The sequence below is a fragment of the Acrocarpospora macrocephala genome (genome assembly GCF_009687865.1).
Lineage (GTDB): Bacteria > Actinomycetota > Actinomycetes > Streptosporangiales > Streptosporangiaceae > Acrocarpospora > Acrocarpospora macrocephala.
Map to the genome: position 1 here is coordinate 1 of NZ_BLAE01000049.1, position 56,675 is coordinate 56,675.

57 protein-coding genes (1 of these 57 running past the window's edge) are annotated in these 56,675 nt (G+C 67.2%); 30 read left to right on the forward strand and 27 right to left on the reverse strand.

All coding sequences use genetic code 11. From position 1 onward, the window contains the following. Positions 1-417 precede the first annotated feature (417 nt). The 5 genes from Amac_RS36075 (at position 418) to Amac_RS36095 (ending at position 4,703) form a co-directional block, all read left to right on the forward strand. On the forward strand, positions 418-789 hold the full coding sequence (locus tag Amac_RS36075; protein WP_155358907.1) for a transposase: 372 nt from the start codon (positions 418-420) through the stop codon (positions 787-789). Then, entirely contained in the window at positions 786-1,709 is a 924-nt protein-coding gene (locus Amac_RS36080) for an IS3 family transposase (RefSeq protein WP_155358908.1), read from the forward strand. Before Amac_RS36075 ends, Amac_RS36080 begins: the two co-directional genes overlap by 4 nt. Positions 1,710-2,097: 388 nt before the next feature. Further along, positions 2,098-3,033, forward strand: a complete 936-nt coding sequence (locus Amac_RS36085) for an AraC-like ligand-binding domain-containing protein (protein WP_170322832.1) — start codon at positions 2,098-2,100, stop codon at positions 3,031-3,033. 182 nt (positions 3,034-3,215) lie between these two features. Further along, positions 3,216-3,842, forward strand: coding sequence for a response regulator transcription factor (locus Amac_RS36090; protein WP_155358910.1), 627 nt, complete (start codon positions 3,216-3,218; stop codon positions 3,840-3,842). Positions 3,843-4,484: 642 nt separating this feature from the next. Continuing rightward, on the forward strand, positions 4,485-4,703 hold the full coding sequence (locus Amac_RS36095; protein ID WP_155358911.1) for a hypothetical protein: 219 nt from the start codon (positions 4,485-4,487) through the stop codon (positions 4,701-4,703). A gap of 217 nt (positions 4,704-4,920) precedes the next feature. Here the strand turns inward: Amac_RS36095 and Amac_RS36100 are convergent, their stop codons facing one another. From Amac_RS36100 to Amac_RS36125, 6 genes are all read right to left on the reverse strand, one after another. After that, positions 4,921-5,124 (reverse strand): hypothetical protein, encoded by a 204-nt coding sequence (locus tag Amac_RS36100; protein WP_155358912.1) that lies wholly within the window; start codon positions 5,122-5,124, stop codon positions 4,921-4,923. Positions 5,125-5,184: 60 nt separating this feature from the next. After that, a complete protein-coding gene (locus tag Amac_RS36105; protein WP_155358913.1) occupies positions 5,185-5,865 on the reverse strand; it encodes a hypothetical protein in 681 nt (226 codons plus the stop codon). Then, on the reverse strand, positions 5,858-7,099 hold the full coding sequence (locus tag Amac_RS36110) for a DUF7224 domain-containing protein (RefSeq protein ID WP_155358914.1): 1,242 nt from the start codon (positions 7,097-7,099) through the stop codon (positions 5,858-5,860). The genes Amac_RS36105 and Amac_RS36110 overlap by 8 nt, the downstream gene beginning before the upstream one ends. Beyond that, positions 7,096-7,854 carry an ATP-binding cassette domain-containing protein gene (locus Amac_RS36115; protein WP_155358915.1) on the reverse strand — a complete coding sequence of 253 codons (759 nt, stop codon included), beginning with the start codon at positions 7,852-7,854 and terminating at the stop codon, positions 7,096-7,098. Before Amac_RS36115 ends, Amac_RS36110 begins: the two co-directional genes overlap by 4 nt. A gap of 645 nt (positions 7,855-8,499) precedes the next feature. Next, positions 8,500-8,637: a hypothetical protein gene (locus Amac_RS36120; RefSeq protein WP_155358916.1), complete on the reverse strand. Its 138-nt coding sequence runs from the start codon at positions 8,635-8,637 to the stop codon at positions 8,500-8,502. A gap of 631 nt (positions 8,638-9,268) precedes the next feature. Beyond that, positions 9,269-9,691 carry a hypothetical protein gene (locus tag Amac_RS36125; RefSeq protein ID WP_218041499.1) on the reverse strand — a complete coding sequence of 141 codons (423 nt, stop codon included), beginning with the start codon at positions 9,689-9,691 and terminating at the stop codon, positions 9,269-9,271. A gap of 945 nt (positions 9,692-10,636) precedes the next feature. Between Amac_RS36125 and Amac_RS36130 the strand changes: the two genes are divergently transcribed. Beyond that, positions 10,637-10,843 (forward strand): EF-hand domain-containing protein, encoded by a 207-nt coding sequence (locus tag Amac_RS36130; RefSeq protein WP_155346241.1) that lies wholly within the window; start codon positions 10,637-10,639, stop codon positions 10,841-10,843. 111 nt (positions 10,844-10,954) lie between these two features. On the opposite strand, the gene Amac_RS57490 is transcribed toward Amac_RS36130, so the two are convergent. Next, positions 10,955-12,172: a hypothetical protein gene (locus Amac_RS57490; RefSeq protein WP_155358917.1), complete on the reverse strand. Its 1,218-nt coding sequence runs from the start codon at positions 12,170-12,172 to the stop codon at positions 10,955-10,957. 44 nt (positions 12,173-12,216) lie between these two features. Next, positions 12,217-13,320 carry an NAD(P)/FAD-dependent oxidoreductase gene (locus Amac_RS36140; protein WP_155358918.1) on the reverse strand — a complete coding sequence of 368 codons (1,104 nt, stop codon included), beginning with the start codon at positions 13,318-13,320 and terminating at the stop codon, positions 12,217-12,219. 34 nt (positions 13,321-13,354) lie between these two features. Here Amac_RS36140 and Amac_RS36145 point away from each other — a divergent pair, with 34 nt between their 5' ends. From Amac_RS36145 to Amac_RS36170, 6 genes are all read left to right on the forward strand, one after another. After that, entirely contained in the window at positions 13,355-13,987 is a 633-nt protein-coding gene (locus tag Amac_RS36145; protein ID WP_155358919.1) for an IclR family transcriptional regulator, read from the forward strand. Positions 13,988-14,056: 69 nt separating this feature from the next. Then, positions 14,057-15,217: a homogentisate 1,2-dioxygenase gene (locus Amac_RS36150; protein WP_155358920.1), complete on the forward strand. Its 1,161-nt coding sequence runs from the start codon at positions 14,057-14,059 to the stop codon at positions 15,215-15,217. Further along, positions 15,218-16,252 carry a fumarylacetoacetate hydrolase family protein gene (locus tag Amac_RS36155; protein ID WP_155358921.1) on the forward strand — a complete coding sequence of 345 codons (1,035 nt, stop codon included), beginning with the start codon at positions 15,218-15,220 and terminating at the stop codon, positions 16,250-16,252. Between the two features lie 60 nt (positions 16,253-16,312). Beyond that, positions 16,313-17,482, forward strand: coding sequence for a L,D-transpeptidase (locus tag Amac_RS36160; RefSeq protein ID WP_373869914.1), 1,170 nt, complete (start codon positions 16,313-16,315; stop codon positions 17,480-17,482). A 57-nt stretch (positions 17,483-17,539) separates the two neighbouring features. Further along, positions 17,540-17,971, forward strand: coding sequence for an NfeD family protein (locus Amac_RS36165; protein ID WP_155358923.1), 432 nt, complete (start codon positions 17,540-17,542; stop codon positions 17,969-17,971). A gap of 2 nt (positions 17,972-17,973) precedes the next feature. Next, positions 17,974-19,056 (forward strand): SPFH domain-containing protein, encoded by a 1,083-nt coding sequence (locus Amac_RS36170; protein WP_170322833.1) that lies wholly within the window; start codon positions 17,974-17,976, stop codon positions 19,054-19,056. Positions 19,057-19,322: 266 nt separating this feature from the next. Here the strand turns inward: Amac_RS36170 and Amac_RS36175 are convergent, their stop codons facing one another. Further along, on the reverse strand, positions 19,323-19,574 hold the full coding sequence (locus Amac_RS36175; RefSeq protein ID WP_174900269.1) for a hypothetical protein: 252 nt from the start codon (positions 19,572-19,574) through the stop codon (positions 19,323-19,325). A 40-nt stretch (positions 19,575-19,614) separates the two neighbouring features. Here Amac_RS36175 and Amac_RS36180 point away from each other — a divergent pair, with 40 nt between their 5' ends. Beyond that, entirely contained in the window at positions 19,615-20,574 is a 960-nt protein-coding gene (locus Amac_RS36180) for a quinone oxidoreductase family protein (RefSeq protein ID WP_155358925.1), read from the forward strand. Positions 20,575-20,604: 30 nt separating this feature from the next. Here Amac_RS36180 and Amac_RS36185 read toward each other — a convergent pair whose 3' ends face one another. Together Amac_RS36185 and Amac_RS36190 are read right to left on the reverse strand one after the other, a co-directional pair. After that, positions 20,605-22,230 (reverse strand): GTPase, encoded by a 1,626-nt coding sequence (locus Amac_RS36185; protein ID WP_155358926.1) that lies wholly within the window; start codon positions 22,228-22,230, stop codon positions 20,605-20,607. Next, a complete protein-coding gene (locus Amac_RS36190; protein WP_155358927.1) occupies positions 22,227-23,939 on the reverse strand; it encodes an ABC transporter in 1,713 nt (570 codons plus the stop codon). Before Amac_RS36190 ends, Amac_RS36185 begins: the two co-directional genes overlap by 4 nt. Positions 23,940-24,248: 309 nt before the next feature. Between Amac_RS36190 and Amac_RS36195 the strand changes: the two genes are divergently transcribed. Together Amac_RS36195 and Amac_RS36200 are read left to right on the forward strand one after the other, a co-directional pair. Then, a complete protein-coding gene (locus Amac_RS36195; RefSeq protein ID WP_155358928.1) occupies positions 24,249-24,626 on the forward strand; it encodes a hypothetical protein in 378 nt (125 codons plus the stop codon). 36 nt (positions 24,627-24,662) lie between these two features. After that, positions 24,663-25,841 (forward strand): serine hydrolase domain-containing protein, encoded by a 1,179-nt coding sequence (locus Amac_RS36200; RefSeq protein ID WP_155358929.1) that lies wholly within the window; start codon positions 24,663-24,665, stop codon positions 25,839-25,841. A gap of 14 nt (positions 25,842-25,855) precedes the next feature. On the opposite strand, the gene Amac_RS36205 is transcribed toward Amac_RS36200, so the two are convergent. Continuing rightward, positions 25,856-26,344, reverse strand: coding sequence for a hypothetical protein (locus Amac_RS36205; protein WP_155358930.1), 489 nt, complete (start codon positions 26,342-26,344; stop codon positions 25,856-25,858). A gap of 233 nt (positions 26,345-26,577) precedes the next feature. On the opposite strand from Amac_RS36205, the gene Amac_RS36210 reads away from it, so the two are divergent. After that, positions 26,578-27,354 (forward strand): methyltransferase domain-containing protein, encoded by a 777-nt coding sequence (locus tag Amac_RS36210; protein ID WP_218041500.1) that lies wholly within the window; start codon positions 26,578-26,580, stop codon positions 27,352-27,354. A 38-nt stretch (positions 27,355-27,392) separates the two neighbouring features. On the opposite strand, the gene hemC is transcribed toward Amac_RS36210, so the two are convergent. From hemC to Amac_RS36225, 3 genes are all read right to left on the reverse strand, one after another. Beyond that, positions 27,393-28,445 (reverse strand): hydroxymethylbilane synthase, encoded by a 1,053-nt coding sequence (gene hemC / locus Amac_RS36215; protein ID WP_218041501.1) that lies wholly within the window; start codon positions 28,443-28,445, stop codon positions 27,393-27,395. A gap of 194 nt (positions 28,446-28,639) precedes the next feature. After that, positions 28,640-29,215, reverse strand: a complete 576-nt coding sequence (locus tag Amac_RS36220; RefSeq protein WP_155358932.1) for a helix-turn-helix domain-containing protein — start codon at positions 29,213-29,215, stop codon at positions 28,640-28,642. Continuing rightward, a complete protein-coding gene (locus Amac_RS36225; RefSeq protein WP_155358933.1) occupies positions 29,215-29,589 on the reverse strand; it encodes an ATP-binding protein in 375 nt (124 codons plus the stop codon). The genes Amac_RS36220 and Amac_RS36225 overlap by 1 nt, the downstream gene beginning before the upstream one ends. A 487-nt stretch (positions 29,590-30,076) precedes the next feature. Here Amac_RS36225 and Amac_RS36230 point away from each other — a divergent pair, with 487 nt between their 5' ends. Further along, complete coding sequence (locus Amac_RS36230) at positions 30,077-31,219, forward strand: helix-turn-helix domain-containing protein (RefSeq protein ID WP_155358934.1); 1,143 nt, start codon at positions 30,077-30,079, stop codon at positions 31,217-31,219. A 181-nt stretch (positions 31,220-31,400) separates the two neighbouring features. On the opposite strand, the gene Amac_RS36235 is transcribed toward Amac_RS36230, so the two are convergent. Together Amac_RS36235 and Amac_RS36240 are read right to left on the reverse strand one after the other, a co-directional pair. Further along, a complete protein-coding gene (locus tag Amac_RS36235) occupies positions 31,401-31,850 on the reverse strand; it encodes a MarR family winged helix-turn-helix transcriptional regulator (protein WP_155358935.1) in 450 nt (149 codons plus the stop codon). A gap of 2 nt (positions 31,851-31,852) precedes the next feature. Continuing rightward, entirely contained in the window at positions 31,853-33,427 is a 1,575-nt protein-coding gene (locus Amac_RS36240) for an MDR family MFS transporter (RefSeq protein ID WP_246268945.1), read from the reverse strand. A 369-nt stretch (positions 33,428-33,796) separates the two neighbouring features. Here Amac_RS36240 and Amac_RS36245 point away from each other — a divergent pair, with 369 nt between their 5' ends. The 4 genes from Amac_RS36245 to Amac_RS36260 are packed head-to-tail and all read left to right on the forward strand — an operon-like array spanning position 33,797 to position 36,486. Beyond that, entirely contained in the window at positions 33,797-34,204 is a 408-nt protein-coding gene (locus Amac_RS36245; protein ID WP_155358936.1) for a hypothetical protein, read from the forward strand. After that, entirely contained in the window at positions 34,204-34,902 is a 699-nt protein-coding gene (locus Amac_RS36250; protein ID WP_155358937.1) for a hypothetical protein, read from the forward strand. Before Amac_RS36245 ends, Amac_RS36250 begins: the two co-directional genes overlap by 1 nt. Further along, complete coding sequence (locus Amac_RS36255; RefSeq protein ID WP_170322834.1) at positions 34,895-35,746, forward strand: ABC transporter ATP-binding protein; 852 nt, start codon at positions 34,895-34,897, stop codon at positions 35,744-35,746. Before Amac_RS36250 ends, Amac_RS36255 begins: the two co-directional genes overlap by 8 nt. After that, positions 35,743-36,486 carry a hypothetical protein gene (locus Amac_RS36260; protein ID WP_155358939.1) on the forward strand — a complete coding sequence of 248 codons (744 nt, stop codon included), beginning with the start codon at positions 35,743-35,745 and terminating at the stop codon, positions 36,484-36,486. Before Amac_RS36255 ends, Amac_RS36260 begins: the two co-directional genes overlap by 4 nt. Here Amac_RS36260 and Amac_RS36265 read toward each other — a convergent pair. The 9 genes from Amac_RS36265 to Amac_RS36300 all read right to left on the reverse strand — a co-directional run bounded on the left by Amac_RS36265 (position 36,425) and on the right by Amac_RS36300 (position 47,443). Further along, positions 36,425-40,549 carry an nSTAND1 domain-containing NTPase gene (locus tag Amac_RS36265; protein WP_155358940.1) on the reverse strand — a complete coding sequence of 1,375 codons (4,125 nt, stop codon included), beginning with the start codon at positions 40,547-40,549 and terminating at the stop codon, positions 36,425-36,427. The two genes, Amac_RS36260 and Amac_RS36265, sit on opposite strands and share 62 nt — an antisense overlap. A 100-nt stretch (positions 40,550-40,649) precedes the next feature. Continuing rightward, positions 40,650-40,781 (reverse strand): hypothetical protein, encoded by a 132-nt coding sequence (locus tag Amac_RS57495; protein WP_281356383.1) that lies wholly within the window; start codon positions 40,779-40,781, stop codon positions 40,650-40,652. Continuing rightward, positions 40,778-41,023, reverse strand: coding sequence for a hypothetical protein (locus Amac_RS36270; RefSeq protein WP_155358941.1), 246 nt, complete (start codon positions 41,021-41,023; stop codon positions 40,778-40,780). The genes Amac_RS57495 and Amac_RS36270 overlap by 4 nt, the downstream gene beginning before the upstream one ends. Positions 41,024-41,406: 383 nt before the next feature. After that, entirely contained in the window at positions 41,407-42,876 is a 1,470-nt protein-coding gene (locus Amac_RS36275; protein ID WP_155358942.1) for a sensor histidine kinase, read from the reverse strand. A gap of 97 nt (positions 42,877-42,973) precedes the next feature. Beyond that, the gene (locus Amac_RS36280; protein WP_155358943.1) at positions 42,974-43,663 is read right to left on the reverse strand and encodes a response regulator transcription factor; all 690 of its coding nucleotides are present in this window, start codon (positions 43,661-43,663) and stop codon (positions 42,974-42,976) included. Beyond that, entirely contained in the window at positions 43,663-44,202 is a 540-nt protein-coding gene (locus Amac_RS36285) for a hypothetical protein (RefSeq protein ID WP_155358944.1), read from the reverse strand. The genes Amac_RS36280 and Amac_RS36285 overlap by 1 nt, the downstream gene beginning before the upstream one ends. A gap of 31 nt (positions 44,203-44,233) precedes the next feature. Beyond that, on the reverse strand, positions 44,234-45,511 hold the full coding sequence (locus tag Amac_RS36290) for an ABC transporter permease (RefSeq protein ID WP_155358945.1): 1,278 nt from the start codon (positions 45,509-45,511) through the stop codon (positions 44,234-44,236). After that, positions 45,508-46,242 (reverse strand): ABC transporter ATP-binding protein, encoded by a 735-nt coding sequence (locus tag Amac_RS36295; protein WP_155358946.1) that lies wholly within the window; start codon positions 46,240-46,242, stop codon positions 45,508-45,510. Before Amac_RS36295 ends, Amac_RS36290 begins: the two co-directional genes overlap by 4 nt. 67 nt (positions 46,243-46,309) lie before the next feature. Continuing rightward, positions 46,310-47,443, reverse strand: coding sequence for an efflux RND transporter periplasmic adaptor subunit (locus Amac_RS36300; protein ID WP_246268946.1), 1,134 nt, complete (start codon positions 47,441-47,443; stop codon positions 46,310-46,312). 117 nt (positions 47,444-47,560) lie between these two features. Here Amac_RS36300 and Amac_RS36305 point away from each other — a divergent pair, with 117 nt between their 5' ends. The 6 genes from Amac_RS36305 (at position 47,561) to Amac_RS57500 (ending at position 52,834) form a co-directional block, all read left to right on the forward strand. Beyond that, the gene (locus tag Amac_RS36305; protein WP_170322835.1) at positions 47,561-49,048 is read left to right on the forward strand and encodes an HlyD family efflux transporter periplasmic adaptor subunit; all 1,488 of its coding nucleotides are present in this window, start codon (positions 47,561-47,563) and stop codon (positions 49,046-49,048) included. Positions 49,049-49,209: 161 nt separating this feature from the next. Continuing rightward, positions 49,210-49,527 carry a circadian clock KaiB family protein gene (locus Amac_RS36310; protein ID WP_218041502.1) on the forward strand — a complete coding sequence of 106 codons (318 nt, stop codon included), beginning with the start codon at positions 49,210-49,212 and terminating at the stop codon, positions 49,525-49,527. A 23-nt stretch (positions 49,528-49,550) separates the two neighbouring features. Next, a complete protein-coding gene (gene kaiC / locus Amac_RS36315; RefSeq protein WP_218041503.1) occupies positions 49,551-51,023 on the forward strand; it encodes a circadian clock protein KaiC in 1,473 nt (490 codons plus the stop codon). Beyond that, on the forward strand, positions 51,016-52,050 hold the full coding sequence (locus Amac_RS36320) for a sensor histidine kinase (protein ID WP_155358949.1): 1,035 nt from the start codon (positions 51,016-51,018) through the stop codon (positions 52,048-52,050). The genes kaiC and Amac_RS36320 overlap by 8 nt, the downstream gene beginning before the upstream one ends. A gap of 141 nt (positions 52,051-52,191) precedes the next feature. Beyond that, positions 52,192-52,740 carry an RNA 2',3'-cyclic phosphodiesterase gene (gene thpR, locus Amac_RS36325; protein ID WP_246268947.1) on the forward strand — a complete coding sequence of 183 codons (549 nt, stop codon included), beginning with the start codon at positions 52,192-52,194 and terminating at the stop codon, positions 52,738-52,740. Further along, the gene (locus Amac_RS57500) at positions 52,709-52,834 is read left to right on the forward strand and encodes a hypothetical protein (RefSeq protein ID WP_281356384.1); all 126 of its coding nucleotides are present in this window, start codon (positions 52,709-52,711) and stop codon (positions 52,832-52,834) included. The genes thpR and Amac_RS57500 overlap by 32 nt, the downstream gene beginning before the upstream one ends. An 18-nt stretch (positions 52,835-52,852) precedes the next feature. Here the strand turns inward: Amac_RS57500 and Amac_RS36330 are convergent, their stop codons facing one another. Then, positions 52,853-53,824, reverse strand: coding sequence for an aldo/keto reductase (locus Amac_RS36330; protein ID WP_155358951.1), 972 nt, complete (start codon positions 53,822-53,824; stop codon positions 52,853-52,855). Between the two features lie 86 nt (positions 53,825-53,910). Between Amac_RS36330 and Amac_RS36335 the strand changes: the two genes are divergently transcribed. From Amac_RS36335 to Amac_RS36345, 3 genes are all read left to right on the forward strand, one after another. Next, positions 53,911-54,882, forward strand: a complete 972-nt coding sequence (locus Amac_RS36335) for a hypothetical protein (protein WP_246268948.1) — start codon at positions 53,911-53,913, stop codon at positions 54,880-54,882. Positions 54,883-54,951: 69 nt separating this feature from the next. Continuing rightward, positions 54,952-55,242: a Fe-S cluster assembly protein HesB gene (locus tag Amac_RS36340; protein WP_155349860.1), complete on the forward strand. Its 291-nt coding sequence runs from the start codon at positions 54,952-54,954 to the stop codon at positions 55,240-55,242. A gap of 113 nt (positions 55,243-55,355) precedes the next feature. Continuing rightward, a protein-coding gene (locus Amac_RS36345) for a zinc ribbon domain-containing protein (RefSeq protein ID WP_155358952.1) crosses the window boundary here: on the forward strand, positions 55,356-56,675 show its 5' portion. It continues 1,185 nt past the right edge of the window; the window shows 1,320 of its 2,505 coding nt (coding positions 1-1,320); its start codon is at positions 55,356-55,358; the stop codon falls past the right edge of the window.

Below are 56,675 nucleotides of genomic sequence, written 5' to 3' on the forward strand. Positions count from 1 at the left end.
AATTACGTACCTCGATATGACCCGGTCCGCGCTGAGGGTCGGTCTCTCGCGTGTCGGTCTTCGGCGAGACAGGCCCGAGGGACGAAGCTCCGGGTCGGTTATCGTCCCCAGCTGTCAGCTGTGGGCAACCATAATCGCGCAATCGTGAGAGCGAACAGGCCCGGCGGTGGGCCGCTGGGGTCGGCCGTTCTTTCGGCAACAGCGGGTGCGTCGGTCGGTGGACGGCCCGGGTCGCCGCCGGCCGGGACCGGCGCCCACGCCGCATGCCCGGTCGGCGTGCGGCAGAGGGCCGGTTACGGCGGCGCGGCGCGCCGCCGCTTGATCCACACAAGAACAATTCGGCAACCAATTGGGCTGCGGCTTTGTCCTGTGAGGTTCCCCTCGTAACGTGGAGACCGAACCAGGAGAGGTTTGGTCGTGGCAGCAGTCACGAGGCGGCGCTTTGATCCGGAGTTCCGGGCGGGCGCGGTGCGTATCGTCAAGGAGACCGGCAAGCCCGTCGCGCAAGTGGCGCGAGATCTAGGGCTCAGCCCGTACACGTTGCACAATTGGGTGCACATGGATCGGCCCGCCCAGCAGTACAACGGCGACGGCAGCGACGGGAGCGGAGCGCTGGAGGAGTCTGAGCAGGAGGAATTGGCGCGGCTGCGGCAGGAGAAGGCCGAGCTGGTCAAGCAGCACGCCGAGGACAAGGCGGCCTGGGACAAGGAACGGGCTGAGCTGGAAGATGAGCGTGATGTGCTCAAGCGTTCGGTGGTCTTGTGGGTCAAAGAGGCGATGGGCCGGTGAGCGTGGCGGCCTTCATCAGCTCCCAGAAGACCGAGCACGGCATCGACCACATCATCTCCTGCCGGGCGTTGGGGGTGTCCCAGTCGTGGTTCTACAAGTGGAGGAACCGCATCGGCCAGGACATGCCGACCGCTCGCGAACGCCGGCGAGCCGACCTGGATGCGCAGATCACCCGCTCGTTTGAGGAATCGGGCGGCACCTACGGTTCGCCACGGATCACCCGTGACCTGCACGAGGCGGGCTGGCGGGTGTCGGAGAACACGGTCGCGGCGCGGATGGCCGAACTCGGCCTGGTCGCTCGCGTGCGGCGCACGCCGCGGTCGCTGACCCGCCAGGGCAGGCGGCCCGCCGCTGCGGATCTGGTGCGGCGGAAGTTCACCGCGCCCGCTCCGGACGTGCTGTGGTGCGGCGATGTGACCATGATCGACACCGACGAGGGCAACCTGTACCTGGCCACGGTCGAGGACTTGTTCTCCCGCCGGCTGCTCGGCTACGCCATGTCGGACCACCACGATGCCGCGCTGACCTGCGCCTCGCTGCAGATGGCGGTGGCCACCCGCGGCGGAGACGTGGACGGGGTGATCTTCCATTCGGATCGCGGGAGCGAGTACACCGCCGCCCGCTACCAGGACCTGTGCCGGCGCCTGGGTGTGGTCCAGTCGATGGGCCAGGTCGGCTGCGCGCTGGACAATGCAGCGGCCGAGGCGCTCAACAGCACCCTCAAGGTCGAGTACGTCCACCGTCAGCGGTTCCGCTCCCGGGCCGAGGCTCGCCTGAAGATCGCCACGTGGATCGCGGACTTCTACAACCCCATCAGGCGGCACAGCGCCAACGACGGCTTATCGCCGATCACATTCGAAGCTCACATGATCGAGAAAAGGAAAGCCTCATCGGCCCTGCTAAGGACCGCTGTGGCATAGGACCGTCTCCACGGTTTCAGGGGATTGACGATGCCATAGCCATGCTGACCATGCCAAGCATCCCTGCCTGCCGTGCTTTCCATTGCCACTGTCACCTGACGCCGCCGTCGGCCAATTCAGCCGACGAACTGAGAGCACCCGCTGACTCGCCCTGCACGCGAATTCAGACAGCTCAGCACATTCGATACCATTCCCACATTATGGGCTATGGCTTCTGTAGAGTACGACATCGGCAATATGATCACCTGTTCACTACCGGGCAGGCATCGGCAGATACGCGCCGCAAGGGCGAGGCGATGCCCTGACGAGGAGTTACGCCATGCGGGTGAGTGAATTCAGCACTGATGGCCTGCCAGCCCATGACCGCCTCCCCGGCTGGATTGAGAGCGTGGAAAGATCGCTGACACCCTCCCGGGTGCAGAGTGAGCAGAACGACTTCCGCGGCTGGGTGCGGACGGTGGAGCTAGACAATGTGCAGGTCTCCACCATGGCCTACCCTCCTCTGATCGTCCGCAGGTCCGCGCAGCACATCCGGCGCAGCGACCCCGAGGCGTACCAGGTCAACCTCATCCTCAGCGGGCAGGGGTGGACCGCCCAGGCAGGCCGTGAAGCAGTGATCAGTGCCGGGGAGTTCGTCCTGTTCGACACGTCCCGCACGTTCGAGGGTCGGCGGATATGCGCCCCCGACACCGCCTGCGGCATCGTCGTCGAGATTCCCCGTGCGCTGTTACCGCTGCCGCCGACTATGGTCAGCCTGCTCGTCGGAGCCTCCTTCTCTGGGCGCCAGGGTATCGGCGCGATGTTCCGCCGCTGGCTGACGAACCTCGACAGGCATGCCACCGAGTTCACCGCAGCGGACGAGCCGTCCTTGAGCTCGATCACCGTCGAGTTACTGGTGGCCGTGCTGTCCCACCAACTCGACGATGCCGGCGCCACATCGCCGGAGTCACATCGGCGTGTGCTGCGAGTGCGGGTCCGCGACTACGTCGAGCAGCGGCTCAGCGACCCGAACCTGTCCCCGACCGCCATCGCCGCCGCCCACCAGATCTCCCTGCGCCACCTCTACCAGATCTTCGACGACGAAGATGTGACGCTGTCGGCCTGGATACGCCGGCAACGCCTGGAGAACTGCCGCCGCGACCTGGCCGACCCCCGGCTCGCCTCGCGCCCTGTCCACGCAATCGCAAGCCGGTGGGGCTTCACTGACGCAGCCCACTTCAGCCGTGCGTTCCGCAACGCATACGACATGCCACCCAGCGTCTACCGGAGGCTCACCCTCACCGACCAGCCCATGCAGAGATCGACAAGTACTGTGCACAAATAGCCAACGACTTCCGAAACAGTGTTCTTGCATCCTCAATGTGCGACTGACCAACACGCTTACGCTCGGTCGGACACATCGCATCGGTAGCCGGGGAACGTATCTACCAACGGGGAGCCTGACATGCATGTGCTTGTCTCAGCGTGCGTTCCACCGCTTCACATGCCGTCCACAACGGGACAGGCATGCGCATCGTAGTGATCGAGAGGGACCCCCTGGCACGCGGCGGCATCACGGCGATCCTCCGCCACGAGGAAGGCATCAAATCCATCGTGGAGGTTTCCGCCTATCACGATCTCCGCAGAGAGCCTTCCCTATCCGAGACCTCGGTCTGCATCATGGGTGTGGATCGCGTAACCGACGAGACGGTGACACTGGTCAGTCAGTTGCGCCATCACCTGACAGGGTCGGAACGGCCTATCCCTGTGATCGTGCTCACCCCCGACTGGTCCCCGCTCGACATCATGCTGATCAAAGCGGACGCTTATCCAATTCGACGAGATCACATCGGTCCCATGCAGCTTGTCGGGCTTATCAGGGTCATCAGCATGGGCTACCGACCGCTGTACAAAGCCCTGGTGCAGGGCCTGACGGACAGGTTCGCTCCCGTGAGCGGCGAGATCCGCCAAATCCTGACAAAACGAGAGTACGAAGTACTAACTCTAATCGCCCGCGGGAAGGTGAACGGTGAGATCGCCACCGAACTCGGAGTGGCGATCTCCACCGTCAAGACCCACGTGATGAAGATTCTTCGCAAGCTGGGCGCCCGGAACAGAGCCCAAGCCGTGATGGCCGCCGGCCTCAGCGATTAGCCTGGCCAGGCAGCCATCCTCGGCTCAACTGGGCGGCGGCGAAACGGGGGTTGACCCGACTCGCCAGGTCTCCCCGTTGCACGCGCGTCGCCCATAGGCATAATGCTTGCCCCGCGCCGAGACGGCCCTAAGATCATCCGCCGGTGGCGAGGTAGCGGTGCACACCTCGCTGGACAAGGAGATCTGCTTACTGCGGCCCGGCGGCAGGGTCGCGTACTCCATTCCGTTCCAAGTGACGACGACAGTCTCCGTTGTGTCGTTGGTGACGATGAACAGCGCGTCCCGGCCGATCTGGCAGGCTGACAGGAAGAATGCCAGGCCTGCGGTCAACAGGGCGGTCCTCCGGCCGGGACGGTTCATCGCTACTGCCTCTCGGAATGGTGTTCAGGGCACTTTCGTCGAGAAGAACGCGGTCACCGGCACATCGATAAAACGGGGGTACTGGTCGTCGGGCCGGATTCGTCCGGGCGGATCCAGCGGACAGGGGTGTCCGCTGGCTTGCCTCCGGCGACCGGCCACGTGACGAGCACAAAGCGAAACTCCGCCGGCGGAAGGGACTTCTCCTCGACCTCCAAGGTCAGGGAGACTCTGCTCTGGCCAGTGGCCGCGGGCACGAACTCGAGATAGCTCGCGCCGCCCGGGTTGACCTCGAACCAGCCGTTCTCCGATCCGCCCACCCTTGAATTCGGCAAGGACGCCAACGGAAAGACCCTGGCCAAGGCGGATTTCCAGCAGCTCGGCAACGGCTTCGGCGGCCATCAGTGGTTCGCCTACACGCGCAAGGTGCCGGAGTTGGTCCACCCGCTGTTGTCGCAGCCGCCCGGATGGCCGGCGCGGAGCTGGGCACGTCGTCGACGATGAGCGCGCGACGGCAGTCCCGGGGTCTTGCAGGGGTACCAGAAGTCCTGCGGCTCTTCGCGTTCCGTGAAGGCCCAGACCTGGTCGGAGTAACGGATGGTGCCCTCGCTGCCATCGCATCCCCTGAACTCAGGTGTTGCGACGATCACTAGAAAGGAAGAAACTCAGGTCAAGGGCCTTATTGCCCCGGACCTACGCTGGCCGGGGAACTCTGTCTAGATCACTGCTCCGTATGCGTCCGGCCCGGAGGCTCGCTGTACAGGTCGATGCACCATTCTTGGGTGTAACCACCTTCCGGTGCAGGCACAAACGCATTCTTGAGCTCGACGCCCAGCCCGATGACCCCTGCAGCTTTGACCAATTCGACAAACTGGCTGCGATCACTGCCGACAATACGCTTCACGTGTTGCGGAGAGCTGGACACGATCCTCCTAGAATGCAGTACCGATCGGGGTGGAATGTATACCACAGTGTAACATGGGTATCAATCTCTGCGCATCGCGATAAGGCGGGGAAATCGAGAGAAACGACTCCCTCGCCATGCGCTCGATCGACCAATCATGATCACTCCGGCGGCGACCACCAAAGCGGTGACGAACCACGACCATGACGAGTCGGCCGGATGCCTGGCGATCGCCCACAGAGGAATCTGCCCGTCCGAGTCCGCGCGTCCTGATTCATACAGCGGAACCAGCAGAAGGATCGGCAACACCCAGCCCAGTGATCGGCCGACCAATGCCGCCGACGTGAAACCCACACCGGACCAGAAGACAATATTGCGAACGACCAGCGGGGCTAGCCCGAGCGTGCCCCCAAGCGCCAGACTGCCGACCGCAAGAAGCAACGTCAAAACCAGAGCGAGTGTGATCACATAAAAATCAAGCCGGGCGATACTGAGTGACGCGGTGTTCTCGAACGAATGCATCGAACTGCGAATCATGGAGGCGACGATGCAGGCGTATGGCACCGGCATTAAGATCGCGAGAGGTAAAGTCTCATTACCTCCCGGCAGAAGTAACGTATTCTGCCCCCAGATCACACAGGTGGCACTGACCAGAAGCATCGCCATGACATGGAATCCGACATGGCGGCTCCTGCATACGAGCGCGACGATGCCGACACCTTCAGTACGAGGCTCTGCACCTCGCTGAAGCCGATCAAGCATTGCACCTCCCCATCACAGCGATCTGCTTCCTCGCCCACTCTTCCTGCGCCGCCTGCGGCAGGCCGAGAGTCTGGCGCACCTCGTTTCTGCCCGCTTCGGTGAGAGAGACCGAATCCCATTCCTGGTCTTGCATTCTGCCGAGCGCGGCCGAGCTCAGCCACGTGTCGAGCTTCGCTCTGGCCTGCATTCTAGGGCGTCCGTGTGCTTCGGTCTCCGAAGGACCGCAATCGGCCATTATCTGCCAGGTGAGCTGAAAGATTAACAACGATCTGTAGGACTCGTAAGTGGCGCCCGCGACAACCGGGATCTGAAGGACCGAGCCACCGTTCTCTGCCACCAGCCCCTCGTCGGCGACAACCTGCGGGAATCTGATCACACGCTGGGTAAGGCCGATGACATTCTTGGTGGCGTTGGTCGCCTCCGTGAGCCGGGCGGCGTTCTCTGGCCACAGGCACACGTCGGTCGCCGCTACCCGTTGACAAGCAGAAGCCAAAACCGGCTGCCTGGGCTGCTGAATCGGACCGGCCACCAGCAGGAACAACACCGAGACTGCCACCGCGACGCAGGCCGATATGCGCCCGCCGTACGAACGGCGCGGTGAACTCACTGGCCCGAAGGCCAACGCGAGCGCGACACAGGCCCCCGCGAGCAGTAGGCGAGCGGCCAGAGCCGCCGGACTCACTGCTTTGTTCGCCTCGCCGAAAAATGGCACCAAAATAGAGACGATAAACAAAGGGAAGAACGATGCGAATCCAGCCAATGGCGCGGCCAGGCGATTGGAAATCGCGCTGCCGATCGAGTGTCCCAATCCGACGACAGTGACAACCGCGGCGATGCCAAGCAGCATGTAAGAGAGCCAGAGTCCGCCAGGAGCGGCCTTGTCATGGACGATCAGATAGCTCGCCAAAGCCGCGACCGCCAGTGGAATCAAGGCGTAACCAAGGCTTACCGACAAATGGACGATCGTGATCTGCCAGCCCGGGCGCGTCGACGTCTGCACCAGCTGTGATGCCGAGGCCCGGTGGATGCGCTGGGCCGACCATGCGGCGACTGCGGCGATCGCCACTGCCGGGAGTTGCGTCGCGGCGGCGATGACCCTGACGCTGGCTTCGGGCCAGACGTTCTGCCATGACTCGACTTCACGAAAAAGTATGACCAGACTCAGTAGGCTCGCAGGGACGACGAGCCACAAGAACGGAGAGCGGCGAATTTCGATCAGAAGGATTCTCGTCATATGCCGGCCTTGTCTCGATGCAGTGCCGCCGTATATCCCCGCTCAAGCTCTGTATCTCCCCTGGCCCCCTCTGACGACAGATCACGCAATTCTCGAGGGCTCCCGGTGAAGACCGGTTCGCCATCGGCAATAATCAGCAAGTTGTCGCAGACGGCTGCGACGTCTTCCACCAGATGGGTGCTGAGCACCACAGTGGCCCGACCCGAAACTTTCCTGATCAGGTCGCGGAACGCCAGACGCTGCTCAGGATCGAGCCCCACCGTCGGCTCGTCCAGCAGGACCAGGCGGGTACCGCCGAGTATGGCCTGAGCGATTCCCGCGCGACGGAGCATTCCGCCTGAAAGATTCTTCATTTTGGTTTTAGCCTGAGCGCCGAGGTCGACGGCCATGATAGCCTCCGTGACCACTTCACGAGTCAGAGCGGACGGAATACGCCTGAGCCACGCGCAGTAGCTGATGAACTCGTGGACCGTGAAGTTGGGGTGGTAGCCGAACTCCTGGGGAAGATAGCCGAGGTGGCGGCGGACTTCGCGCGCATCACGATCGTTCTTCACCGTCCTGTCCAGCAGGACAATTTCCCCTGAACGGGGCGCGATGGCCGTCGCCAGGGTTCGTAGAAGCGTGGTCTTCCCTGCGCCGTTCGGCCCCAGGAGACCGAAGACCCCGTGCGGTATGTCCAGGGTGAGGTTCTTGATGATGGGAGTCTCGCCGTATCCTTGTGTGAGATTTATCGTGCGCACTGCGGTCGTCGGCATGTTCGCTCCATTTGAAGGGCGGCCGACTCATGAGATCGACCGCCCGGCTCTGTTATTGGCGATTTTTCAGGTTGTCCGAATCTATCTCAGACGGATGGCGGTCAGTCACCGAATACGAAGTCCCAGCCGATGAGTGTATTGCTGCAGGTGTGGGTCAGGGCCCAGGTCGCGTACTTGTATTCAGTCCAGATGTCGACCTGCCAGTCACAGTCCCAGACTCCGCGGGAGTAGTTGGTGTCAGCGGGTCCGCTCCTGATACACCCGAGGGCGGCCGCTCTGGTCGTCGGGATTACTCGCTTGCCGTCGCAGTTCCAGCTTGCGAGGGCAGCGCTCGGCGCCGCCGGGTTGGATTCGGTGACTACCGCCGGCCCCGGGTTCGCGAATGCCGGGGTGGCTCCAACCGTTGTGGTCGCCATCGCACAAAGTGCTGCGGCGGCAGCGACACGGTACAGTCGCATTTGATATAATCTCCTCGCATCGTTGATGCCCACGGACGGGGGTTCTTTGCCAAGGCCCCGTCCGTGGAGATTCTCAGGGGACGCCCGAATCTGTCCGGCTGCATTGCGGGCGTGAAAATATGACCCCAGATGATCGGATGACCTTCGGGGTCATGAGAAGCCGTTTTTCTGGCGGGCTACTTGTTGCTTAGCCCTCGCCGAAAACGAAGTCCCAGCCGATGAGCTCGCTGCTGCAGCTGTTGGTGACGACCCAGGGGTAGTAACGAGGGCCGGTCCAGATGTCGACCTGCCAATCGCAGTCCCAGACTCCGCGGGAGTAATTCAAGTCCGCGGCGCCAGACCTCGCACATTCGAGAGTTGCCGCCTTGACGGTGGGGTTGACCCGACGACCGTCGCAACTCCAGATGGCCACGCCGAGACGGGTGCCGGATTCACCCCTGAAGGGGTTTTGGCTGCGGCCGAGGCCGGTGCGACTTGGCATAACACTACTGCCGTTGCGCAGGCTGCGAGAGCCGCAGCGATACGCTTGACCTGCATTTATTACTCCTTCTGCTGCATCGTTGACGTGGTCTGTCGGAGTTCTCTGCCAAGGTCCGACATAGATGTGTTGACTTCTTGCGCCCACCTCCATGGCCTGGGGAATAGCGCCAGCGCTACGAAGGACATTACGAGATTCGACTCTCGGAGTCAATGATTTCTCCCGCTAAGCCCTTTCGGCCTGAAGTGAATAGTCATTCACTTCTATGCGTTGACCTGCGAGAAGAGCGCACATTAGCGGCCACGAGGGCGAACGCCAGGGCTAGAACTCTTCTTGAGAGGTTTCGGACCCGCATGAACACCTTCTTTCTAACGAAGACGCCTCTGCACGATTCTCATTTCATTTCTTTATCCAGTCCGACTTCCTCCTCCCTGACCGATTTCGTCGACTTCCATGTTTCCTGCGGAGTCATCAGACATCAATGGGTCGGATGACGGATTCCTGCGCGCACCTCCACCATTGGGTGGAGACGAATACGGTTCGCCCCTCCGCCATATGGGCTCTTCGCGGCTGGACAGCTACAGACCGTGAAATGCTGACTTCTCGTTAGTTGGGGCGGTTCGGGTTCGAGGATGAGTTCGGTCTGGGCAATGATGGCGTCGAGCAGGTCGGAGCCAGTACCGCAGACGCTTGAGGTGGTGTTTGATGGCGGCGAGGTGGTCGGCTCCACCCCGGACAGCCAGGTTGGCCAGGTGGCCCTTGAGGTTGGCCCAGATGCCTTCGGTGGGGTTGATTCGGGGGTGTAGCTGGGAAGCTGGAAGACCGTCAACCAGTCGTGATCGTCGATGAAGGCGCGCATCTCGGCGTAGACATGTGCGTTAAGTTGGTCCCAGACGACCATGATCGGGGCTCGTAACTGCTGGTGAGCGGCTTGGAGCCGGAGCTTGAAGTCGCGGACTTGAAACTCTTCCGCTCGTTCTTGCGGCTGTGGTAGATGATCGTCCGGTAGATCAGGCGGGTGCGTTGCCCGGGCTTGACGCAGACGATCCCGGCGACCGAGGAGACCCCTTGCGGACACCGTCACGACTGGGTCTGACCCCGCCGGGCCCAGGTTCGGCCCTTGAGGCGGGCGAAGGCTTTACCTCGACTCGTCCACAAAGACGATCCAGGCACCCCGGTCGGCGGCCTGCCCTTATATGTGCCAGGTCTCCCTGGTCCACGTGGTCATCGCATCTTCGTCGCGCTCGGCGGCGCGGTGCGCGGGGATCTACAGGCGCCAGCCGATCCGGTGCAGCAGGAGGACACCTCGCGTGGGCTGTAGCCAACGCGGAACAACTCCTTCATCAAGACGATGATCCTCGATAGCGTCCACCGCTGGTCCTCCCAGCCGTACGTGGCTGGCCCTCGGTCGCGTTCTGCCTCCAGCAGGAGGATCTGTTCCGCCGAGAGGCAGCAGACCGAGCCGCCCGGCCCTTTGGAGGCCAGGGCGGCTTTTCCGCCGCTCTTCCAGTCCGGTGCCAAGCGTTCGCCGAACTCGAGGTGATCCGCAACGCGCGGGCGACCTGGGCGGCTTCATACCGCGTTCGAACATGCCTGCGGCGCTGAAGCGTACCTGCTCGCGCTTGGCGCGGGCCTTGGCGGGACAGGCCGCCATCGTCGGGGTACCGCACATCAGAGCTCTACTGCGGGAAATACAGTCCTGTAACTTACCTGTGGCCTTACGTGCTTGTTTCGTTGCTGATTGCTAGCGCTTCAAGGACTCGCCGCCGCACACGGTTCAGGCAAGCCGACTGCTGAACACCATTTATCCGACTAAGGTGCTGATCGCGAAACCTGAGGAGGATACATGTCTGAATACGCTCCGACCTTCAGCTTGGTCGACAGTGATGGGGACGGCCTGATCTCGGCCGAGGAGTTGGTCCGGCTCGCGGACCTGCTCGGCCAGCCGCTCGGCGAGGACGGCGCGGAAGCCGTCATCCGCAAGGTGGATGGCGACGGCGACGGCCTGATCAACCTGGAGGAGTTCGGCGGCTGGCTCCAGTCCGCCCGCTAGATCCAATTCGCTGGCCTGCACAAACGCGGCTGTGCGAATACAGAAATCCCTGATCTCATTGGATCTCACGGCATCGAATCAGCCGGGCGAACCCGCCCGGCTGACCGGGCTTCAGGCCGTGATGTACACCTGGCTGAAGACCTTCGCGAGTTTGGTGAGGTCGTCGGTGCCGGGGGTGTAGAGGGTGGTGAGGCGGCGCTGGAGGGGTTCGAGCTTCTCCAGTTGGGCCCAGGTGGCGGCGGGGATGCCGTGGACGGTGCCCTTGGCGTCTACGTAGCGGGACCAGACGTTGACCGTTGCGGCGCCGTCTTCCAAGGGGAGCACGATGCGCTGGGCGGTGGCGGTCTTGGCTTGGGCGGTGGTCAGGGAGGGGCCGACCAGGCCGGCGTCTTCGGCGCCGACTTGGGCGAGGGCGTCCCAGGCGCGGGCTTTGACCTGGATCCACTGGTTGCGGCGGGCCTCCTGGGCGGTGATCTTCCACTTGGTGTAGCCGGGGGCCATGCCGCTGTCCAGGGTGAGCTGGTCGATCTTGCCGCCGGTGAGCAGCGGTTCGATCACCGCGGGGGTGAGCAGCGGGTACTGCGTCGCCATGGTCTTCGCGCAGGCGGTGTTGCCGCCGCAGGCGAACACGGGGACCACGGTGTGCAGGCCCAGTTTCTTGCCGGGGGCGGTTTCGCGTAGCGCGGCCGAGGCGGCGGTGACGAACTTGGTGAGGTCCTCGGCGGTGGTGAAGGTGGCGTTGTAGCCGAGCTGGTTGGTGAAGCGGATGCCGGCCACGCCGGGCTGGGCGGCCAGGGCGCCGATGTTCTTAATCGCTGCCGTGAAGGCCTGCTCCCCGGCCTTCCAGTCGTCGGCGAGTTCGGTGTTGATCCAGACCCGCAGCCCGGTCTCGGTCGCGGTCTCGACCGCCTGTCCGGTGGGCGTCTGGGCCGCTGCCTCGACCTCGTCGGGTTCGACCGTGCAGGTCGTGCCGGGCGGGTCGCACACGACGTCTCCGCCGTCCTCGGCGGGGCCGGCCTGGTCCTCGTCGTACGCCTCGCCCTCGCCGGTCGGGCAAGGGCCATCGGTGCAGGTGATGTCGATGCCCGGCCAGCCGGAGCCGTACGGCTCTGCTTGCTGGAGGTTACTGGCGTCGTCGGCCAGCCAGTGCATGGCGACCTGGAGGGCTTCGTCGGGTTTGGCTAACCAGCGGCAGACGACGTACGAGGGCGTGCCCGCCGGAAGTTGGTCGTTGCAGGATTCCCCGGCCGCTTGCGCCGCGGATCCGGGCAGCCAGATCGAGATCACTCCCGCCAGAGCACCGATGGCCGCAATCCGCCTCAAACGCATCTTCACTCCAGGGTTCTTGGTGATCGCCCCGGACAGTATAGAGATCAACCGGTCTGACCGCTTGTGCGCAAGCCGCGGGTCGCGGAGCGCGGGTGCAGGCCGAAGCGGGGGTCGGGCTCCTGGGTGTCGTCGAGGATGTCGGCGAGGTAGTCGGCCAGGGCGGGGGCGTGTTTGAAGCCGTGGCCTGAGTCGCCGCCGATCACCCATTCGGACGGGCGGACTTCCGCGATGATCCATTCGGCGTCGGGGGTCAGGCCGTACTGGCAGACCTGGCTGAACAGGACGGGGGCGGCGGCGAGGCTGGGGAAGCGGCGGCTGAGGTAGTCGCGGGCGAGACCTTCGCTCCGCGGGAGGATCTGGCGGCTGCCGGTGCGCGGGTCGTAGGGGTCGCCTTCCAGGTCGCTGGTGCATTTCAGGCCCGCGCCGTCGATGTCGCCGTGGCCGTAGACCGAGCTGTCGTAGTCGCAGAAGGCGGGGATGCTCGCCCAGGCGGCGGGGACGTCGAAGTGCAGGGTGTCCTGGCGGGTGACCGTGACGGGGAGGTCGAAGAGGCCGGGGAGCCAGGCGCCGCAGGCCCAGACGATGCGGTCGGCGCGGAGGGTCTCGCCGTTCACCTGTACGCCGCCGTCGGGGTGGGGGAGGGCCTCGGCGCGGATCGTGGTGACGCCCGCGGACTGGGCGAGGCGGGCGGTGATCTGGGTGGCGCGGCGGGCGCGTACGACTCCGGCGTGGGGTTCGCGTAGGACGAAGGCGAGGTCGTCGCCGTGGAAGTCGGGGAAGGCGCGGCCGGCGTCGGCGGGGTCCAGCACTTCAACGGGGATGTCCAGATTTTTCAGGACCTGGGTGCTGGCGGATTCCCAGCCGTGTTCCTGGCGGGCGAACCACATGAATCCGGTTTCCAGGAACAATTGTTCACCGGCGCGCTCGCCCAGGCGGCGCCAGCCTTCGCGGGCTTTCCAGGCGAATTTGGCGTACCAGTCGTCGTGGCCGTGGGCGCAGCGCAGCAGGCGGGTTTCGCCGGAGCTGGCCTGGCGGATGTGGCCGGGGGCGTACTGCTCGATCAAGGTCACGTGCCAGCCGGTGTCGGCTAGGCGCAAGGCCAGTGAGGTGCCCCAGATACCTGCGCCTACCACGATTACGGTCCTCATCGGGCCAGGGTGCCATACCGGCCATAATCGGAGGATGGCGGCCGAGGCAGCGCAGACGTTGGAGCGGGGGCTGCGGTTGCTGCGCGTGCTCGCGGATGGGCAGCGGGGGCGTACGCCGACTGAACTCGCCGCTGAGCTGGGGTTGAGCAGGCCGGTGGTGTATCGGCTGATCAATACGTTGCAGCAGGAGGGGTTCGCGCGGCGGGATTCGGATGGGCGGGTGCATCTCGGGTTCGGGGTGCTGGTGCTGGCGCAGGCGGTGCAGCCGCTGTTGCGGGCCGCCGCGTTGCCGGCGTTGCGCAGGCTGGCGGAGCGGGCGGGGGCGACCGCGCATCTGACCGTGGCCGAAGGCGGCGACGGGCTGGCGATCGCGGTGGTGGAGCCGTCGTGGACGGATATGCATGTGGCTTATCGGGAGGGTTCGCGGCATCCGCTGTCCCGAGGGGCTGCGGGGTTGGCGATCCTGGCGCAGCGGGACGGGGTCGTGGGGTTTCAGGCGTCTGAAGGGCAGTTGCAGGAGGGGGCTCGGGGGGTGGCCGCGCCGATTCTGGGGTTGCCGTGGTTGGAGGCGTCGGTCGGGGTTATCACGTTTGGGCAGTTGGATGTCGAGGCGGTCGGGGAACTGGTGATGGGTGCCGCCCGGGAGCTTGCTGAATCGTTGACATGAGGGCTGGTTCGGGGCACTGTCGTACGTATAGAGGACAAAGGTGTCCGATATCCGTACGCGGGAGGGGTCATGCCGTACTACCAGCGGGTCGGGGAGGTGCCGCGGAAGCGTCATGTGCGGTTTCGTCGGCCTGACGGTGGGTTGTACGCCGAGGAGTTGATGGGCGAGGAAGGGTTCTCGTCGGATTCGTCGCTGCTTTATCACCGGTACGCGCCGACGGCCATCGTGAAGGCGGAAGCCGTACCCGCCTTGACGGGGGGTGAGCTGACGCCGAACCTGCCGCTTTCGCCACGGCATTTCCGGACTCAGGATCTGGGGCCTTCGGAGGATCTCGTTTCGGGGCGCAGGTTGCTGGCGGGGAACGGGGATGTCCGCATCTCGTACGCGGCGGCGGATCGGCCGAGTGAGCTCTACCGGGACTCGATGGGCGACGAATGCGTGTATGTCCAGTCGGGTCGGGCCACTTTCGAATCCACCTACGGCGCGTTGGAGGTGGACGAAGGCGACTATGTCGTGATTCCGACGGGGACGATCCATCGGTGGGTGCCGCACGGGACGGTCACCGCGCTCACCATCGAGGCGGCGGGGCATATCCGGCCACCCAAGCGTTACCTCTCCCAGTACGGCCAGTTCCTGGAGCACGCGCCCTACTGCGAGCGCGACCTGCGCATTCCTTCCGAACCCCTGCTCAGCGACGGCGAGGACGTTCCCGTGCTGGTCAGGACCCGGGGCGGGCTGACCAGGCTGACCTATCGCAACCATCCGTTCGACGTGGTCGGCTGGGACGGCTGCCTCTACCCCTACGCGTTCAACATCGCCGACTTCGAGCCGATCGTGAAGCGCACCCACGCGCCTCCGCCGGTGCACCAGACGTTCGAAGGGCCGGGCTTCGTGATCTGCTCGTTCTGTCCGCGTCCGCTGGACTTCCATCCGGAAGCGGTGCCGATTCCGTACAACCATCACAACGTGGATTCCGACGAGTTCATGTTCTACGTGGGGGGCGACTACAGCGCCCGCGCGGGTTCAGGTATCGACGTCGGGTCGATCTCGTTGCATCCGGCGGGGTTCACGCATGGGCCGCAGCCGGGGGCGGTGGAGGCGGTGATCGCGTCGGGCGCGACGACGACCAGCGAGCTGGCTGTCATGATCGATACCTTCCGGCCGCTCGATCTGGGTCCGGGTGCGCTGGCCTGCGAAGATACGGACTACGCGTGGACGTGGGCCCGCTAGATGTTCGGTCTCGACAACCTGCCTTATGGCGTCCTCGCGGATCGGGTCGTGGTCAGGTATGGGGATCATGTGCTCGATCTGGCCGACGCGCTTGGGGACGAGGTGTTCCATTCGCGGAGTCTGAACGCCTTCATGGCGCTCGGGCGTCCGGCCTGGCAGGAGACCCGGCGGCGGATCCAGGCCTTGCTTCGGGCTGGGACCGATCACCTCATTCCGCTCGCTGAGGTCGAACTTCGGTTGCCCATCGAAGTCGCGGATTATGTCGACTTCTACTGCTCGCTTGAGCACGCCACCAACCTCGGGCGCCTGTTCCGGCCCGGTGAGGAGCCGCTCAAGCCCAACTGGCGGCATCTTCCGGTTGGGTATCACGGGCGGGCGGGGACGGTGGTCGTATCGGGGACGCCGATCCGCAGGCCGTACGGGCAGGTGGGCGGGCCGCATTTCGGGCCGACGGCGAAGCTCGACATCGAGGCGGAGCTGGGGTTCGTGGTCGGGGTCGGCACCCAGTTGGGCGAGCGACCGGGCGCGTTTGAAGATCACGTCTTTGGGGTGACGCTCGTCAACGACTGGAGCGCGCGGGACATCCAAGCCTGGGAGTACGTCCCGCTTGGGCCTTTCCTGGGGAAGTCGTTTGCGACGTCTATCTCGCCGTGGATCACTCCGCTTGAGGCGCTTGAGCATGCCAGGGTTCCGGGGCGTGCGCAGGATCCGGAACCGCTCGGTTATCTGAGGCGTACCGCGCCTTGGGGGCTTGACCTGCGGCTCAAGGTGGAGCTCAACGGGAAGACGGTCAGCGAACCGCCGTACCGGGATATGTACTGGACGCCCGACCAGATGCTCGCTCATATGACCGTGAACGGGGCATCCCTGAGGACCGGGGATCTGTTCGCGAGTGGCACGGTGTCCGGCGTGGCTGATCCCGGCTCGTTCATCGAGCTTGGGCAGGGGTTTCTCGACGACGGAGACACGGTGATCATCAGCGCGACCACAAACTCCGGGATGTCGCTTGGCGCGGTATCAGGCACGATCACTTAGTGCTATCAGTCCACTACCCTAGGGAGTCCCCCGAGCAGTGGAGGCAGGACCATGCGCCGCGTGATCATTCTCGTCCTGGCGACCCTGTGCTCCGGGTACACGTCGGTGACGGCACAGGTCACGGCACCGATCATCACGATCTCTCCCCGGCCTGACGACCTGCGAGCCCGCCCGGACCTGGGCCTGGTCGTGCGGATACGGTACGGCACGCTGACCGGCGTGACCGCGTTCGCGGGCAGCAGACCGGTGCCGGGCATCTTCAACGGCGACCGTACGGTCTGGCGCTCGACCTGGACCCTCACCCCCGGCATCGACCACGTGGTCAACGTCTCCGCCACCGGCGCCGGGGGCGCTGTCCGCCAGGCGAGCAGGTTCCATACCCTGCCGCCGTCCGGCCCCGCCGGGGACGTGGCCATCGCCCCGCTGCCCGGCGAGACCGTCGGCGTCGGCATGCCGATCGTGGTGACCTTCAACACCCCCGTCACCGACCGGGCCGCCATCGAACGCGCCCTGGAGGTCAAGGCCCCCCGCCCGGCCGAAGGCGCCTGGCACTGGTTAGGCCCCACCGAGGTCGTCTTCCGCCCGCGCCGGTTCTGGCGGGCCCGCCAGCAGATCGTCCTCACCGCCCATCTGGGCGGCGCGCGCCTCTCCCCCGGCGTGTACGGCACCGCCGACCGCACCGTCAGCTTCACCATCGGCCGCAAGATGACCAGCACGGTCGACACGCTCACCCACCAGATGATCGTCAGACGCGACGGCGCGATCGTCCAGCGCATGCCGATCAGCGCCGGAAGGGCCACGAGCTGGGAATACACCACCACCAGCGGGATGCACCTGGTCATGGACAAGGGCAACCCGGTCCGCATGGTGTCGCCCGGCCGTCGCCGGGGCGAACCCGGCTACTACGACAAGCTGATATCGCACGCGGTCCGGATCTCCAACAGCGGGGAATATGTGCACGCGTTCAACAACATCTGGGCCCAGGGACGGCAAAACGTCAGCCACGGATGCGTGAACGCCGCACCCGCCCAGGCCGCCTGGTTCTACGCCAACTCGCTGCGCGGCGACCCCGTGCTGATCACGGGCACCAAGCGGGTGCTGGAACCTGACAACGGCTGGGGTTTCTGGCAACTTTCGTGGCAGGAGTGGCTCGCTGGAAGCGCACTGCATGCTCCAACGCTTGTGAATTCGTTCATCGCCCCGCCCCTACGCCCGGTTTCTGACATGTAGCGTGAAAAGTGGAACCCCGCAGAGTGGGGGTCCGTTGAACGCTATGGAGGGCGGGCAATGGACTCGTGGATCGTCTGGTTGATACTCGCGGCGGCACTCGGCGTCGCGGAGATTTTCACGCTTACCGCCGCGCTGGGGCTCATCTCGGTCGCGGCCCTGCTCACCGCCGGAGTGGCAGCCGTCGGGCTCCCGCCCGCTCTGCAACTCCTCGTCTTCGTGCTCACTTCGATCGCCGGCGTGGTGGTCATCAAGCCCATCGCCCAGCGCCACATACAACAGGCTCCCGGCCAGCGGTTCGGGGTGTCCGCTCTGGTCGGCAAGTCCGCGTACGTGACCCGGGAGGTCACCGGCCGGGACGGCCGGGTCCGCATCGGCGGGGAGGAATGGTCCGCTCGGGCCTATGACGAAACCCTCGTCATCCCCGTCGGCGCCACTGTCGACGTCTTCGAGATCGAAGGAGCCACCGCGCTCGTCTACCCCCGGGAGTGACCATGGAAGTCGCCCTGCTCGTTGTTCTGATCTTCGTGGTGCTGTTCGCCATGACCACGGTGCTCCGGTCCGTACGGATCGTGCCGCAGGCACGCGCGGGCAACGTGGAACGGCTCGGCCGATATCACCGGACGCTGGAACCGGGGCTGAACTTCGTCATCCCTTATGTGGATCGGGTTCGGCCGCTGATCGATCTGCGGGAACAGGTGGTGTCCTTCAAACCGCAGCCGGTCATCACCGAGGACAACCTGGTGGTGGACATCGATACCGTGCTGTACTTCCAGGTCACGGATCCGCGGGCGGCCTCCTATGAGATCGCCAACTTCATCCAGGGTGTCGAGCAGCTGACCGTGACCACGTTGCGGAACGTGGTCGGCGGGATGGATCTGGAGATGACGCTCACCTCGCGGGACACCATCAACAGCCAGTTGCGGGGGGTGCTGGACGAGGCGACCGGGAAGTGGGGGATCCGGGTGAACCGGGTCGAGATCAAGGCGATCGATCCGCCGCGGACCATCAAGGAAGCCATGGAGAAGCAGATGCGCGCCGAACGGGACAAGCGCGCTGCGATCCTTACCGCTGAGGGTTTCCGGCAGTCGCAGATTCTCACCGCCGAAGGTGAGAAGCAGAGCGCGATTCTGCGCGCTGAAGGTGAGCGGACGGCTCAGATTCTGAAGGCCGAAGGTCAGTCGCAGGCGATCGACGAGGTCTTCCAGGCGGTTCATCGGAACGACCCTGATCCGAAACTTCTCGCCTACCAGTACCTGCAGATGCTGCCCCAACTCGCGCAGGGCCCCGGCAATACGTTCTGGGTCATTCCCAGTGAGGTCACCTCGGCTCTGCAGGGCGTCTCGAAGGCCTTCACCGAAGCCCTGCCGCAGTCGGCGGCGACCCGCGAACGCCAGGTCAGCCAGGCCGGCAGCGAAGCAGTCGCCGAAGCCGAACGTGCCGCCGCCGAAGCCAAGGCGGAAGCGGATGAGCCTCTGGGGCTGCCGCGGTCGATCGAATCCGGTAACGCCGTGACTGACGCTTTGAAGGAGTTCACGGCTCAGCCGGAGCATGCCGAAAGGCCTAGGGAGAGCTGAGGTTCGCTGCCTGAAAAGGCTGAGGTCCGTAGCGGGTGGGCAGGGCGGACACTCCGGCCGACCGTGATAGCTAGCCTCTCGTTAGCCGCATTCGCGGCCATCGCGGGCGCGGTGGTCTCTGGCACGGTCTTACGTCGGCCTACGTGTCCGCCCTGCCCACCCGCGGGGTGACCCGCCGTACTTCGCATCGGTCCTTAGGAACCAAGACAAGCGTCGCCCGCTACGGCCGATCATGCTCAAGAACCGCCTGCCGAGTGGATTTCCCGTTACGACGTGGAGCCGGACTTGGTTGTGGCGCCCTCAATGATTAGTTCGAGGCATTCGCGGAACAGGTCGTCGACGGTGCGGCCGGGTTGGAAGTATTCGGTGATGGCGGCCATCACGGTTGGGTGCTTTTCGGTGAATGTGGCCATGTCGAAGTCCTTCAATGCGTCCGCGTCGGGGCGGGGGGCCTGCTCTTCCAGGACGTGGCCGACCGTGAAGCTCGTCCGCCCGGCCTCCTCGCGTGCTGGTGGCATGGCAGGGCCGGATCGCCGCCTTCTTCGGTCGGGAGTTGTGATGAAGGCAGCGGTGTTACACGAGGTCGGCGGCATTCCACGGTATGAGGATTTCCCGGATCCGGTGGCCGCCGAGGATGAGGTGATCATCGACGTGAAGGCGGTCGCTGTCGAGAATGTCGACAAAATGATCGCGGCAGGCAGGCACTACGCGAGCAAGAAGTTCATCGATGAGTTGCCGGCGATCCCCGCCTTCGACGGCATCGGCACGCTGCCGGACGGCGCTCTCGTCGGGTTCGGCAACATCCGCCCGCCCTATGGCGCGCTTGCCGAGAAGACCGTGGTGCCGGGCAACTCGTTCGTCCCGATCGCCGAGGGCATCGATCCGGCCGTCGCGACCGTGCTGGGTACAGCCATCACCGGCATGTCCATCAAGACCGCCGCGGGGTTCGTTCGTGGTGAGACGGTGCTGGTGCAGGGCGCTACCGGGGTCGCCGGGCGGCTCGCGGTCAAGGTAGCTCGGCTGCTCGGCGCCGGGCGGATTGTCGCGACCGGCCGTGACGACGGCCAACTGCGCGAGGTGCAGGCTATCGGCGCCGACACAGTGATCAACACGGCGGTCTCAGACGAGGCGCTGGCGCAGGCGTTCACCGACGCCAAGGGGGACGGCTACGACGTCGTCGTGGACTTCCTCTGGGGTCGGCCGACCGAGATCCTGCTGCGCTCGCTGATCCCGGAGTCTTTCGCGTTCCCCAAGCCGACCCGGTTGATCCAGGTCGGCGAGTCGGCCGGGACCGAGCTCACCCTCGCCGCGGGGAGTCTGCGCACCTCCGGGGTCGAGATCTATGGCGTGGCCAAGGGACTCAGCCCGGAGACCATGGGCGAGATGTCCGGGCAGATCGTGACGTGGGCGCAGTCCGGTGAGCTCACGTTCGACGTGGAGAAGGTGCCGCTGAGCGAGATCGAGACCGCCTGGCAACGGACCGATCTGCGGGGCAAACGCCTTGTCGTGGTGCCGTGACCGACACCGCCGGACCGCGAGTTGGGGCGATCAGCCGGAGGCTTTATTGATTGCTTTGGTGAAGTTTTGGAATCTTGTTAGTTCTTCTTGGGCTGGGGTGAGGACTAGGCGTTCGCCTACCTCGGTGACGCTTGTTTGGAGGGCTTTGTTGGCTTTGTGGGCGCGGTGTCTTCCGCCTAGCCAGGCTGCCAGGCGGGAGAGGAGGGCGACGAGCAAGCCGGTGATGGCTCCGCCTAGGAGGAGGGCGGTGGGCCAGGGGAGGCGGCCGATGGTGGGGGCGGAGGCTTCTGGGAGTTGGAGGTAGCTGAGGCCGAAGTAGGCCAGGAGCCAGAGGGCGCCGGCGATCATGATGGCGAAGAGCAGCCACTGGAGGAGGCCGACCGCGCGCCACCAGTGGGGGCGTTTGGAGACGCCGAGCGAGGTGGTCGCGACGGCTCGGTCGAGGGTGTCGGCGAGGTCGTCGGTTCTGCTGCGGGCCGCGTGCCTGACCACTGCCGCCCAGGGTTCAGGGACTCCGGTGGCGACATCTGAGCCGATCTGCCTGATTGCCGTGTCCAGCTGTGATCGTTGTACGGCGGTCGGGCTGGGCAGCGAGCTCCGTCCGGCCACCCAGACATCGTTGGGTGAGCTCCCGGAAGACGGGGTGAGGTGGAAACGCCGGAGCGGGTCGGGGCGGAATTTGCGGAGCCAGCGGGTGATGGGCCAGCCGGTGGCCATGATCGCGCGGTGGCGATGGGCTTTGGCGACGGCTTCCACGACCAGGGGCACGCCGGCGGCTTGGGCGAGGGCGTCCGCGAGTGGTTTGGTGAGGCGGTCGACGGAGTCCGTACCGGATCTGGGGGTGAGGTTGGCGGCGGCGGCGAGGGTGTCGGCGGCGGTGACCACGTCGGCGGACAGCCGGGCGGACCAGGCGCGGCGGCGGGCCACCTTCTGGGTGAGCATGCCACGCAACTCGGTCAAACCCTGTCCGGTACGCGCCGAGGTGCCCAGCACCGGAACCCCATCCAGTCCGTCCTGCGCGAGTAGTCGCACGAGGTCGTCCAGGCAGCGCTTGATCGCCTGTTCGGGCAGCCGGTCGATCTGGTTGAGCACGATGACCGTGACGTCCTTGTGGCGGGCCAGCGGGCGCAGGTAACGATCGTGGATGGCCGCGTCCGCGTACTTCTGCGGATCAAGCACCCACACCAGCAGATCGACGACGGCGACCAGCCGATCGACCTCCTGCCGGTGGGACAGCTCGATCGAATCGTGGTCGGGCAGGTCGAGAAGGATCAACCCGGACAGCGGATTGTCCCCGCTGCCCATCGAATGGCGGCGCGGCACATCCAGCCAGTCGAGCAGCGGCCCGGAACCGTCCGGATCCCAGAGCGCCGCCCGCGCCTTCGACGTCGTCGGCCGAGTCACCCCCACCGGCGAGAGCGATGACCCGGCAAACACGTTGAACAGCGACGATTTCCCGCTCCCCGTGGCCCCGGCCAGCGCCACCACGGTGTGATCGACCGACAGACTGCCCCGCACCCCGGCCCGCGACACCACCTTCCGCGCCTCCGCCACGACCGACCCATCCAGCCGCCCCTCAGCCAGCTCCGCCGCCGAACCGAGCGCCTGCAGCCGATCCTCCAGCGGAACCTCCCGACCCCTGCGCAAGATCTTCACGCCGGAAGCTCCCGTTTCCGCTCCTGTACGGCCCGCGCCGCCACCCGCAAAGCCCCCGAATCCGGCGCGCCCAGACCCTCCAGCAGCGCGGTGAAGCGCACCTCCTCACCGTCCAGCAACGATCGCACGCGAGCTCGCAGATCGGCCCGCGCCCGATCGGTGAGCGTGCGTACCGCCTGATCCCCGAAGACGGCTTCGAGCAGTTTCTGGCTGAGCACGCTGGTGCCGCCCGCGATCCCGATCTCGATTCCGGTCAGGCCGCCTGTGGACGCGAAAACGGCCAGCATCAGCAGCAGTCCGAGACCGTTCACCCCGAACGACGCCGCCCTCGCCGAGCTGCGCTTGCCGGCGCCCTCGGATCTGACGAGATCGAGCACGTACCCTTGCCAGTCGCGTACCGCGGTCGCCGCCTGCCCGGCCAGCCCTTGCGAGGACCTCCCGAGCCGTCCCGCCGTGGCGACCCCCGCGCGTTCCAGCAGATCCCGGCCCGACGGCGTGGCCAGCCACGACTCGACGGCACGCTCGGCCGCGCCGTCGGCGGTGGCTCTGATGAGGGACTCGACCCCACTCTCCAGGGCAGTTCTCAACTGGCGATCCGGGGCGGGCCTGCCGGTGATGACGGCCACGATCCGGTCGCGCAGCCAGCCGACCCTGGTCTCCAGCGACCGCATCAGGTCGCCGGTGCCGATGAAATCCTGCCAGCGGGCCAGCACCTCGCCACGCAGCAGCGAGCCGTCCCGCATGCCCTCGTCGAATCCGCTCATTCCGACGTCGTAGCTACGCTCGGCCATTCCGCGCAGTTCCCCGATGCCGAGCCGCTGCCGATCCGCCGCGTCGGCCAGCACGGGAACCCGTACGGAGAGGCTGTCCAGCGCCCCCGCCAACGTCTGCCGGACTACCTCGCCACGCGCCTTCGCGTCGGCGGACAGGTCGGCCAGCCACTCCTTCACCGGGCGTACGACGGTTTCCGGCAGGCGGGCGTTTTCCTCCGGAAGAATCAGCTCAGGGATCACGAAAAGCGGCGTTCCGCCCAGGCCATTGGCTCCGAGCAGCCGCCGCAGGTCCTTGGTGACCGGATCGAGTGCCTCCGCCGGGACCCGCTGCAGGATGATCCCCAGCGCCGTGCTGCGCTCCCTGGCGATCCGGAGGAAACCCCACGGCACCTCGTCGGCGTACCGGGATGCGGTGGTCACGAACAGCCAGAGATCGGCGGCGGCCAGCAGTTGCGCGGCCAGCTCACGATTGGCGATGACCACAGAATCGATATCAGGCGCGTCCAGCAGGGCAAGCCCTTCCGGCAACGACGCCGTTTCGACGATCTTCAAGGTGCCCGGCTCGCCGGACCCCACCCCCGTGACGCGCGGCAGGCCAGGCAGCACATGGGTGGCCGTGAACCACGACACGTCCTCCGGATTGGCCACCAGCGTCGGCGCCAGCGTGGTCGGCCGCAGCACCCCCGGCACGGTCACGTCCGTCCCCACCAGCGAGTTGACCAGGGTCGATTTCCCGGCCCCCGTCGATCCGCCGACCACCGCAAGCAGTGGCGCGTCGATCGCCGCCAGCCGGGGCAGCAGGTAGTCGTCCAGCTGCCCCCGCAGCTCCTTCAAGGCACGTCGATCAGCCGCCACGTCTCCGATCGCCAGCGGAAACAGGTCGTGGTCAAGCTGACTCCGCAGACTCCGCAGAGCCGCCAGCAGCTCATCGGCCATGCCCCCGACCTTCCCGGGAGATGGCCTCAGGAACGCGCCACCACACACAAATTTGCCGAGATATCGCCGTACGCCCCGAGAAGACCCCTAACCACATGCCGAAATATCAGCTTAGGTACCCGACGCCGCTCACCTCGTTTCCCCGCGACGCCGGGGCCCGAGAGAACTTCGTCTCCATTGTTGACGATATTTCACATCCAGCGCTAGCGTTGTCTCTACCAGAGACGATGTTCAACGGATCCCGTCGGCGTCTCCGGCGTGGTAGTAGTGAGACCCCCAGAGGAGGCCGGACAGACAAGTTGGTGCACCATGACCGAGCACTTCCTCGGCGTTCTCGGCATCGGCGAGGCGCTGGGGGTGAGCCGGCACGCGGTGCACAAATGGCGCTCCCGCTATCCGAGCGATTCGACTCACCCGTTCCCCGAACCCGACGTCGAAATCGACGGAGCTCCCGGCTGGCGAGCTGACCGGCTGGACGAGATCGTGCGGTGGCGCAACGGCCTGCCGGGCCGCGGCGCGGGCGGCGGCCGCCCCTCCGCCGCACGTCAGGAATACCTCCAGGCAGCGGCGGCACGCGGCCTCGACCGAGACGAAGCGTTGCGTGCCCTCGTCACCTTCACCGAAGAATTCCCCGAGATGACCGAGCCGGAACTCTGCGCCTGGCTCATCGAGAAATGGCGCTTCTAGGACTTCCCGCCCGTACACCACGAAAGGCGATGACGCATGCCCGAAATCGGCGGACACACCGCACCAGGATTCGAAGGAGTACGCGAAGCGTTCGCGGCCAACCTGGCCCACAACCAGGAAATAGGCGCCGCCGTCGGCGTCTACCTGCACGGCCGGAAAGTCGTCGACCTGTGGGGCGGAATCGCCGACCCCGAGACCGGCCGCCGCTGGGAGCGCGACACCCTGCAAGTCGTGTTCTCCACCACCAAAGGCATCACCGCCGCCTGCGCGCACCTGCTGTCCCAGCGCGGCCACCTGGACCTCGACGCACCCGTCGCCGCCTACTGGCCGGAGTTCGCGGCGTACGGAAAGGACCGCATCCCCGTCCGCTGGCTGCTCACCCACCAGGCCGGACTGCCCACGATCGACCACCCGATCACCCCGGCGCAGGCGATCGCCTGGGACCCGATGGTGACCGCGCTGGCCGCCCAGCGCCCCTCCTGGGAGCCGGGCACCGAACACGGCTACCACTCGCTCACCTACGGCTGGCTGGTCGGCGAAGTCGTCCGCCGGGCGACCGGCCGCAGTCTCGGCTCCTTCCTCGCCGAAGAGATCGCCGCGCCACTCGGCCTGGACTTCTGGATCGGCCTGCCCAAAACCGAGCAGCACCGGGTCAGCCGGATCGTCTCCGCACCCCTGGACCTGGACGCGCTGGCCCGCATCGACCTGGACGCCTTCCCCGAACCCATGCGCGAGGTGATGAGCGCGTACGCCGACCCCACGTCGCTGACCATGCGGTCGATGACCGTCGTCACGCCGCCGCTGAACCACAACGACCCCGACGAGCAGGCCGCCGAGATGCCCGCCACCAACGGCATCTGCACCGCCCGCGCGCTGGCCCGCTTCTACGCCGCACTCATCGGCGAAGTCGACGGGCATCGCATTCTCGAACCCGCCACCTTGGCGGCGGCCACCGCGGAACAGACCAGCGGCATCGACCGCATCCTGCGCATACCCGTCCGGATCGGCACCGGTTTCGGCCTGCCCACACCCGACATGTTCTGGTACACCCCGACCGCCTTCGGCTTCCCCGGCCACGGCGGATCCCTCGGCTTCGCCGACCCGGCCACCGGCCTCGCCTTCGGCTACGTCATGAACCACATTCAGGACGGCGCATCCGATCTGCGAGCCGCCACCCTGCTTGACGCGGTCCGGCGCGCGATGCTCAACCCTTAAGCCCGCCGCACCTTTCAGGCGCTCTGCGAGGGCGTGCCTCCGCCCCCAGGCGACGGCCGAGTGGGCATCAACGCACGGCACTTCTCCAGCGCCTCCGCCACCTTCGGATCCGCTTGGTCGAGATCCTGGAACCCGCGCACGTCCTCGACTCCGTTGTCCTTCATGCAGGTACGGAACGCGTTGAGCGCGGAGTCATCGAAATTCCCCTGCTGCCCCGGCCCACCGGACGGCATCAAGGACCGGCACGCCTCCATCGCCGCCTGAGCCTCCGGACCCATAGCGCCGAAACCCCCCTGACCACCCTGCCTGCCGCTCGGCCTAGGAGACGGGGACCCACTCGGCCGAGGAGCCGGGGTCACCCCATGCTCGCGCAGGCAGTCGGTGAACGCCGAACGCTGATCACCCGAAGGTTGTGCGCCGGTGGGCACGGCGTCCTCCCCGCCACAAGCGGCAGAGGCCAGCACGACAGCGGCAACGGCGACGATCCGAAGGTACGCGATCACGGAGCAGACTCCCGTGGACTCGGGGCCGGGGGGTTCCGGCGGGACCCATCCCAGACCATGCGATTAGGAACCGCTTGAACCCCGGCTGTGAGTCACCTGTCAATCCCGAATGCTCCCGCCCCTAACCCAATGGGCGTGGGCGGATGTCTGGATCGCGAGGCGACGGCGTGGTCTGCACGGCGTCTTGACACCTTCTGCTCCTGGGCTGCGTATGCGTCTGGTTGGGTGTGAGCGTGATCGAGAACAGCAGCCTGTCCCGTCCTGACCCGATCGTCTATCTCGATCAGGTAGCCGCGAGTGCGCCGGGGCGGGCCTATAAGCAGCAGGTGATGGATCTGCTTGAGCTTCGGCCGGGGCAGACGGTGCTCGATATTGGCTGCGGGCCGGGGACCGACCTCGCGGCTATGGCCTCTGCCGTCATGCCGAACGGCATGGTCATCGGTGTCGACCGCGATCCGGTGATGGTCGCGCAGGCTCGGGTCCGCCTGGCTGAGCAGCCCATGATCGAGATCCGCTCGGGCGACGTGCACGCGTTGCCGTTGGACGATGGCAGCGTCGATCGAGCTCGCACCGACCGTGTGCTCCAGCATGTGACCGACCCGTCCCAGGTGCTGGCCGAGTTTCGCCGGGTGGCCCGTCCCGGAGGACGCATCGTTATGGCCGAACCCGACTGGGAAGGCCTGCTGATCGACTCCGCTCAGCCCGCCACGGGCCGAGCACTGGTTCGATTCATCACCGCGGAGATCATCCGTAATGCGACCATCGGCCGCAGTCTCCCGCGGCTTTGTGTGGATGCTGGCCTCAGCGTGCGGTCCGTCATCACCGTGGCGCCGGTGTTTCGTGACTTCACCATGGCTGATCAGCTCTTCGGGTTGCGCCGTAACGTGGCTCGAGCCATCGACGCCGGTTATCTCGACGCCGATGGCGAGCAATGGATCGAGGACATCGCAGCTCGGCCGTTCCTGGCCACGGCCCTATTGTTCCTGGTAACAGCCGAGGTTCCTGCCTGAGGAGAGGTTCGCCTGGTCGTTCATGCCGAATCTCCCGGTCAGTGCGGGATGCCCCGGATGATGTCCCGAGCCCCCTTACGCCCCAGCACCGACGCCACGTACGCGCCCAACTCCTCCGCCCGGTTAGGGGTGTCCCACTCATGGGCGTACGCGAACTGGCCGCCCTCTCGGGTGAACACCATGCCGATCAGTGACAACTGACCGTCCGGCGTGGTGTGGCAGTGCCCGGCGATCGGGGAATTGCAGTGGCCCTGCAATGCGTGCAGCATTGCCCGTTCCGCTCGGACGTGGACCCGGGTCTCCGCGTGATCCAGCAGCCGCAGCAGTTCCACCACGGAGGCGTCACTCTCGCGGCATTGCAGCCCGATCACCCCCGCACCCACCGCGGGACACATCACATCCAGCGGCAGCACCTCACCGATTCGATCGTCCATGCCGATCCGCCGCAGCCCGGCAGCAGCTAGAACCAGAGCCTCGAACTGGTGCTCCGCGTCCAGGCGCGCCAGCCGCGAGTTGACGTTCCCCCGGATCCGGTCCACGTGCAGATCAGGGCGATGTCGCAGGAGCTGCGCCTTTCGGCGGACCGATGAGGTCCCGATCGAGGTGCCAGGCGGTAGCTCGTCCAAGCTTCGGAAGGGCGAACCGTTCCGCCAGACCACCGCGTCGTGCACGTCTTCACGCTCCAGGTAGGCCGCGAAGCAGGTACCGGGCGGAGGCGGGATATCGCCCGGCACGTCTTTGAGGCAGTGCACCGCCGCATCGACCACGCCCATCACCAGCGCCCGGTCGATCTCCTTCATAAACGCGCCCTTGCCGCCCAGCTCCGCCAGATCTCCCTGCCAGCGATCTCCACTGGTCTCGATCCCGATCACCTGGACATCCAGATCCGGGCAGATCGCGAAAATCCGGTCCGCCACATCACGCGCCTGAGCCATAGCCATTGGCGAGGTCCGCGTCCCCAGTCGCAGAGCCCGCCCCTCCAGCCCTTGGGCCACGAACCTCCGCATCAGCGACGCCTGATCATGGTCAAGCTCGCTTCCCGCGCCCTGTCCGACCACCGACAGCATCGCTCTGTTCACGCGCCCTGCCACCGCCTTCATCCTCCTGGCTGCTGTACGCACCCAGAGCCCATTTCTTGATCTCAACATCGGCACGGGACCTCATGCGCCTTACGACCGTCAGTCGCCAAGGCCACCATCTTGATCACATAGGTGACCGGGTGCTGGTCCGGGCCCCCGGTTCCGCACGCCTATCCTTTCCTCACGGTCGGGACGGCGTCTCACACTCATGCCAGGACGCGCGACACGTCCGGCCGACGATGCTCTGCCAGATGGTTACCCGGGCGACCGCTCGTGTTCGCAGTGGTGGGTTCGAGACGGTAGATGGGCCAGTCCTCGCAGGGTGCGGCGAAGGTGCCCCGGTAGGGGACGCTGTAGGCCCAGCCCAGATACTCCAGGCGGCATTTGGCCACTTCGGCAACCTCGTCGCTGACCTGATAGCGGGCTCTCAGCTCCCGCTGGGTGCCCACCCGCTCGTGGACGGCGATCTCACCGTCGCGGATGCGGGCCGCGAGATGGTCGGAGACCGCGATGATCCGCTCCTCCATGCGCTCGGAATAGAACGACGTCCACTCCTCACCGGGGTTTCCGACGACCAGACCCACAGCCGGATCCAAGCGGATCAGCCGCCGCCTGCTGAGCTGACGCCAGATCCAGAGAGCCTGCGGGGACGCGAGGTTGTAGGTGGCCACCAACTCAGCCGCGCTGGGCACCCGAACGCCCGGCGGGAGCTCACCACTAATGATCCGCGCCGCCAACTCGTCAACGATCTTCTGAACGTGCCTCAAGGCCCACGCGGTCATCAGGCCACCTCATCGAGGGTCGCGTAGACGACCTTTCCGCCGGTCACCGGCAACCGGTATCCCCATACCGTCGCCAGCGCGTCGACTAGCAGAAGCCCCCGCCCGCCGACATCCTCCGCCGAAGGGTTGGCCAGCTTCGGCGGCAGACGGCTGCGATCCCACACCTCCAGGACGACGCGCCCGCCGATCCGGTAGAAGTCGACCCCTATGATCCCTGGCTGGCATTCCCCCTGTCCGCCCGGCGCGCCCAAATCGACACCCGCCGCTCTGACATCAGCGGTGGCTTGGACCGCATTCGCGACGAGCTCGCCGATGATGAGCTGAGCACACTCGACGAGATCCGCACGCCCCCACGCGGTGAGCGTCCGCCCCACACGGCGACGCGCGATCGAAGCCGAAATTGGATGTGCCAGCAAACGCTCACACGAACGCTGCTTTGTCTGGACCGGCTCCGCTCTACCCGGCTTTCGGTGAACGCCCCCTCGCGTAACTCCAGATGAATCAGCTAGAGAACGGCCATGCTGTCGAACATGGCGGCTGCCACTATTCTGTGCCATTGGGTCAGGACCTCTTCCTGATCAAGGGCTCGGCTGGTCGTTCGCTGCGGCAGCCGGACCCGCCCTAATGTTTACGCTTGTTCATGAGCCGACGATGTCGTCCCGTCACCAACGCGCGCTCACACATTCGATGCCTTCTGATTTCGCGAGGCGCGCGTTATCGCGGGGCTTATAGTCCTGTTTCTAGGTCTAGAAGCGCTAGCAGGACTTCGCCAGAAGCGATAAGAAGGCGCTGATCTCCCGTTATCGCCCGGAGCGATATCTCTGCTGGAGGAAACGTCACCGGGAGCGATACCATCCTTTTGTGGAGGTGCGGACATTCCCTGAGGCCCTAAAGGCGATCATGGTTGAACGCGGATGGACGCAAGCCGATCTTGCCCGTGAACTGGGTGTTTCTCAGGCGTGGGTCTCCGAGGTGTCCCGGGGCCAGAAGGACACCGGCATGGCCAAGGCCATCAATCTTCTGGCTCTCGTAGGCTGGGAAGTGCGCATATTGCGCAAAGGAGAGGATTCCATGGAGCGTAGGGATTTCCTGGCGGCTGCTGCGTCCGTAATCTTCGTGCCGTCAGCCCGAACGAGCCCTTACCAGGAAGCGTCCTATGTGCAGACCCTGGCGGCCTCGCTCGCCCGCAACCGGTACGAGTTGGGAGGGATTCCCCTGGCCGCTTCCGCGCTCGGTCATCTCCGGCACATCGAACGCGGCACGGCCGACACCCACGACAGGGCGCTCCAACAGGCAGCGTCCCAGCTTGCCGATCAGATAACGCTCGTCCTGTACGACGCCGGCAAGCTCCCCCAGGCCGATCGAATCGCTGGAATCGCCCTCGAATTCGCCCGCCGCGCTCAGGACATCCAAGCTCAGGCCCGCGCATTCGACACGCTCAGCCGAGTCAGCCTTGATCGAGGCGATTACGCCCGCGGTGTGGCGTACGCGCAGCGGGGACTACAACTTCCAGACGTCACCAATAGCCAGAAGGCCTCTCTGAACATGAGGCTCGGACGTTCCTTGGCTCTCATCGCCGGACAGGAAACAGCCTCGCGAGGCGTCCTCGATCATGCGCTCGACATCGGCGGGCTCTCCCCATTCGGAACAGCCGCCCTGATCGGTGACGTAGCCATCGGCCTAGGCCACCTTCGGGCGTACACAGAAGCCGGAACACTGCTCAGTGAGGCGGCCGAAACAATCGGTCAATGGTCGCCACTTTTCCGCGCACAGTATCTGGGAAGGCAAATTCAAACGGCTCTCAGCGGTAGCACTCCCGCTCTCGCCGCCGACAAAATGCACGAACTCGCCCGAGCGCTCCCGTTCGTCGACTCAGCACGAGTCAACAAGCGCGTAAGCGAAATACTCCAATCATCCCTCAAATGGGACGCCGATTCGGAGATACGCCAGGGCCGGGAACACCTGCAAGCGATGCTCTCTCCAGGCACGGCGCCAAGGCTTTAAGGGCGTGTTGGGGAAGGACTTGTAAGGCGAACAACCGGTCGGCGAGCAATGCGACAGGGTCGTACTGCAAGCCCATTGGCCAAGCGAACTGCCATACCGCGCTCACCCGGCGCCGATCGGTCCGCCACCGATACCGGGATAGCGGACCGAATCGCCGCACCTTCCAGCCGCTTCGCCCGGATCAGGGTGAGGTGCCGAGTGTCTTGTTGTAGTGGCTGAGAAGGTCGACGAAGTTGGCCAGGTTCTCGTCTGGCCAGTCGCCTAGTTTGTCGTCGAAGCGTTTGCGTAGGCCAGCGGTGGCGTCGGCCACTCGTTGTGCGGCGGTGTCGCTGGCGGAGATCAGGGTTGCGCGGCCGTCGGCGGGGTCGGGGCCGCGGATGATCAGGCCGAGGTCGGCGAGTTGGGTGAGGAGGCGGCTGACCGCGCCCTTGTCGATGTCGAGGTTCTCGACGATCGACGTGGCGCGGGCGGGGCCGTGGTCGGTGAGCCAGGCCAGGATGAGGTAGCCGGAGGGTTGTAGTTCCGGGTGGACTGCCCGCGCGCGCTCAGCGACCACACACTTGATCCGGCGCAGCAGGATGGCCATCTCGCTTTCGAGGCGGCGCATTGAGTCGACCCGGCTTCTGGTCACGGTCAGCCCGTTCCCTGGGCGGCGACCTGGTCGGTTGAGTGCAGGGTCGTACGGAGCGGGACCTCCTTGATGAACAGGACGCACACCAGCGCCAGGGCGGCGAAGGGCACCGAGACCAGGAACAGTTCGGCGATCGAGGCGCCGAAGGCGTGCTCGAACACGGCCCGGATCGGGGCGGGCAGCGTGCTGAGGTCCGGGATGCCGTGCGCCTGCTGGCCGCCGCCGTCGATGCCGAGTCCCTTGAGGCCGCTGGCCACCTTGTCGGAGACCTGGGCCGACAGCAGGGCGCCGAGTGCGGCGACGCCGACCGTGCCGCCGATGGAGCGGAAGAACGCCACGAGCGAGCTGGCGGCGCCCAGGTCGGCCAGGGACACGATGTTCTGTACGGGAATGACGAGATTCTGCATGGAGCCGCCGACGCCGATGCCGAGCAGGGCCATGTAGACGCCTACCAGGACCAGGTTGGTGGTCTCGTCGATCGTGCCGAGCAGGGCGCATCCGGCCACGACGAAGATCATGCTCGCGGCGAGCCAGACCTTCCACCGGCCGGTCATGCTGATGGCCCGGCCGCTCACGACGCTGGAGACGAGCAGGCCGCCGACCAGGGCGATCGACATCAGACCGGCCTTGGTGGGCGACATGCCGCGAGCCAGCTGGAAGAACTGGCTGAGGTAGACGGTCGAGGCGAACATGGCGATGCCCACGAACACCGAGGCCAGCGTGGCGAGAACGATCGTACGGTCCTTGAACAGGTCGAGCGGGATCACCGGTTCACGCGCGACGCGCGCCTCCACGAAGACCGCGATGGCGATCAGCACCACGCCGCCGCCGACCAGCAGGGCGCTGGTGCCAGAAAGCCACGCGTACTGGTTGCCGGCGAGCGAGACCCAGACGAGCAGCAGCGAGACGCCGGCCATGATGAGGGTCGCGCCGAGGTAGTCGACGCTGACGTCACGCTTGACCACAGGCAGGTGCAGGGTCTTCTGCAGCAGTACGAAGGCGGCCACGCCGAACGGCAGGCCGATGAAGAAGCAGCCGCGCCAGCCGAGCGCGCTGTCGGCCACGAGACCGCCGATCAGCGGGCCACTGACGGTCGCGGCCGCGAACACGGCGCCCATGTAGCCAGAGTAGCGGCCGAGGTCGCGCGGGCTCACCATGCTGGCGATCACAATCTGGACCAATGCCATCAGACCGCCGACGCCGAGCCCTTGCACGAGGCGGGCGCCGATGAGGGTGCCCATGTTCGGCGAGATGCCCGCCACCAGCGAGCCCGCGATGAAAATGCTGAGCGACAGCTGAACGAGGAGTTTCTTGCTGAACAGGTCGGCGAGTTTGCCCCAGATCGGCGTGGTCGCCGTCATCGCCAGCAGGGTCGCGACGATCACCCAGGTGTAGCCGGTCTGGCTGCCTTTGAGGTCGGCGACGATGCGTGGCAGGGCGTTGGTCACGACAGTGCTGGAGATCATCGCGACGAACATCGCCAGCAGCAAACCGGACAGGGCCTCCAGGATCTCGCGGTGGGTCATCTGATTGGACGCCTCGGGGACATCAGCCACCAAGGATTGCGCTTCGGACACGGGTGCTCCGGTTCATCGGCAAAAGGTTGTATTTAGTCAACCATGGGAGGATTTTTCGCCCGACAGCGGCTCCCGGCGAAGGGGTGGGCAACCTCTCTATGAGGCCGCCGATGGCCCTATCGGCCGGTGTCTGGCGTCAGTGAAGATGACAGTGGCCGACGCTGTGACCTGCGCACTGTCAGATAGCTGTGCGTGACCACTTGCCGGACGGGTCATCGAAGTTGGCAGTAGCGGGTGATCTTGTCCGCAGGGTTGACCCAAAGAGCGTCCTCTCGACATGAAACTCGTGCTGACCAGCCGATATAGATCGCATATATGCGGATCGGCAAGCGTTTCGCCCCGTCAGGTCATTCGACATGAAGGAGTGGAATGCGCAAGCGCACAGCTTTCAGGACCGCCGTGGCGGCCGTGGCCGCAGGCGTGGTGGTCGGCATCGCGCCGGCTGCGCTCGCCTGGGGTGCCGTCGGATACGTCGACGCGAAATGCCTGCGGTATGTGGGCACCAGCACCGTGTATTACGGAGCCCTGGCCTGGAACTACACCCCTCTCCCCGGAGTCGGCTCGCCGCGGAACAACTTCTACGTGAAGGCACACGGCTACCTCAAGCAGCACAATGTCAACAAGGGCTACGTGACCGCAGAGGGCTACGGCAAGGCCGACGCCAACGGGTCCTACAGCCCCGTGACGGGTGACGGAAGCTGGGTCGTCGACGCGTACGGCTGGATGTACTCCAACAGCTCCGCCAACCAGAAGACCGACCGGTGCTACATCACGTAATGGCAGGCGCAGAGCGCCGGGGTTTCCGCCCCGGCGCTCTCGCGCTTCCCCTCTGCGTGTCGCCGCTGGCCCTCGGGTGGGCACTGGGCGCCTACGGAACCCCGCCGCCCGGGGTGAGCCCGGCCGCAGTGGGCGTGCACCGGATCATGGTGTGGCTGGTGCCGCTGTGCGTGGCGGCCGTCGTTGGGTACGGCACCGCCCGTACCGGCACCGATCCTCGGGTCGCCGCGACCGCCCGGCTCGACCTGCGGTGGCAGTGGTGGACCGGGCACCTGCCCGTACTGGCCGGGGTGGCGTCGGCCGCCCTGGCGGCGCCGTGGTCGTTGTCGGTGCTCTCCGGCGAGCCGTACGCCGCGCTGCTGGTGCCCGAACTGGCCGGTGTCGTGGTGGCGCTGTGCGCGGCGGCGATCGTCAACGGGCGGTTCGCGCCCTCCCCGGGAGCCGCCCTCGGCGCGACAGTGATCGTGACGGGGATTGTGGCGGTGGTCCCGTACCTGCTGCCCTTCGCCCACGGGCTCGCGCTTGACGCGACCCTGGCGAACTGGGCCCGGGGTGAGGCAACCCGCGGCGACCAGCTCTCTCCCGCCGTGTTGTGCTGGCTCGCCCTCGCCGGGTCGGCCGTCGTCGCGGCCCGGTTCCTGCCGCGGGATGTCTCCCGCCTGCGCTGGCTCACGATGGAGGCCTCGACCGATGATTAGCCTAACCGGCGTCACCAAACGCTACCGCGCCACCGAGGCCCTGACCCGCCTCGACGTCACTCTGGGGGACGCTGGGATCGTCGCGGTGATGGGCCGCAACGGCGCCGGCAAGTCGACGCTGATGTCGATCCTCGCCGGGCTCGCCGCCGAGACCGAAGGCTCCATCAGCCTGCTTGGTGAGCCGCTGCGGCGCGACCGCCGGGCCCTGCGCGCCGCCACCACCCTGCTGCCGCAGGAGTTACGGCTCGACCCGGCCGTACCGGCCCGCGAGATGATCCGCTACCTGCTGAGGCTGCGCCGCCGCCCGGACGACGCGGTCGCCGACCTGATCGAGGTCTTCGGCCTCACCGGGCTGGCCGACCGCCCGCTGGGCACTCTCAGCGGCGGCACCCGTCAGCGGGCCGGGCTCGTCTACGCTTTCGCCGCCGCCACCCCGGTGCTGCTGCTGGACGAACCCACCCAGGGACTGGACCCGTGGGAACGCCTGCGGTTCACCGAGCACGTGGCCCGCGTCGCGGCCACCCGCCTGATCGTCTACTCCACCCACATCGTGTCCGACGTAGAGGCCATCGCCGGGCGGGTCCTGATCCTGGAAGGGGGACAGCTGGTGCACAACGGCACGACCGACGACCTGCTCGCCCGGGCCCCGTCGGTGTGGCAGATCGACGCCGACGCGGCAGACCTGGCCGAGCTCGGCACGCACGGCCAGGTGAGCGGGGTGACCCGGCTGACCGACGGCACGTTCCGGGTCCGCCGACTTGGCGACCGTTTCTCCGACACGGCCAAACCGGTGCCGCCCACGCTACTGGACGCCTACATCGCGGTCACCGGGGGCGCGCAATGATCGCCCATCACCTGCGGGCGACCGTCCAGGCCCGCTGGCTGCTGGTGGCGGCTGTGCTCGGCTGGGTGGTGTGGATCTGTTTCCGGCCAGGCGGCACCGAGATCGGGGCCGGGTTCGGATTGTGGGGGCTGGGCCGCCTGTGGGCGGTCACCGCGCCGATCCTGGTGTTCCTGGTCGTGCCGCTGCTCGACCGGCTCTGGCATCCGGCCCGCCTGGCGCGCGACTGGGAGCTGGCGCAGGTCGGCGGGCTGCGCGCCGGGCTCGACGGGCTGGCCAACTTCCTGGCCGGATACGCCGTCTACGCCGCCTTCGTGGCGGGTCTGTCCGTGGTGGCGGCGGCCCGCATGAACCTGCTCCCGGTCCTGCTGGTCACCGCCGTCGGGCCGCTGACCGGAGGGTTCATCGTCCTCGCGCTCGGTCACCTGGTCGGCGTGTGGTGGCGGGCGCCGATCGCTCGATACGTCACCGTGCTATTGCTGGCCGTTCTCGACGCGGTCAACCAGGTACCGGCGATCCTGCTGTCGCTGTCGGGCACCTCCCGGCAGGCCCGGGTGGCTGGCGTGTGGGAACCGGCGCTGAGGGGCACCGACCCCTCGCCGGCCCTGCGGGTGGACCAGGGATTCCTGGCCACCCGGCTGGGCCTGGCGGCCTGCTTGGCGGTGTTGCTGGTCCTGGCGATCAGCTGCAGGTCGCCCGGCGGAGAAGTCCGGCGGCGTAGGTGGCCCATTCGACGGCGGTGAGTTCGCGTCCGGACGCCTCACACAACCGGGCGACCGCCTCGGCGGGATCCAGGGACCAGCGGATGATCCGGCCAGAGTCGTCACCGCTGATCAGCTCACCCGTCCGGGTGAAGATCAGCGCCTTGATCGGCAGGGTGGGGCCGGTCAGCCGGGCAAAGGGGCGGCGGGTGGCCAGGTCCCACACGATGATCGTGCGGTCCTCCCCGGCCGAGGCGAGCAGCCGTCCGTCGCCGCTGAAGGCGACGGCGTGCACGGGGGCGGTGTGGCCGGTCAGGGTGGCGATGGTCCGCCCGGCCGGGTCGTGCAGTTTGACGGTACGGTCCGCGCCCGACGTGGCGATCACCCCGCCGTCAGGGCTGAAGGCGATATCCAGGATCGACCCGTGCCCAGGCCGTACCAGAGAAAGCTGTTTGTCTGCGGCAGTGTCCCACAGCAGCAGCGCGTCCGACGGGCCGACCGAGACCAGCAGCGGGTCGCGCGGGCTGAAGGCCACCACCGTCGACAGGTATGGCGGCCCGGAGAACGGCACCTGCTTCGGCTTGGCCGGGTCGGCTATGTCCCAGCGGAAGCGGGTGAGCGCGGTCGTCACCAGCACCCGGCCCGAAGGGTCGAACGCCACGCTGGTGGTCGCGCCCTGGCCCGGATAGCGGGTCTGGCTCAGCCGCCGCCGGGCGGGCATATCCCACAAGGTGAGGCTGTGGTCGCGGCCGACGGCCGCCAGCATCCGGCCGTCGGGGCTGTAGGCGATCGACCTGACCTGGTCGGGATGCCCGTCCAGGATGGCGACCGGCTGCCCGGTCAGATCCCACAGACGGACGGTACGGTCGCTGCCGGCCGAGGCGACCGTCGTCCCGTCTGGGCTGATCTGCAGGTCGTTGACAGCCCGGCCGTGGCCGCCAAACAGCGGGACCGCGTGCTCGCGGATCACGATCGACTTGCCGAAACCGCCCGAGGCGAGCCGGGAGCCGTCGGCGCTCAGGGCGACGCTCAATGTCTCGGCCCGGCTGCGATCCTGGTAGGTCTCCACGGGTTGCCTGCGGGCCAGGTCCCAGATGGTGATCAGCCCGTCTTCGTCGGCCACCGCGACCCGGTCCCCGGCGGGGGCGGACACCTCCCACGCGTAGGGACCGTTCGTCGGCAGCGTGAACCTGGCGGTGATCGCGTCGCGGGTCAGCCGCCAGAACCGGGCGCCGCCGGAGTCGGAGGCGGTGACCAGCGTCTCCCCCGAGACGATCACCCGGTGCACGTGCCGGGCAGGCACCCGGGCGTGGCGGCGGCCGGTGCGTACGTCCCACACGACCGGTTCGTCCGGCCCGGTCGCGACCAGCAGCGAGTTTCCCGCGCCGAAGGCCAGCGAGCCGATCTCCGGCCCGCGCGCGCCGATCGTGCGGCGGGTGCGGCCGGGCAGGGTCCACACGTCGATGGTGCCGTCGTCGCGGCCGACCGCGACCGTGCGGCCGTCGGTGGAAAACGCCATGGCGGGGGTCAGTTCGGTCAGCCGTTCGGTGAAGACGGCCTTCATCGTGGTGGTGTCCCAGACGACGATCGAGCCGCGCGCCTTGGTCGCGACCGGTTCGCGGGCGGTCGAGGCGATGTAGCGCCCGTCGCCGCCGAACGCCACGGTCCTGACGTAGAGCGGCACGTCAGCCAGGTGGTCCTTGAGCGTGGCGATCCGGCGATGGCCGCGGTCCCACACGGCGACCGTGCCGTTGACCCCGGCGGCGGCCATCATGCCGCCGTCGGGACTGAAGGCCAGCGCGTACACGCCGGAATCGTCAGGCCGCACCTCGACCCGCCTCCGGGCGGCCGCCGCCACGCTCAGCACCCCGCCGACCGTCTCGGCGTCGGCGGTGAGGCGATGGGCGGCGACCGCGAGCAGCCCCGCGAGGTCGGGGTCGGTGTCGAGCAGGAACCGGGCCGTCAGCGACAACCGGCCAGAAGCCGCGGTGTGCTGCTGGCGTTCAGCTTCCCGCCCCTGGCTGACCGCGACGCCGCCGCTGGCGAAAGCCAGCACAAGCAGCACCGCGATCCCGGCGACCATGCGTTTGAGCAGCCGGTTGCGGCGCCGCACCGCGTCCAGTTCGTCCTGCTCAGCCGCCCGCGACGCGACCAGGAACGCCGCCTCCACGGCGTTCGGTTCGCCGGGGTGCTCTTCGGCCCACGTACGCGCCAACGACAACCGCGCCCCCCGGTAAAGCATGCCGGGGTCGCGGCCCTGGGCGTCCCAGAGCCGGGCGGCCTCGGTGACGCCCCGGTGCACCAGCAGCGCGGCCCGGTCGTCGGTGAGCCAGCCGCGCAGCCGGGGCCAGCTCCGGATCAGCGCCTCGTGCGCAACCTCGGCCGAGTCGGCGCTGAGGGTGACCAGCCGGGCCGCAGCCAGCCGCAGCAACACCCCGCTCACCACCGGTTCCGCGGCGATGCCGACCAGCTCGGCGGGGGAGACCGGGCGGCGGGTGTCCTCCGTACCTTCCCCCAGCGCCGACAACCGCAGGAAGATCCGCCGCACGACCTGGCGTTCCTCGGGGCCGAGGTCGGCGTACACCTGCTCGGCGGTCTGGGCGATGGCTCCGGCGACCCCGCCGGTGCCGTGGTAGGCGGCCAGGCTGAGCAGGGTGCCCTCACGGGCCCGCCAAGTCTCCAGCAGGGCATGCGAGACGAGCGGCAGTCCGCCCGGTTCGGCGACGGCGTCAGCCACGATCTCGGCCAGCATCTCGGGCTGCACCCGCAGGCCCGCCCGCGCGGCCGGGCCGACGACGATGTCACGCAACTCGGCCGTCGACGGCGGCCCGACCAGAAGCTGAGCCTCCCCGCCGAGCGCCTCGACGAGGTCGGGGTAGCGGGTGAGCCGGCCCAGGAAGTCGGCCCGGACGCCCAGCACCACCCGCCGCCCGGGCTCCAGCAGCCGGGCCACGAAGCGGCGCCGTTCCTCCTCGTCGGCGCAGAGCGTGAAAATCTCCTCGAACTGGTCAACGACCAGCAGCGTGCCGATCTCCTGCGGCACCTGGGCGAGCGGATGCGCCCCCGGTGTGAGCAGCACACTGCCTGGGCGGGCCCCGACCAGCCCGGCGCGCAGCAGCGACGACTTACCGCTGCCGGAGGCGCCGAACACCGCCACGAGCGGAAGCCGGTCGGCCAGCTCCACCAGCCGGTCCCGCAGCGCCTCCCGCCCGAAGAACCAGCTGGCGTCGGCCGCTTGAAAGGCCGCCAGTCCTCGGTACGGACACTCGCCGCTGTCGGCCGGAAGAGGGATCAGTTCCTCGTCCCCGCGCACCATCGCCTCGTGCAGCCGCCGCAGGTCAAGGCCGGGCTCGACGCCGAGTTCCCGGTCGAGCAGCCCCCGGGCCTCGTGGTAGCTCTCCAGTGCCTCGGCCTGGCGGCCGGACCGATACAGCGCCAGCATCAGGTGCCTGCGCAGCTCTTCGCGGAAGGGGTTGCGCCGGGCCAGCTCGGTGAGTTCGGCGACGGTGTCGCCGGGACGCCCCGCCCGGAGCATGGCGATCGCCCACGACTCGGCGGCGGCGAGCCGGGCCTCCTCCAGAGTCCGCGCCGTCTCGGCGACCGGCGGGCAGTCGGTGAACCCGGCGAACGCCTCACCCCGCCACAGCCCCAGCCCTTCACCCAGCAGTTTGGCGGCCAGTTCGGCCTCCCCTGCGGCCAGCGCGGCCTCGCCCCGGGCGGTCAGGTCGCCGAAGCGGCGGGCGTCCAGCCCCGGGGCGTGGAGGGTGTAGCCGCCTGGCCCGCGCAGCAGCACGTCCTCGCCCAGGACCCGGCGTAACCGATGGACGTAGAGGTAGAGGTTGTGCCGCGCCGAAGCGGGCGGATCCTCGCCCCAGACCGCATCGACCAGAGTCTCGGCCGAATGCGGCCGACCCGCCCCGGCCAGCAGGACGGCGAGCGTCAGCCTCAGCTTGTGGGCGTCCCCGAGCGTGACCTCGCGTCCATCCCGGATGACCTGCAACGTCCCCAGCACGTTGAACTCCACCCGGCTCCACCACTCCTGCCTGTCGGGCCAGCCCCTGCCCGGGGACGGTTCATCAAAGCCGATCTCTGAGGCGGCGATCAAGGGCCGTTCCGACTTGTCACGGTCCCGGTTTGCGTTCAGGCCATGGCGAGGCGAAGACGGTCTTGCCGCCGCGTCCAACCTCAGGACAGGCTGGGCTCCTTCAGCTGTCTCGTCGGCGGGCCCGCCACAGTGCCGTCGCCGCGCCCACGAGCAGCAGCGCGACCCCGATGAACCCCTCGGTGCCGCCGTGGGGTGCGACGTGCCCGGCGTGGGCCAGCAGGGTCGCCGTCATCGCAGGTCGAAGGTGATTGCGACGGCCGGGGCCTCGGCGAGGTGGATGGTGTGGGTGGTCGCGATGTGCAGCCAAGCGTTGCCGGTCCGCAGCGTCGTGACGGCCTTCAGAAGACCCCAGAACGCGACCTGCATGAACCATGCGAGGGACAATGCGACCTGCGCGGGCGAATCCCACGCGAGGAACGCCTCGGTGATGTTGAGGGCGCCGTACGCGAGGGCGGACAGGACCGATCCGGTCACCCACGACCGCGCCAAGACCGACAGCCGCGGGGTCAGCAGCGACTGGTGTCCATGGAGGTGTTCGGCCTGCTGCGCCCGATCACCCCGGACGCCGCCCCCTACGCCGCCGAAGTCGTCGACACCGAGCTCGCCGCTCTGGTCGGACCTCGACGTTGATGGCCGGATGTTCGCTGCAGGGGACGCTCGTAACGTGCCGTGACGCCCGGTCGGCGGCAGATCCGGACACGAGTTGGTCTTCGTAGGAGTCAACGTGATCGGGTTCGAGCTGTAAGGGCGGGTTGAGCTCGAGCGACCGATCCAAGCTGGAGGACCTCGGCATTCCCACGGCACCGGATCGCCGTGCGTGCGATCACGCCGGCCCAGTGGAAGCGGTTACCAGCCCGTCAGGTTCTGGTGGGGAGTTGGATGCGGAAGAGGGCGCCTGGGGTGGTGTTCTCCGCGGTGATCGTGCCGCCGTGGGCGTGGACCAGGGCGGCGGCGATGGACAGGCCTAGGCCGGTGCCGCCGGAGTTGCGGGTGCGGGAGGGGTCGCCCCGGTAGAAGCGTTCGAAGACGCGGTCGGGGTCGGGGACGCCTGGGCCTTCGTCGGCGACTTCGATGATGGCGGTGGCGTCGGGGAGGAGGCCGACGCCGACGTGGAACGCGGTGCCGGCGGGGGTGTGGCGGAGGGCGTTGCCGACCAGGTTGCCGATGACCTGGCGGAGGCGGGTTTCGTCGCCGTCCACGGTGACGGGGGTGTCGGAGTCGTCCAGCCGGAGGAGTTCGATTTCCCGGTCGGGGGCGAGGAGCTGGGCGTCCAGGACGGCGCCCGCCGCCAGGCTGAGGACGTCGACGGGCTCCCGTTCGAAGGGGCGTTGCTGGTCGAGGCGGGCGAGCAGGAGCAGATCGTCGACCAGCAGGCCCATCCGGGCGGCTTCGTCCTCGATCCGGCGGACGAGACCGGCCAGGTCGTCGTCGGGGTTGCGGCCGTGTTCCTGCCGGTAGAGCTCGGCGAAGCCGCGGATGGAGGTGAGCGGGGTGCGCAGCTCGTGCGAGGCGTCGGCGACGAAGCGGCGCATGCGCTCTTCCGAGCGTTTCGCCTCGTACGCCGAGCGGTTGGCCGCCGCCTCCGACGCCTCCCGGTCCTGGAAGGCGGCTTCGATCTGGGTGAGCATGCCGTTGATCGCCCGCCCCAGTCGTCCCATCTCGGTACGGCGATGCCGCATCGGCACCCGTTGCGACAGATCTCCCCTGGCAATGGCGGCGGCTGTGCGCTCGACCTCGCCGAGGGGGCGCAGGCTGCGCCGTACCAGCCAATAGCAGGCGAGACCCAGGGCGACCAGGACGGCTCCGCCGGCGCCGGTGACGATCGTGGTCAGGCGGGAGACCGTTCGTTCCAGGTCGCCCATGTTGATGGCGATCACGCGGCTCTGACCGTCGCGGCCGGGGACGGCGATCACCCGCCAGGGAGGGTCCAGGTTGCCCACGGAGGTAACGGTGAAGGGCTTGCCGGCGCGTTGCTGTACCTCGGCGGCGGTGAGTTTCGGGAGGGCGGGTTTCTCCTCTATGGGGGATTCGGCCACAGTTCGGAGCTGGTTGCCTTGGGCGTCGAGGATGCTGACGTGGAAGAGGCCGAAGAAGCGTTGCGGGCGGGGCGGGGAGTCGCGGGGGCGCAGATCGGCCTCGGGGATATCGATCATGTCGCGGAGTGGGCGGCTGGTGGCGGCCAGTTGCTCGTCCACTTGCTCGGTCAGGTAGCCACGCAGCAGCTGGACGGCGAAGCCGCCGGTCAGCGTGATGGCCAGGGTGACCAGGGCAAGCGTCCCGACCACCAGGCGGAGCCAGAGCGGGGTACGGGCAAGCCTTTTCTTCATGGCCAGGCCACCGGCTTCGTCGCGACCACTCCATCGGCCGTCACGGCCACGTCACGCGGCTTGGTCGCGACCATTCGATCGGCCTTCATGGGGCACGTCACCGGCGGGGAGCGCGGAGCACGTAGCCGACTCCGCGCAGGGTGTGGATCAGTTTGGGGTCCTGGGTGTCGATCTTGCGGCGGAGGTAGGAGACGTAGGACTCGACCACGTTGCGGTCGCCGCCGAAGTCGTAGTGCCAGACATGGTCGAGGATCTGGGCCTTCGACAGGACTCGGCCCTGGTTGACCATGAAATAGTGCAGGAGTTTGAATTCGGTGGGCGAGAGGCGTACCGGGCGGCCTTGGCGCCAGACCTGGTGGGCGTCCTCGTCGAGTTCCAGGTCGGCGACCTGGAGGCGGGCGGGGATGCCTGGGTCGCCGCCGGTGCGGCGGAGCACGGCCCGGATTCTGGCCAGCACCTCTTCCAGGCTGAACGGCTTGGTCACGTAGTCGTCGCCCAGCGCGAGGCCGGCCAGCTTGTCGTCGGTGGTGTCCCTGGCGGTGAGGAACAGCACCGGGATGCGCCGACCGGCAGAACGCAGCCGGGTGGCGACCGCGAAGCCATCCATATCGGGCAGCATAACGTCGAGAACCATGAGGTCAGGACGTACCCGTTCGGCCATCAGGACGGCTTCCCTGCCGTCGGCGGCGATGACGACCTCGAAACCGGCGAAGCGCAGGCTGGCGGCGAGCAGTTCCCGGATGTTGAGCTCGTCGTCCACGACCAGCAGCCGCGCTTCAGCCTGCATCACCGACCGCCCACTCCGGGGAAGCCCCCTTCGCTGACCGTTGTCGCGGCGACGTTGCCGTCGGCGTCGCGTTCGCCCTGGACGACCACGGTGCTGCCAGGCTTGATGTCGCCGACCTTGCCCTCCTTGCTGAGCTGGATCTTCGTGTCGCCGTTCGTGGTGACGACCGTGGTGGCGCCGTTGGCTTCGACGTAGATCTTGTTGCCGTCGACGAGCTTGACGGTGCCGAATGTCGCGTTGCCGAACCCGCCCTGACCGCCGCCCTGACCTGAGCCGGTGCCCTGGCGCAGGCCGCCGCCCTGGCCGGCCAACGCTCCGGCGATCAACGCCTGGCGATCCCCGGTGCTGCTCGATCCCCAGGTCTTCTGCGCCTGGATGCCGAGCAGCACTCCGGCCGTCAGCACCACCCCCGCCGCCAGCGTCACGGTCAGTTTGGACGCCTTCGCCCGGATCGGGCGCTCCATCAGCTCGCTGTCGAGATCCTCGCCGTACGGCGACTTCTCCAGCAGTTCACCCGAAGACGGCCTACGCCTGCTCACGCTCGCTCCTCTCATCCGAAATCACTCGAAATCACTCGAAGCGCAACGCTTCAATGGGCCGCAGCTTGGCGGCGCGGTTGGCGGGATAACTGCCGAAGAACAACCCGATCGCGACCGACACGCCAAGCGCCAGGGCGACCGAACTCGGCACCACCGAGGGGGTGATCCCCGCGATGGTGAACTGGGCGCCGATCACCGCGACCGTCACCCCGAGCAGGCCGCCGAACAAGCTCAGCATGGTCGCCTCGGCGAGAAACTGGCCCAGAATCGCGCTCCTGGGCGCGCCGATCGCCTTGCGGATGCCGATCTCCCGGGTCCGCTCGGTGACCGTGACCAGCATGATGTTGGTGATGCCGATGCCGCCGACCAGCAGGCTGATCGCGGCCACCGCGCCGAGCAGCACGGTGAACGTGCCGATGGCGGCGCCCACCGTCTCCTGCAGGGTGGCCTGGTTGAGGATGCGGTAGTCGGCGGCTGCCGTACCGGTGATGCCGTGCCGCTGGTTGAGCACCTGGGTGATCTCGTCCTGGGCGACGTCCACCGTGTCGGCGCTGGTGGCCTGCACCACGATCTGGCCGAGCGGCCCGAACCCGGTCAGGCTCTGCTGGACGGCCGGCAGCGGCGCGATGGCCAGGTCGTCGCCATCCTGGAAGCCGGACGAACCCGACTCTTTCAGCACGCCGACCACGGTGAACGGCACCCCGGTGACGTTGATCTGCTTGCCGACCGGGTTCACCTGGCCGAACAGGTTCTCCGCCACGGTCTGGCCGATCACGATGACCTTCCGGGCGGCCAGGACGTCCTCGTTGAAGAAGTACGTGCCCTGCGCGACCGGCTTGTTGGACGCCTCGAAGTAGCTCGGGTAAGTGCCGACCACCTGCTGCACGGCATGGCTCGCGCCCTCGTAGGTGGCCGTCTGGTTCTGCGCGGTCACCACCGGCGACACGCTCTTCACCGACGGCGCGTTCGCCCGGTCCGCCAGCGCGCGGGCGTCGTCCACGGTCAGATCCTTCGCCTGGGTACGCGGACCCGAGTTCTGCTGCTGCCCGCCACCACCACCGAACGGCCCGGCGAAGCCACCGCCCCCACCACCGCCGCCACCGCCCGATGTGGTCGAGGAGACCGTCAGCGAGTTCGCGCCCAGGCGCTGGATGTTCCCCTGGATCTGCTGGGACGCGCCCTCCCCCACCGCCACCAGCAGGATCACCGCGGCCACGCCGATCAGGATGCCCAGCGTGGTCAGCGTGCTGCGCATCTTGTTGGCCATGAGGCCGCGCACGGCGAACCGCAACACTTCGAGCGTGTTCACAAGCTCACCTCTTCGAGCCGGGGCGGCGGTCCCGAGACCGGCGACTGGCGGATGTCCGCGATGATCTGCCCGTCCATCAACCGGACGACGCGTTTGGCGTGCGCGGCCACGTCCGACTCGTGGGTGATCACGACGATGGTCCGGCCGCCCAGGCTGAGCTGGTCGAAAATGCCCAGTACGTCACGGGTGGACGTACTGTCCAGCGCCCCCGTGGGCTCGTCGGCCAAGAGCAGCGTCGGCGCGTTGACCAGCGATCTCGCGATCGCGACCCGCTGCTGCTGCCCTCCGGACAGCTCGTTGGGCTGGTGGTGCACCCGATCGGCCAGACCCACCCGCTCGAGTGCGGCCAGCGCGCGCTTCCTGCGCTCTCCGGCCTTCACCCCGCCGTACGCCAAGGGAAGCTCGACGTTCATGAGCGCGCTCATCCGGGGAATGAGGTTGAACGACTGGAACACGAACCCGATCTTGCGATTCCTGACGATGGCCAGGCGCACGTCGTCCAGCACGCCCACATCCGTGCCATCCAGCCGGTACGCCCCTGACGACGGCACATCCAGACACCCGATGATGTTCATCAGCGTGGACTTGCCGGAACCGGACGCACCCATGATCGCCACATAGTCGCCGGGCTCGACGGCAAGGGTGATCCCGCGCAACGCGTGCACGGCGGTCTCCCCTTGGCCGTAGACCTTGCGTACATCCTGAACATCGAGCACGAGGGGCGCGCTCATCGGCTTCCACCTTGGCGATCGATTATCGGCTTCCGGCCACGCCGGACATCGAGGACAGGGAACGCTCTCATCGGCTACCTCCACCCTGACCGCCACCGCCACGGACGAGGCCACCGCCACCGAGGCCACCGCCGCCGAGGCCACCCGGGAGCTGGAGGCCCCCGCCGGTGGTCGTGGTGGTCGTGGGACGGACGACCTGGTCGCCCTCCTTCAGCCCGGAGACGATCTCGGTCGCGGCGTCGCCCTTCACGCCGACCTCCACCCGAGTTCTGACCTGCTGCCCGTTGTTCAGCAGGGTCACCGAGCTCTGCCCGCCGGCCGTGGTGATCAGCGCGCTCGGCAGGGTCAGCACGTCGTCGACGGTCTCGATGATGACCTGCACGCTGGCCGTCTGCCCGAGGCGCACGGTCGACGGGACCTCGGAGAGGCTGACCGTCGCGGCGTACTGCACGACGTTGTTGTTCGTCTGCGGCTGCGGGTCGATCACGGTGACCTTGCCGCTCGCGGAGACCCCGGTGAGCGCGTCGAACGTGACCGTTGCGGTCTGACCCACCTTGAGCCTGGTCACGTCGGCTTCGGTGAACTGCCCGACGATGCGCAACGCGGTGGTGTCGGCGAGCTCGATGAAGCCGGTGCTGGTGTCGCTCTGGGCGCCCGCGCCCGCCGTACCACCCGAAGAACCGCCGGAGGAGCCGCCCACGGTTCCGTTCACGGCGGTCACCGTGCCCGCGTATGGCGCTTTGATCACTGTCGCGTTCAATGCGCGCTTTGCGGCGCGGTAGGAGTTGCGGGCGTTGATGTACTGGGAGTAGCCGGAGGCGGTCGAGGTGTCGGCGTCCTCGGCTGCGTCCAGGCTCGCCTTGGTGGCCTCCAGGGACTCGCGCGCGGCCGTGTCGTCCAGCCGGGCCAGGACCGCGCCCTTCTTGACCTTGTCTCCCGGTTCGACCCTGATCGACTCGACCGTTCCGTTGGTCCCGAAGGTGAGCGACCTGGTCCGCGCGCTCTCCACGGCTCCGGAGGCCGACACCGAGGCGACCACGCTGCCCCGGGTGACCGGCGTGGTCAGCGGCGCGGCTCCCGCCGGGGAGCCGCTGCCCAGCGAGGCGTACGCGGCCGCCACGCCGCCGAGCAGCAGCCCCCCGAGCAAGAGGTTCACGATCAGCGCTCTGCGCTTCGTCGACAGCTTCACGAGGCTAGACACTGCCGGTCCCCGCTTGAGTCCAGCTCCGCTGTCCCTGAAGGTTTGCTGCCAACACGCACAGCCAACTCTCAGGCAGGGTTAAGCGGGGCATGACGCGCGCTCGCCAGGATGGCCGCCATGATGTCGAGCAGCCCGTCCTCCCTCCTGCGCAAGGGAGGGCTCGCCCTGGCGGCGATCGTCCTGGTGAGCACCGGCGTGATCTATATGACCGGCGACGACTCCGCCGCGGCCCCCCGCCTGGAGTACGCCTCCGCCTCCCGGGGCACCGTCGTCTCCTCGGTCTCCGCCGCCGCGACCACGGTCGACAACGGCATGCGCGACCTCTCTTTCACCTCGCAGGGCAAGGTCCAGAAGATCTACGTCTCCATCGGCGATAAGGTCAAAAAGGGCGAAATCCTCGCCCGCATCGACAACACGGTCGCCAAGGAGAACTACACCGCCGCCAAGGCGGCCCTCGCCTCGGCCGAATACGACCTCGACAACCCGACCTCCAGCAGCGGTAGTGGTGGCTCCGCGAGTGGCAGTACCGGCACCAGCGGTGCCGCGGGTGGTAGCGGTTCTGGAGCCGGCGGCGGTTCTGGGTCGTCCTGCCCTCCGTCGAGTACGCCCAAGCCAAGCGCGAACCCCAGCGGGAACCCGACCGCCAAACCTTCCGCCAGCCCGAGCTCCGCGCCCCAGCCCTCGCCTTCCTCCGGCATAGCGGTGGAACCCGCCCTTGCCGGAACCCCGCCCGAGTCCCCCAGCGCCAGCCCCAGCGGCAAGCCCGCATCCCGAGTCGGCGAGCTCACCATCCAGACCGACCCCCCCGCGCCAAGCCCGAGCCCATCCCCCACCGCAGCACCCCGCGCGACCCCCACCTGCGCCGCGACCCAACCCAGCCAAGGAACCCAGGACACGCAAACCCGACAGACCGGCGGTTCAGGAGGCAGCGCTCCAAGCGGCGGCGGCTCTCAGGGCAGAGCCCTCACCGAAGCAGAACTAGAAGCGAACGTCAGCCAAGCCACCACCGACCTGGCCGAAGCCAAGGAAGCCCTGGCCGGAGTCACCATCAAGGCCCCCGCCGCCGGAACCGTCCTCTCCATCGCCGGAACCCTGGACACCGACTACACCTCCGGCACCTTCATCACCCTCGGCGACCTGGACAACCTCCAACTCCAAGCCATGTTCACCCAATCCGACATCGGCCACCTCAAGGTAGGCCAACCCGCCGAAATAACCCTCACCACCGACCAAACCACCACGCACCTCGGCAAAGTCAGCCACATCGACGCCACCGCCACCACCACCGGCCAACTCGTCCAGTACGGCGTCACCATCACCTTCGACGAACACCCCGAAGGCCTACTCCTAGGCCAATCCGCCACCGTCCTGGTCACCACCGCCGAATCCGAGAACACCCTCTACGTCCCCGCGAGAGCCGTACAAACCACCCAAGACGGAACAGCCACCATCACCACCCAAACCGGCCAGAAAAAACCAGTCCAGACCGGCATCCGCAGCGACCTCTACATCGAAATCACCGAAGGCCTCACCGAAGGCGACAAAATCACCCTCCCCACCACCACAACCACCAACGACTTCCCCGACAGCACCTTCCCAGGCTGACAGCGCGATCGGCGATCTCACCAGAAAGCAGCGGGCGTACCTGCTGGAGACCGTCGTGTCTGGCCGGAAGGCGGGTGACCACGGCCGATGATTACGGAATGGTTACGCAGCTGGTAAGAGGGGGTATGTCGGCGCAAAGAGGCCGCCGGGAGGGATTGTGGGTGTCGACGCCGATGACGACCTACTCGTTCAGGTTGTACGTGGTCGGGCAGACACCGCGGTCGGCGAGCGCGGCGTCGAATCTCCGGGGCCTGTGTGACACCTATCTTCCCGGCTGCCACGAGATCGAGGTCATCGACGCCGCCACCCGGCCGGACCTCGCGGAGGAGGAAAGGATCCTGGCCACCCCCACAGTGATCAGGGTCGCCCCGCTCCCCAAGTTCCGGGTCATCGGTGATCTGTCCGACCAAGGCAGGGTCGCCCGGTTCCTCGGCCTCCCCGGCGTGAACGCCGCGTCCCCGGACGGGCCGGAACGATGACAGGCGGCGCCGCGATCCAGCGAATGCCCACCGGGATCAGCGGCTTCGACGACGTCGCCGTCGGCGGGCTGCCCGTCGGCCGGTCCACCCTCGTATCAGGCACAACCGGCAGCGGGAAAACCCTGTTCGCCGTCGAATTCCTCGCCCGCGGCGTGATGCGCTATGACGAACCCGGGGTATTCGTCGCCTTCGACGAGACGCCCGATGACATCCGCCGCAACGCCGCGTTCCTGGGCTTCGACATCGCCCGCTGGGAGGCCGACGGTAAGTGGATGTTCGTCGACGCCGCGGCGGACATCAGTGAGGAATCGCTCACGGTCGGGACCTTCGACCTCGGCGCGCTGATGGCCCGCATCGATCGCGCCGTCCGCCAGATCGGTGCCAGACGCCTCTGCCTGGACTCACTCGGCGCGGTATTCGTCCGCTTCCGCGACCGCGAACTCATCCGTCACGAACTGCTCCGGCTCATCCACGTCCTGGGGTCGCTCGACGTCACCTCGGTCCTCACCACCGAACGCGACGAGGAGTACGGCAATGTCTCCCGGCATGGCGTCGAGGAGTTCGTCCTCGACAATGTGGTGATCGTCCGGAACATCCTGCTGAACGAGAGACGGCGCCGGACGATCGAGGTGGTCAAGTTCCGCGGCGGCACGCACCGGACCGGGGAGTGGCTGTTCACCATCGACCAGACGGACGGGATGGTCATCATCCCGCTCGCGCTCCTCGCCCCGCGCGAGCGAGCGTCGCAGGAGCGGGTCTGCACCGGCAACTCCCAGCTGGACGCCATGCTGGACGGCGGCGTCTTCCGGGACGCGGTCATCTTGCTCACAGGGCCGCTCGGAGCCGGAAAGACGCTGTCGGCCCTGCAGTTCGCGGATGCCGCGTTCCGGGCGGGGGAACGCTGCCTGTTCCACGCCTTCGACGAGACCCGCGACCAGCTCAGCCGCAGTGCCGCCGGTTGGGGTCTCGACCTGGACGCCATGGAGGCGTCGGGACTGCTCCGGGTCACCGCCGCCTATCCGGAGGTGGCCTCGGTGGAGGATCGTTTCCTCCAGATCAGGAGAGAGATCAGGGACTTCGCGCCCGCCCGGCTCGTCATCGACAGCCTCTCCGCTCTGGAGCGGAGATCATCGCCCCGCACCCTGCTCGACTTCGTGATCGCGCTGGGCGGGATCGTCCGGCAGGACGAGATCACCACCCTGTTCACCGCCGCGCCGGCCGGGGTGGGAACGTCGCCGATCACGGAGATCGCCAACCTCACCGACGTGACGATCCTGCTCCAGTACGTGGACGGCACGGCAGCCGTGCAACGTGCCATCGCCGTCCTGCAGACGCGGGGCTCAGGGCACGACCACGCCATCCGCCAGGTCAGCATCGACAGCGCCGGTATGCACATCGGTGACCCCTATCCCGGGGTCTTCCGCATCCTCCCCGAAACCGCCACGATGCCTGCCCATCCCCACCGCGGAACAACCGGGCTGGGTCCTGATGGGTGAGCCGCACGACGCCGAACCGGCGCGGCCCGCGAATCTCGGACACGACGCCCGGCGGATCGTCATGTCGGCGTTGGCCGACGGAATCGTCGCGGTCGACGACAGCGGCGTGATCCGAATCTGCAACCCCGCCGCCGAGGAACTCGTCGGCCGGCCCACGGGTGAACTCATCGGCACCCTGTTTGGCTATCCGGTCGTCGCCGGCGAATCAACCGAGATCGACCTGATGCTGCCCGGCGGCCAGACGCGGGTGGTCGAGATGCGCGCCACCACCACCACGGTCGCCGGACAGCTCCTGCATGTCGCCGCGCTGCGTGATGTCACCCTCCGGCGGCAGGCCGAGCAGGAGCTCGAAGCGGAACTCGAACGGCGGGGCTCGGTGATCGCGGTGGCGGCCCATGAGGTCCGCAACCCGCTCACGGGGATCGGCCAGCTGGTGGACATGCTGCGCGACCCCCGGGAGAGTTTCACCGACGAGGAACGAGCCGACGTCCTCGGCCGCATCGCCGATCGCACCGCCCATATCCAGTCCCTGGTCAAGAAACTTCTCACTGTGGCGAAGATCGACGCGGAGGTCTCGCACACCACCACGGTGCCGGTGCCGGTGCTGGAGGTGATCCTGGAACGGTTGGCCGAGTTCGCCGACCGCCCCCGGAACGTGAACGTGTCGTGCGACCCCGGGGTCCGGGCGCTGGCCGATCGCGGCGAGCTGTCGGAGATGCTGGTCAACTACCTGGAGAACGCCTTCGCCTACGGAGCCCCGCCCTTTCAGATCGACGTCGCCGAACAGCCCGGCGGGGTGGAGATCCGGGTGTGCGACAACGGGCCCGGCGTGCCCGCAGAGTTCGAGGCCAGCCTGTTCGACCGCTTCACCCGTGGTGCGCGCGCCCGCCGGGGGACGGAGGGCTCGGGACTCGGGCTGTGGATCGTCCGGCACCTGGCCAGAGCCAACGGCGGCGACGCGTACTTTGAACCGGGTGAAACGGGCGCCTGCTTCTGCCTCCGCCTCCCTCAGGCACCGCGCAGGTGACGGCACGCCGACGCCCCCGCGCAAGCGACAGAAGATCACCGGGAAGACCAAGGAGCACTTTTGTCGGTGACACCACGGTGGACCGCCTCAAGCCGAGACGCCGGAAACCCGACGGCTGCGAGAATCCTCAAGGTGAGCAGGATGTTCGTGGCGTTGGTGCCTCCGCCGGACGTACTCGCCGAAGTTGAGGAGGCCGTTGAGCCGTTGCGGCGGGAATGGCCGGAGTTGACCTGGGTTGAGCCGGTCAACTGGCATATCACGTTGGCTTTTCTGGGGGAGGTTCCGGATAAGGCGCGGGCGGAGCTTGGGGTCAGGTTGGCGCGGGCCGCTGGGCATCATGAACCGGTGACGCTGGCGTTGGGACGGTCGGGGGCGTTTGCCAAGCCTGGGCGGGCGGTCACCTTGTGGCTGAGTTTGCGGGCTCCGGCGAGGTTGGCCAGGCTGGCGGGGTCGCTGGCGGCCGGGGCCAGGCGAGCGGGTGCGGGGCACATCGACGAACGGCCCTACCGGGCCCATTTCACCCTGGCCAGGTCGCGGAAATCGGCTGAAATTTCCCCACTTGTCGAGGCGTTGAGCGAGTTCGAAGGGACGTTCTGGCAGGCGACGAGTGCGCAATTGTTCGAGAGTCACCAAGGGCCGCCCCTACGGTATGAACCCATTGAGGACTACCCACTCGGTAGGCGCGGTTAGGCTCGTCGGCGTGGATCGTCCTCGACGCTGGCTGGTGCCGGCCGTGCTGGGCCTGCTCGTGCTCATCGTGGTGCTGGGTGCGCTGGTCAGCTGACCAGCGCACCCAGCTCATTCACCAGGCGTACGCCTCCGGCGCGGTTCCCCCGGGGCCGGGGAAGATCTCGTCGAGACGGGCCAGTGCCTTCTCGTCGAGCTTGATCTCCAGTGCCCGGGTGATTCCGTCCAGTTGTTCGGCCGTGCGCGGGCCGATGATGGGAGCGGTCACCGCGCGCTGGTGCAGCAGCCAGGCCAGGCCGACATTCGCCGGGTCCTCCCCCAGCTCATCGCAGAACGCCTCGTACTGCTCCAGTTGCGGACGGAGCCGCTCGATCTCGGCCTGCTGGTCCGGGGTGGCCGTACGGCCCTTTTCGATCTTCCGGAGGACGCCCCCGAGGAGACCTCCGGCGAGGGGGCTCCACGGGATCACCCCGAGCCCGTAGTCCTCGCAGGCCGGCAGGACTTCCAGCTCGACCGAGCGCTGCAGCAGGTGATACTTGGACTGCTCGCTGACCAGGCCGAGGAAGTTGCGGCGGCGGGCCGCCTCCTGGGCCTTGGCGATGTGCCAGCCGGCGAAGTTGGACGAACCGACGTACAGGATCTTGCCCTGGGTCCGCAGGACCTCCATGGCCTCCCAGAACTCCTCGAACGGGGTGTTCCGGTCGATGTGGTGGGCCTGGTAGATGTCGATGTAGTCCGTCTGCATGCGCTTGAGCGAGGCGTCGCAGGCGCGGCGGATGTTGAGCGCGGACAGGAGGTTGTCGTTCGGCCATTCGCCCATGGAGCCGTACAGCTTGGTGGCGATGACGGTCTTCTCCCGGCGACCGCCGCCCTGGGCGAACCAGCGCCCGACGATCTGCTCGGTGACACCCTCGCCCATTTTCCAGCCGTAGACGTTGGCGGTGTCGAAGAAGTTGATCCCCAGCTCGTGCGCGCGATCCATGATCGCGAACGAGTCCTCCTCGGTGGTGTGCGGGCCGAAATTCATCGTGCCCAGACAGAGCTTGCTGACCTTGAGTCCAGTGCGACCTAGTTGTCCATACTCCATGGACCTCAGCTTATGAACCTGGAGTGGACTCCAGGCGAGCGCTCGTGGGGACTATCAGCAATGATTGCCGCATGGGGGGAGCGAGGGTGAAAGTCATCGGGCTGGTGATGCTGGTGGTTGGGGTCGTGACGGCGACGCCTGCCTGGGCGGACGATACCGAGCGGGTCCTGTTCAAGTTTCGCGACAAGAGGATCACCGAGTCGAGCGGGCTCGCGCTCTCGCCGACGCATCCGGACATCATCTACACCCATAACGACAGCGACGCGGGGCCGCAGTTTTTCGCTGTGGGCATGGACGGGCGGACCCGGGCGACGTTCACGCTGGCCGGGGCGGAGGCTCGGGACTGGGAGGCGATGGCCGCGTCGAAGGACCCGGAGACTGGCCGTGGGGTGCTGTGGTTCGCCGACATCGGCGACAATTTGGAAGGCGCATGGCCGGATATTTCCGTTTATAAGGTGATCGAGCCTCAGCGGATGAGGGATGCCACGTTGCAGGCCGTGCGGTACCGGTTTCGGTACGCGGATGGGGGCCGGAACGCCGAAGGGCTCATGGTGCATCCCAAGACGGGGCGCCTTTACGTGGTCACCAAGGAGTTCGTGGGGTCGATCTACCAAGCTCCGAAGATTCTCCGTACCGACCGGACCAACGTGCTGCGCCGCGTCGGTGAGGCGCCGATCATGGCCACCGATGCCGCGTACGCCCCTGACGGCGCGACCTTCGTTATTCGTACCTATTTTTCCGCATCTATCTACAAAGCTCCGGACAAACTGGTGTCCAAAGTTTCCATGCCCGCCCTCGCGCAGTCGGAGTCGGTGACGTACACGCGGGACGGATCGGCCCTGCTCACCGGCTCGGAAGGAGTCGGCAGCCCGGTCTACGAGGTCCCGCTCCCGGCCAAGGTCGCCGCGTCGCCATCCCCGGCCCAGCCTGCCGTGGCGAAGCCCGCCGCGGCCGCCGAGTCCGGCGGTGTGCCCATCTCCATGGTGGCGTTGTGGGTCGGCGTCGCCCTCGGCGCGATGGCGATTATCGGAATCATCGCCCGCTGGGCGGTTCGCTGAGCCGGATGTGTGAACTCGCTAGTCGGGGGCAAGGTGGGACGAAACACCCGACCAGAACGAGGAGTCATCGTGCTCACACTGACGGACAACGCCGTACAGGTGATCCGTGATCTCACCGCGCAGTCGACGGATTCGGCGGACACGGGCATTCGCATCGCTGGCCAGCCCGACGAGCCGGGAGCCCTGCTGCTCTCGGTGGCGGACGCTCCGGCGGTCACCGACCAGGTGATCGACGTCGAGGGCGCCCGGGTCTTCCTGGACGCCGAGGCCGCCGATGTCCTGGACGACAAATCCCTGGACGCCGCCATCGACGAGCAGGGCGGGGTCTCCTTCAGGATCGAGCGGCAGAGCTACCTCTGACGCAGAAGCCATGGATCCCGGCTTCTCATGCGGGCCGGGATCCATGGCTACTTATCAGTAACTGAGTACATATACGCATGTGCTCGCGCGGGCGGGGCGGCATTGTTTCGTGCATGAACTCCGGTGGTCCCCTTCCGTGCCCGGACTGCGGTCAGCAGCTGACCGGGTCTAACACCGCCTGTCCGGCCTGCGGGCTGCCCCTCGTCGGGCCGGCGGCGACCGAGCTGTGGCAGCTCGATCTGGCGCTGGCCGATCTGCGGGCCCGGGAGGGTCACCTCCTGGCCCGGCGCGAGGTGTTGCTTACGACGCTGCGCGCCATTCGCGACAAAGTTCCGGCCATGGCGGGAGCAAGCGGGGGTCCCAACCAAGCCGCGACCGCGTGGGGGCCTCCGCCCGTTCCGCCGCAGCGTCCGACGGATATGTCCGGCAAGGCCGTACAAAATCTGCTGCTGGGTTTGGGTGGGTTGCTGCTGGTTGTGGCGGCGGTCGTGTTCACCGTCGTGAGCTGGGGGTATCTCGGGATCGGCGGGCGGGCGGCGGTTCTGCTGGGGTTCACGGCGCTGACGCTGGCGACGCCGCTGTTCCTGCTGCGCCGGGGGCTGAGCGCGACCGCCGAGACCATGGCGCTGCTCGGGTTCGCCCTGATGTTGCTTGACGGCTACGCCGCCTGGCAGGTCGGATTGGCCGGACTTGATCGCATCGAGCCGCTGACGTACACCGGCGTCTTGATCGCCGTCATGTGTGCGCTCTTCGCCCTGTACGGCCTGCTCGTCCACGTGGTCGTCGGCGAGCGGATCCACACGCTCAACCTGGCCGTCCCGGTGGCGATCGGGTTCGGGCAGCTGGCCCTGCCGGTCCTCAGCATCGACCGGGACGCCCTCTGGATCACCACCGCGCTGGTGTCCACTGCCGGGATCGACCTGTTGCTCTGGCATCGGCTCAAGCGCGGCACCGCCATCGTCTGCTTCTGGATCACCTGGACGATCGGCTCAGCGGTGGGCGTGCTGCTGACCATCCGGGAAGTCGACCTCCAGGGCGGGTTCGCCCTCTCCGGCGTGCTGGTCGCGGCTGCCGCCATCGCGCTGTTCCAGGCCTCGCGCGGCCGATGGACGATCCCGCTCGCGGGTGGGGCCGCCATCACGCTGGCGGCGGCGCTGGTGTATCCGATCCGGCTGTCCGTCGACGCGAACTGGTGGCCTGTGCCGACCCCTGTCGCCGCGTTCGCCGTCGCCGGGATCGCCCTGCTTGTCCGGCCCACGATCGGGCGCGAGATCGGCAGAATCGCCGCGGTCGCCGCCGGTGGCTTCGGTCTGCTGGTCGCTTCGCCGGTGCTGGTTCCGGTCACGGTCGCGCTGATCGGGCCCTTCTCGCCAGACAACTGGGAACCACGTACGCCCTGGGATGGACCTCGCACGCTGGGCGCACGCGACGAA

What these genes read in the sequence shown, in the direction of transcription:
- Amac_RS36090 (WP_155358910.1), top strand. Translation starts at nt 3,216, where the DNA reads ATGCGCATCGTAGTGATCGAGAGGGACCCCCTGGCACGCGGCGGCATC.
- Amac_RS36105 (WP_155358913.1), bottom strand. Translation starts at nt 5,865, where the DNA reads ATGCTTGATCGGCTTCAGCGAGGTGCAGAGCCTCGTACTGAAGGTGTC.
- Amac_RS36110 (WP_155358914.1), bottom strand. Translation starts at nt 7,099, where the DNA reads ATGACGAGAATCCTTCTGATCGAAATTCGCCGCTCTCCGTTCTTGTGG.
- Amac_RS36115 (WP_155358915.1), bottom strand. Translation starts at nt 7,854, where the DNA reads ATGCCGACGACCGCAGTGCGCACGATAAATCTCACACAAGGATACGGC.
- Amac_RS36125 (WP_218041499.1), bottom strand. Translation starts at nt 9,691, where the DNA reads ATGGTCGTCTGGGACCAACTTAACGCACATGTCTACGCCGAGATGCGC.
- Amac_RS36130 (WP_155346241.1), top strand. Translation starts at nt 10,637, where the DNA reads ATGTCTGAATACGCTCCGACCTTCAGCTTGGTCGACAGTGATGGGGAC.
- Amac_RS57490 (WP_155358917.1), bottom strand. Translation starts at nt 12,172, where the DNA reads ATGCGTTTGAGGCGGATTGCGGCCATCGGTGCTCTGGCGGGAGTGATC.
- Amac_RS36140 (WP_155358918.1), bottom strand. Translation starts at nt 13,320, where the DNA reads ATGAGGACCGTAATCGTGGTAGGCGCAGGTATCTGGGGCACCTCACTG.
- Amac_RS36145 (WP_155358919.1), top strand. Translation starts at nt 13,355, where the DNA reads ATGGCGGCCGAGGCAGCGCAGACGTTGGAGCGGGGGCTGCGGTTGCTG.
- Amac_RS36150 (WP_155358920.1), top strand. Translation starts at nt 14,057, where the DNA reads ATGCCGTACTACCAGCGGGTCGGGGAGGTGCCGCGGAAGCGTCATGTG.
- Amac_RS36155 (WP_155358921.1), top strand. Translation starts at nt 15,218, where the DNA reads ATGTTCGGTCTCGACAACCTGCCTTATGGCGTCCTCGCGGATCGGGTC.
- Amac_RS36165 (WP_155358923.1), top strand. Translation starts at nt 17,540, where the DNA reads ATGGACTCGTGGATCGTCTGGTTGATACTCGCGGCGGCACTCGGCGTC.
- Amac_RS36170 (WP_170322833.1), top strand. Translation starts at nt 17,974, where the DNA reads ATGGAAGTCGCCCTGCTCGTTGTTCTGATCTTCGTGGTGCTGTTCGCC.
- Amac_RS36175 (WP_174900269.1), bottom strand. Translation starts at nt 19,574, where the DNA reads ATGCCACCAGCACGCGAGGAGGCCGGGCGGACGAGCTTCACGGTCGGC.
- Amac_RS36180 (WP_155358925.1), top strand. Translation starts at nt 19,615, where the DNA reads ATGAAGGCAGCGGTGTTACACGAGGTCGGCGGCATTCCACGGTATGAG.
- Amac_RS36190 (WP_155358927.1), bottom strand. Translation starts at nt 23,939, where the DNA reads ATGGCCGATGAGCTGCTGGCGGCTCTGCGGAGTCTGCGGAGTCAGCTT.
- Amac_RS36195 (WP_155358928.1), top strand. Translation starts at nt 24,249, where the DNA reads ATGACCGAGCACTTCCTCGGCGTTCTCGGCATCGGCGAGGCGCTGGGG.
- Amac_RS36200 (WP_155358929.1), top strand. Translation starts at nt 24,663, where the DNA reads ATGCCCGAAATCGGCGGACACACCGCACCAGGATTCGAAGGAGTACGC.
- Amac_RS36220 (WP_155358932.1), bottom strand. Translation starts at nt 29,215, where the DNA reads ATGACCGCGTGGGCCTTGAGGCACGTTCAGAAGATCGTTGACGAGTTG.
- Amac_RS36245 (WP_155358936.1), top strand. Translation starts at nt 33,797, where the DNA reads ATGCGCAAGCGCACAGCTTTCAGGACCGCCGTGGCGGCCGTGGCCGCA.
- Amac_RS36250 (WP_155358937.1), top strand. Translation starts at nt 34,204, where the DNA reads ATGGCAGGCGCAGAGCGCCGGGGTTTCCGCCCCGGCGCTCTCGCGCTT.
- Amac_RS36255 (WP_170322834.1), top strand. Translation starts at nt 34,895, where the DNA reads ATGATTAGCCTAACCGGCGTCACCAAACGCTACCGCGCCACCGAGGCC.
- Amac_RS36260 (WP_155358939.1), top strand. Translation starts at nt 35,743, where the DNA reads ATGATCGCCCATCACCTGCGGGCGACCGTCCAGGCCCGCTGGCTGCTG.
- Amac_RS57495 (WP_281356383.1), bottom strand. Translation starts at nt 40,781, where the DNA reads ATGACGGCGACCCTGCTGGCCCACGCCGGGCACGTCGCACCCCACGGC.
- Amac_RS36275 (WP_155358942.1), bottom strand. Translation starts at nt 42,876, where the DNA reads ATGAAGAAAAGGCTTGCCCGTACCCCGCTCTGGCTCCGCCTGGTGGTC.
- Amac_RS36280 (WP_155358943.1), bottom strand. Translation starts at nt 43,663, where the DNA reads ATGCAGGCTGAAGCGCGGCTGCTGGTCGTGGACGACGAGCTCAACATC.
- Amac_RS36295 (WP_155358946.1), bottom strand. Translation starts at nt 46,242, where the DNA reads ATGAGCGCGCCCCTCGTGCTCGATGTTCAGGATGTACGCAAGGTCTAC.
- Amac_RS36305 (WP_170322835.1), top strand. Translation starts at nt 47,561, where the DNA reads ATGATGTCGAGCAGCCCGTCCTCCCTCCTGCGCAAGGGAGGGCTCGCC.
- kaiC (WP_218041503.1), top strand. Translation starts at nt 49,551, where the DNA reads ATGCCCACCGGGATCAGCGGCTTCGACGACGTCGCCGTCGGCGGGCTG.
- Amac_RS36320 (WP_155358949.1), top strand. Translation starts at nt 51,016, where the DNA reads ATGGGTGAGCCGCACGACGCCGAACCGGCGCGGCCCGCGAATCTCGGA.
- thpR (WP_246268947.1), top strand. Translation starts at nt 52,192, where the DNA reads ATGTTCGTGGCGTTGGTGCCTCCGCCGGACGTACTCGCCGAAGTTGAG.
- Amac_RS36330 (WP_155358951.1), bottom strand. Translation starts at nt 53,824, where the DNA reads ATGGAGTATGGACAACTAGGTCGCACTGGACTCAAGGTCAGCAAGCTC.